This is a genomic window from Colwellia sp. MT41 (assembly GCF_001444365.1).
In the GTDB taxonomy this organism is placed as follows: domain Bacteria; phylum Pseudomonadota; class Gammaproteobacteria; order Enterobacterales; family Alteromonadaceae; genus Colwellia; species Colwellia marinimaniae.
Map to the genome: position 1 here is coordinate 807,402 of NZ_CP013145.1, position 57,671 is coordinate 865,072.

The 57,671-nt window shown below is 39.0% G+C and carries 49 protein-coding genes, 1 tRNA gene and 3 pseudogenes (2 of these 53 cut by a window edge); 36 read left to right on the top strand and 17 right to left on the bottom strand.

The window, feature by feature from the left end:
- A protein-coding gene (locus CMT41_RS03430) for a DNA-J related domain-containing protein (protein ID WP_058026362.1) crosses the window boundary here: on the bottom strand, nucleotides 1-173 show its start. It extends 403 nt beyond the left edge of the window; the window shows 173 of its 576 coding nt (coding positions 1-173); its start codon is at nucleotides 171-173; its stop codon lies beyond the left edge, outside the window.
- A 524-nt stretch (nucleotides 174-697) separates the two neighbouring features.
- Complete coding sequence (locus tag CMT41_RS03435; protein ID WP_058026363.1) at nucleotides 698-1,477, bottom strand: hypothetical protein; 780 nt, start codon at nucleotides 1,475-1,477, stop codon at nucleotides 698-700.
- 239 nt (nucleotides 1,478-1,716) lie between these two features.
- On the opposite strand from CMT41_RS03435, the pseudogene CMT41_RS18970 reads away from it, so the two are divergent.
- From CMT41_RS18970 to CMT41_RS03455, 4 genes and pseudogenes are all read left to right on the top strand, one after another.
- A pseudogene (locus tag CMT41_RS18970) lies at nucleotides 1,717-1,859 on the top strand (IS110 family transposase); the annotation flags it as partial.
- A 243-nt stretch (nucleotides 1,860-2,102) separates the two neighbouring features.
- Complete coding sequence (locus CMT41_RS03440) at nucleotides 2,103-2,981, top strand: tyrosine-type recombinase/integrase (RefSeq protein WP_058026364.1); 879 nt, start codon at nucleotides 2,103-2,105, stop codon at nucleotides 2,979-2,981.
- Between the two features lie 7 nt (nucleotides 2,982-2,988).
- Complete coding sequence (locus CMT41_RS03445; RefSeq protein ID WP_058026365.1) at nucleotides 2,989-4,185, top strand: IS91 family transposase; 1,197 nt, start codon at nucleotides 2,989-2,991, stop codon at nucleotides 4,183-4,185.
- A 442-nt stretch (nucleotides 4,186-4,627) separates the two neighbouring features.
- Nucleotides 4,628-4,837 (top strand): annotated as a pseudogene (locus CMT41_RS03455) (succinyl-CoA--3-ketoacid-CoA transferase); the annotation flags it as partial.
- 32 nt (nucleotides 4,838-4,869) lie between these two features.
- Here CMT41_RS03455 and CMT41_RS03460 read toward each other — a convergent pair.
- On the bottom strand, nucleotides 4,870-5,148 hold the full coding sequence (locus CMT41_RS03460; protein ID WP_058026368.1) for a hypothetical protein: 279 nt from the start codon (nucleotides 5,146-5,148) through the stop codon (nucleotides 4,870-4,872).
- Nucleotides 5,149-5,558: 410 nt separating this feature from the next.
- Here CMT41_RS03460 and CMT41_RS03465 point away from each other — a divergent pair, with 410 nt between their 5' ends.
- The 3 genes from CMT41_RS03465 (at nucleotide 5,559) to CMT41_RS03475 (ending at nucleotide 13,205) form a co-directional block, all read left to right on the top strand.
- The gene (locus tag CMT41_RS03465; RefSeq protein ID WP_057179806.1) at nucleotides 5,559-6,686 is read left to right on the top strand and encodes an efflux RND transporter periplasmic adaptor subunit; all 1,128 of its coding nucleotides are present in this window, start codon (nucleotides 5,559-5,561) and stop codon (nucleotides 6,684-6,686) included.
- Nucleotides 6,687-6,814: 128 nt separating this feature from the next.
- Nucleotides 6,815-10,108 (top strand): efflux RND transporter permease subunit, encoded by a 3,294-nt coding sequence (locus CMT41_RS03470; RefSeq protein ID WP_058026369.1) that lies wholly within the window; start codon nucleotides 6,815-6,817, stop codon nucleotides 10,106-10,108.
- Nucleotides 10,101-13,205 carry an efflux RND transporter permease subunit gene (locus tag CMT41_RS03475; protein ID WP_058026370.1) on the top strand — a complete coding sequence of 1,035 codons (3,105 nt, stop codon included), beginning with the start codon at nucleotides 10,101-10,103 and terminating at the stop codon, nucleotides 13,203-13,205. The genes CMT41_RS03470 and CMT41_RS03475 overlap by 8 nt, the downstream gene beginning before the upstream one ends.
- A 98-nt stretch (nucleotides 13,206-13,303) precedes the next feature.
- Here the strand turns inward: CMT41_RS03475 and CMT41_RS18495 are convergent, their stop codons facing one another.
- The 4 genes from CMT41_RS18495 to aroQ all read right to left on the bottom strand — a co-directional run bounded on the left by CMT41_RS18495 (nucleotide 13,304) and on the right by aroQ (nucleotide 16,077).
- A complete protein-coding gene (locus tag CMT41_RS18495) occupies nucleotides 13,304-13,459 on the bottom strand; it encodes an oxidoreductase-like domain-containing protein (RefSeq protein ID WP_082606413.1) in 156 nt (51 codons plus the stop codon).
- A 249-nt stretch (nucleotides 13,460-13,708) separates the two neighbouring features.
- On the bottom strand, nucleotides 13,709-15,055 hold the full coding sequence (gene accC, locus CMT41_RS03480) for an acetyl-CoA carboxylase biotin carboxylase subunit (RefSeq protein ID WP_057179809.1): 1,347 nt from the start codon (nucleotides 15,053-15,055) through the stop codon (nucleotides 13,709-13,711).
- 32 nt (nucleotides 15,056-15,087) lie between these two features.
- Nucleotides 15,088-15,525 carry an acetyl-CoA carboxylase biotin carboxyl carrier protein gene (gene accB, locus CMT41_RS03485; RefSeq protein WP_058026371.1) on the bottom strand — a complete coding sequence of 146 codons (438 nt, stop codon included), beginning with the start codon at nucleotides 15,523-15,525 and terminating at the stop codon, nucleotides 15,088-15,090.
- A 90-nt stretch (nucleotides 15,526-15,615) separates the two neighbouring features.
- Nucleotides 15,616-16,077 carry a type II 3-dehydroquinate dehydratase gene (gene aroQ, locus CMT41_RS03490; RefSeq protein ID WP_057179811.1) on the bottom strand — a complete coding sequence of 154 codons (462 nt, stop codon included), beginning with the start codon at nucleotides 16,075-16,077 and terminating at the stop codon, nucleotides 15,616-15,618.
- Nucleotides 16,078-16,401: 324 nt separating this feature from the next.
- On the opposite strand from aroQ, the gene CMT41_RS03495 reads away from it, so the two are divergent.
- From CMT41_RS03495 to CMT41_RS03505, 3 genes are read left to right on the top strand one after another with little or no spacing between them, the layout of a single operon-like run.
- Entirely contained in the window at nucleotides 16,402-16,857 is a 456-nt protein-coding gene (locus tag CMT41_RS03495; protein ID WP_197410247.1) for a hypothetical protein, read from the top strand.
- On the top strand, nucleotides 16,835-18,118 hold the full coding sequence (locus CMT41_RS03500; RefSeq protein ID WP_058026372.1) for a TonB-dependent receptor: 1,284 nt from the start codon (nucleotides 16,835-16,837) through the stop codon (nucleotides 18,116-18,118). Before CMT41_RS03495 ends, CMT41_RS03500 begins: the two co-directional genes overlap by 23 nt.
- A 13-nt stretch (nucleotides 18,119-18,131) precedes the next feature.
- Nucleotides 18,132-20,603: a putative bifunctional diguanylate cyclase/phosphodiesterase gene (locus tag CMT41_RS03505; RefSeq protein ID WP_058026373.1), complete on the top strand. Its 2,472-nt coding sequence runs from the start codon at nucleotides 18,132-18,134 to the stop codon at nucleotides 20,601-20,603.
- Nucleotides 20,604-20,693: 90 nt separating this feature from the next.
- Here the strand turns inward: CMT41_RS03505 and CMT41_RS03510 are convergent, their stop codons facing one another.
- Together CMT41_RS03510 and cutA are read right to left on the bottom strand one after the other, a co-directional pair.
- A complete protein-coding gene (locus CMT41_RS03510) occupies nucleotides 20,694-22,577 on the bottom strand; it encodes a protein-disulfide reductase DsbD (protein WP_058026374.1) in 1,884 nt (627 codons plus the stop codon).
- A 5-nt stretch (nucleotides 22,578-22,582) separates the two neighbouring features.
- Entirely contained in the window at nucleotides 22,583-22,894 is a 312-nt protein-coding gene (gene cutA / locus CMT41_RS03515; protein ID WP_057179815.1) for a divalent-cation tolerance protein CutA, read from the bottom strand.
- A gap of 144 nt (nucleotides 22,895-23,038) precedes the next feature.
- Here cutA and CMT41_RS03520 point away from each other — a divergent pair, with 144 nt between their 5' ends.
- The 12 genes and pseudogenes from CMT41_RS03520 (at nucleotide 23,039) to CMT41_RS03565 (ending at nucleotide 33,275) form a co-directional block, all read left to right on the top strand.
- A complete protein-coding gene (locus CMT41_RS03520) occupies nucleotides 23,039-23,557 on the top strand; it encodes an FxsA family protein (RefSeq protein WP_058026375.1) in 519 nt (172 codons plus the stop codon).
- A gap of 306 nt (nucleotides 23,558-23,863) precedes the next feature.
- On the top strand, nucleotides 23,864-24,154 hold the full coding sequence (locus CMT41_RS03525; RefSeq protein WP_057179817.1) for a co-chaperone GroES: 291 nt from the start codon (nucleotides 23,864-23,866) through the stop codon (nucleotides 24,152-24,154).
- Between the two features lie 69 nt (nucleotides 24,155-24,223).
- Nucleotides 24,224-25,873: a chaperonin GroEL gene (groL, locus tag CMT41_RS03530; RefSeq protein ID WP_058026376.1), complete on the top strand. Its 1,650-nt coding sequence runs from the start codon at nucleotides 24,224-24,226 to the stop codon at nucleotides 25,871-25,873.
- Between the two features lie 226 nt (nucleotides 25,874-26,099).
- Nucleotides 26,100-27,302: a tyrosine-type recombinase/integrase gene (locus tag CMT41_RS03535; RefSeq protein WP_083494204.1), complete on the top strand. Its 1,203-nt coding sequence runs from the start codon at nucleotides 26,100-26,102 to the stop codon at nucleotides 27,300-27,302.
- Nucleotides 27,303-27,320: 18 nt separating this feature from the next.
- The gene (locus tag CMT41_RS03540; protein ID WP_058026377.1) at nucleotides 27,321-28,226 is read left to right on the top strand and encodes a hypothetical protein; all 906 of its coding nucleotides are present in this window, start codon (nucleotides 27,321-27,323) and stop codon (nucleotides 28,224-28,226) included.
- Between the two features lie 205 nt (nucleotides 28,227-28,431).
- On the top strand, nucleotides 28,432-28,629 hold the full coding sequence (locus CMT41_RS03545) for a helix-turn-helix transcriptional regulator (protein ID WP_058026378.1): 198 nt from the start codon (nucleotides 28,432-28,434) through the stop codon (nucleotides 28,627-28,629).
- A complete protein-coding gene (locus CMT41_RS03550) occupies nucleotides 28,626-29,117 on the top strand; it encodes a helix-turn-helix domain-containing protein (RefSeq protein WP_058026379.1) in 492 nt (163 codons plus the stop codon). The genes CMT41_RS03545 and CMT41_RS03550 overlap by 4 nt, the downstream gene beginning before the upstream one ends.
- Nucleotides 29,101-30,204 carry a tyrosine-type recombinase/integrase gene (locus tag CMT41_RS03555; RefSeq protein ID WP_198149781.1) on the top strand — a complete coding sequence of 368 codons (1,104 nt, stop codon included), beginning with the start codon at nucleotides 29,101-29,103 and terminating at the stop codon, nucleotides 30,202-30,204. The genes CMT41_RS03550 and CMT41_RS03555 overlap by 17 nt, the downstream gene beginning before the upstream one ends.
- Before the next feature lie 155 nt (nucleotides 30,205-30,359).
- Nucleotides 30,360-30,908 carry a recombinase family protein gene (locus CMT41_RS03560; RefSeq protein WP_058026381.1) on the top strand — a complete coding sequence of 183 codons (549 nt, stop codon included), beginning with the start codon at nucleotides 30,360-30,362 and terminating at the stop codon, nucleotides 30,906-30,908.
- Between the two features lie 215 nt (nucleotides 30,909-31,123).
- Nucleotides 31,124-31,309 (top strand): hypothetical protein, encoded by a 186-nt coding sequence (locus CMT41_RS18975; protein ID WP_157466266.1) that lies wholly within the window; start codon nucleotides 31,124-31,126, stop codon nucleotides 31,307-31,309.
- 30 nt (nucleotides 31,310-31,339) lie between these two features.
- Nucleotides 31,340-31,417: pseudogene (locus CMT41_RS19875) on the top strand (helix-turn-helix domain-containing protein); the annotation flags it as partial.
- Nucleotides 31,418-31,754: 337 nt separating this feature from the next.
- A complete protein-coding gene (locus tag CMT41_RS03565; RefSeq protein ID WP_058026382.1) occupies nucleotides 31,755-33,275 on the top strand; it encodes a hypothetical protein in 1,521 nt (506 codons plus the stop codon).
- A gap of 337 nt (nucleotides 33,276-33,612) precedes the next feature.
- On the opposite strand, the gene CMT41_RS18980 is transcribed toward CMT41_RS03565, so the two are convergent.
- Nucleotides 33,613-33,705: transfer RNA gene (locus CMT41_RS18980), tRNA-OTHER, on the bottom strand.
- 346 nt (nucleotides 33,706-34,051) lie between these two features.
- On the opposite strand from CMT41_RS18980, the gene CMT41_RS03570 reads away from it, so the two are divergent.
- The 7 genes from CMT41_RS03570 to CMT41_RS03605 all read left to right on the top strand — a co-directional run bounded on the left by CMT41_RS03570 (nucleotide 34,052) and on the right by CMT41_RS03605 (nucleotide 41,850).
- On the top strand, nucleotides 34,052-34,921 hold the full coding sequence (locus tag CMT41_RS03570; RefSeq protein WP_058026383.1) for a DUF2971 domain-containing protein: 870 nt from the start codon (nucleotides 34,052-34,054) through the stop codon (nucleotides 34,919-34,921).
- Nucleotides 34,922-35,396: 475 nt separating this feature from the next.
- Nucleotides 35,397-36,653, top strand: a complete 1,257-nt coding sequence (locus tag CMT41_RS03575) for a hypothetical protein (RefSeq protein ID WP_157466268.1) — start codon at nucleotides 35,397-35,399, stop codon at nucleotides 36,651-36,653.
- Between the two features lie 625 nt (nucleotides 36,654-37,278).
- Nucleotides 37,279-37,569 (top strand): type II toxin-antitoxin system ParD family antitoxin, encoded by a 291-nt coding sequence (locus CMT41_RS03580; protein WP_232300009.1) that lies wholly within the window; start codon nucleotides 37,279-37,281, stop codon nucleotides 37,567-37,569.
- Nucleotides 37,556-37,846: a type II toxin-antitoxin system RelE/ParE family toxin gene (locus CMT41_RS03585; RefSeq protein ID WP_058026385.1), complete on the top strand. Its 291-nt coding sequence runs from the start codon at nucleotides 37,556-37,558 to the stop codon at nucleotides 37,844-37,846. Before CMT41_RS03580 ends, CMT41_RS03585 begins: the two co-directional genes overlap by 14 nt.
- 1,056 nt (nucleotides 37,847-38,902) lie before the next feature.
- Nucleotides 38,903-39,469 carry a DUF4136 domain-containing protein gene (locus CMT41_RS03595; protein WP_058026387.1) on the top strand — a complete coding sequence of 189 codons (567 nt, stop codon included), beginning with the start codon at nucleotides 38,903-38,905 and terminating at the stop codon, nucleotides 39,467-39,469.
- An 82-nt stretch (nucleotides 39,470-39,551) separates the two neighbouring features.
- Complete coding sequence (locus tag CMT41_RS03600; protein WP_058026388.1) at nucleotides 39,552-40,055, top strand: DUF3016 domain-containing protein; 504 nt, start codon at nucleotides 39,552-39,554, stop codon at nucleotides 40,053-40,055.
- Nucleotides 40,056-40,194: 139 nt separating this feature from the next.
- Nucleotides 40,195-41,850, top strand: a complete 1,656-nt coding sequence (locus tag CMT41_RS03605) for a mechanosensitive ion channel family protein (RefSeq protein WP_058026389.1) — start codon at nucleotides 40,195-40,197, stop codon at nucleotides 41,848-41,850.
- A gap of 14 nt (nucleotides 41,851-41,864) precedes the next feature.
- Here the strand turns inward: CMT41_RS03605 and CMT41_RS03610 are convergent, their stop codons facing one another.
- Both CMT41_RS03610 and epmB read right to left on the bottom strand, forming a co-directional pair.
- Nucleotides 41,865-42,170: a hypothetical protein gene (locus tag CMT41_RS03610; RefSeq protein ID WP_057179822.1), complete on the bottom strand. Its 306-nt coding sequence runs from the start codon at nucleotides 42,168-42,170 to the stop codon at nucleotides 41,865-41,867.
- A gap of 39 nt (nucleotides 42,171-42,209) precedes the next feature.
- Entirely contained in the window at nucleotides 42,210-43,250 is a 1,041-nt protein-coding gene (gene epmB / locus CMT41_RS03615) for an EF-P beta-lysylation protein EpmB (RefSeq protein WP_157466270.1), read from the bottom strand.
- Nucleotides 43,251-43,349: 99 nt separating this feature from the next.
- On the opposite strand from epmB, the gene efp reads away from it, so the two are divergent.
- The 3 genes from efp (at nucleotide 43,350) to CMT41_RS03630 (ending at nucleotide 45,962) form a co-directional block, all read left to right on the top strand.
- A complete protein-coding gene (gene efp, locus CMT41_RS03620) occupies nucleotides 43,350-43,925 on the top strand; it encodes an elongation factor P (protein WP_057179823.1) in 576 nt (191 codons plus the stop codon).
- A gap of 69 nt (nucleotides 43,926-43,994) precedes the next feature.
- Nucleotides 43,995-44,660 carry an outer membrane beta-barrel protein gene (locus CMT41_RS03625; protein WP_232300010.1) on the top strand — a complete coding sequence of 222 codons (666 nt, stop codon included), beginning with the start codon at nucleotides 43,995-43,997 and terminating at the stop codon, nucleotides 44,658-44,660.
- A gap of 273 nt (nucleotides 44,661-44,933) precedes the next feature.
- The gene (locus CMT41_RS03630) at nucleotides 44,934-45,962 is read left to right on the top strand and encodes a LacI family DNA-binding transcriptional regulator (protein ID WP_058026391.1); all 1,029 of its coding nucleotides are present in this window, start codon (nucleotides 44,934-44,936) and stop codon (nucleotides 45,960-45,962) included.
- Nucleotides 45,963-46,042: 80 nt separating this feature from the next.
- On the opposite strand, the gene CMT41_RS03635 is transcribed toward CMT41_RS03630, so the two are convergent.
- The 3 genes from CMT41_RS03635 to CMT41_RS03645 all read right to left on the bottom strand — a co-directional run bounded on the left by CMT41_RS03635 (nucleotide 46,043) and on the right by CMT41_RS03645 (nucleotide 51,406).
- Nucleotides 46,043-47,548, bottom strand: coding sequence for an MFS transporter (locus tag CMT41_RS03635; RefSeq protein ID WP_058026392.1), 1,506 nt, complete (start codon nucleotides 47,546-47,548; stop codon nucleotides 46,043-46,045).
- A 237-nt stretch (nucleotides 47,549-47,785) separates the two neighbouring features.
- Entirely contained in the window at nucleotides 47,786-48,829 is a 1,044-nt protein-coding gene (locus CMT41_RS03640) for a glucokinase (protein ID WP_058026393.1), read from the bottom strand.
- 3 nt (nucleotides 48,830-48,832) lie between these two features.
- Entirely contained in the window at nucleotides 48,833-51,406 is a 2,574-nt protein-coding gene (locus CMT41_RS03645) for a TIM-barrel domain-containing protein (protein ID WP_058026394.1), read from the bottom strand.
- A 280-nt stretch (nucleotides 51,407-51,686) separates the two neighbouring features.
- Between CMT41_RS03645 and CMT41_RS03650 the strand changes: the two genes are divergently transcribed.
- On the top strand, nucleotides 51,687-53,339 hold the full coding sequence (locus CMT41_RS03650) for an alpha-glucosidase family protein (RefSeq protein ID WP_058028130.1): 1,653 nt from the start codon (nucleotides 51,687-51,689) through the stop codon (nucleotides 53,337-53,339).
- A 49-nt stretch (nucleotides 53,340-53,388) separates the two neighbouring features.
- Nucleotides 53,389-55,191, top strand: coding sequence for an alpha-amylase family glycosyl hydrolase (locus CMT41_RS03655; protein WP_058026395.1), 1,803 nt, complete (start codon nucleotides 53,389-53,391; stop codon nucleotides 55,189-55,191).
- Nucleotides 55,192-55,449: 258 nt separating this feature from the next.
- On the opposite strand, the gene CMT41_RS03660 is transcribed toward CMT41_RS03655, so the two are convergent.
- Entirely contained in the window at nucleotides 55,450-56,250 is an 801-nt protein-coding gene (locus CMT41_RS03660; RefSeq protein WP_083494205.1) for an aldo/keto reductase, read from the bottom strand.
- A gap of 350 nt (nucleotides 56,251-56,600) precedes the next feature.
- Between CMT41_RS03660 and CMT41_RS03665 the strand changes: the two genes are divergently transcribed.
- Nucleotides 56,601-56,855 (top strand): type II toxin-antitoxin system Phd/YefM family antitoxin, encoded by a 255-nt coding sequence (locus tag CMT41_RS03665; protein WP_057179831.1) that lies wholly within the window; start codon nucleotides 56,601-56,603, stop codon nucleotides 56,853-56,855.
- The gene (locus tag CMT41_RS03670) at nucleotides 56,845-57,129 is read left to right on the top strand and encodes a type II toxin-antitoxin system RelE family toxin (protein WP_058026397.1); all 285 of its coding nucleotides are present in this window, start codon (nucleotides 56,845-56,847) and stop codon (nucleotides 57,127-57,129) included. The genes CMT41_RS03665 and CMT41_RS03670 overlap by 11 nt, the downstream gene beginning before the upstream one ends.
- A gap of 326 nt (nucleotides 57,130-57,455) precedes the next feature.
- Here the strand turns inward: CMT41_RS03670 and CMT41_RS03675 are convergent, their stop codons facing one another.
- A protein-coding gene (locus CMT41_RS03675) for a hypothetical protein (protein WP_058026398.1) crosses the window boundary here: on the bottom strand, nucleotides 57,456-57,671 show its 3' end. It continues 759 nt past the right edge of the window; only the last 216 of its 975 coding nucleotides appear in the window; its start codon lies off the right edge, out of view; it ends in the stop codon at nucleotides 57,456-57,458.

The following is a 57,671-nucleotide window of genomic DNA, read 5'->3' on the forward strand; positions in this document are numbered from 1 at the left end:
AGCGCGTTCATAACAAAAAAATTCTTTTGGAAAATGACTAGCTGAGGATCGCCATCCCTTAGAATAAGTGAAAGAAAGTCCTGCTGACAAAGAGCCACCAAATCAACCAGTGAGCAGGAACTGTTCTGCTCTCTTAAATATCCCAGTATTGAAATAATCAAAGGATTGATCATTGGTTTTGGCTCCCTTACAATTCACTGCTAAGACCACGCTGTCAGCAGACTCAGGATAAGCTACCGTTAAAATAGTAGCCGCTATTACCACATCGCGGTCATTAACATCAATAGCTTCTTGGGCTGTTTAGAACGTTCAGAGGACATTTAGACTTTAAAACGAACTGATGATATCTATTCTTTCGGAAGAGATGTTTTGCATTGATATTGAAGCCAGCCTAGAATCATTGACGTAATAAGAAGCGGACAATGAACGAACCGGATTGACCAACCTGATTAAAGTACTAGGTTATTACTTTACATGCCTATGCACTTGGCTCAGGATCGTCATCCCCGTGGTGTTTTAATCGGGGATCCAGTGCATAAAGAGCAATGGATCTTCGATCAGAGACTTCGAAGATGACGTTTACAAAGAGTTCCTGAGTAAACTACATAGGCATGTTACTTTATTGAGCAAAAAATATTTCGTTTGTATAAAAATGGCAAGGTTAACTTTGCCATTTTTATAACCTTGCACCCTTAAATTAAGGCGTAAATGGCGCAGCTATTTGAAACTCTAGTAATGTGCCAGCAGGAATGTTGATACTTTTACCACCACTTAACAACGCCAGCCCAAGGCCTACTTTAGCGCCTGTTTTAGCACCATCAGAACCATCAATTAAACCACCAATGGCTGCTGCTCTAGCTGTTCTTTTTATCGTGTTCTTAGCTTCAGCTTCAGTAATAGCTTTCACTGCTGAAGTTTTTATCGCGACCATTTTATTATTTATCATTATATCGGTAAAGGTTAACACCATGGTCGATTTACCTACTAAGCGCCTTGACTTTTTAGCCTCAAAAACCACGCCATAAACGGTGCTACCACGAGGTGCTACCACCACATCATCAACGACCATATCAGCTTCAAGTTTTGCGGTGAATTTATGACCTGTTGCGTGTTTATTGGTACTAAGAGCTGTATTTGTTCTTACTACCATACGAGTCCCAGCAGGAACCGTTATTTTTTTAGTTACCACGTCAGATTCAACTTTTGCAATGGCTTCTTTAGCTACAGGCTGAGTATTTTTCATGCTACTAGATACGCTAACAAGTTCACCAAAACTGATGCCCGTTACTTTAGCGCTGTCAAATTTTAATTGCTGGCCAGCAATTTCAAAAACAACATTATTAGCATCTTTAGAAATAAACTTACCGGTAATAGTTTGTCCATCTTTTAGTGTTAATACATCTGCATATACCGTTAGAGCTGTTGTAAATAGACTTGCCGTCAATAAAAGAAGTGATGTAGAAAGTATTTTTTTCATTAGATAAACCCTTGTATGGATAATACACTCATAAGTTAATTATTATTTAAACCAAGCTTGGGGGAAATGAGGCTCAAGCTTTGGCTACAACAAAGCCTTTTATACAGTAGTTCGAATGAACAAAGGTTCCTCTATCGAGAGACCGATAACAAGTAATATCGCTATATGAATCTCCAAAGACTAAACACGGGTACTCAACAGGCCCTCGAGCCAGAATAGGAAGGCAAAGTCAGCTTATTATGAATAGCACAAATAATCAAAATAAAATTAACGTCGGTGTCTATACAGGTAAAAGTCAACTCGACATATATATTCGCCCATTGACATTTACTTCAACGTAACGGGTGTCATTATTGAAGCAATAGGACGCATTGAACAGTCCTGTTAAATTGCATCACTTTTGGATGCTAGTCAACAATTACAGGTATTAAACCTAATGTCCGCTTTTAGCGCTAAGTTGGCCTAAACAGCAATCAATAACTAACGTCAACTTAGCGCACTAAGAACTAAACCGCTCCGCGGTAATGGTGTGTTTGGCAAGCACCGTTCATCCCTATAACACCTTCGCTTATTCCTACACTAAGTCTTGAGGCATGTCGCCTCACCTTAGCTTGGAGAATACCTCATGAACATTAGCCCATACTTTTCAGTACCACTGCGTCAGCGTATTAACGAAGACATGATCCTGCGTAAACTTGCCACTAACACACAATTTTCTTATATCCGTGGTGTGAATAAACTCTGTGAGTTTTTACAACACTCACCTGAAACCACCACCCAAGAAGAGTTGCGTGAGTTCCAACTTTTCATGGTCACTCACGGTGTTTCTGGACTCACCGTCAATGCCACGCTAACCGCACTTATGTTCTTATTCAAAATAACACTCGATAAACCTGAAGTCATCGCACGGATTTGTCCCGTGACCGTTGCCCGTAAATTGCCTGTGGTGTTGAGTCTAGAAGAGGCTAAGCGCTTTATGTCTTGTCCCATGCATCCTAAATTCAAAGCCGCGTTAGCCGTCGCTTATGGCTCTGGATTACGTGTCAGTGAAGTGGTGTCTTTAAAAGTGAGTGATATTGATAGTGAACGTATGATCCTGCGTGTTGAGCAAGGTAAAGGCAGTCGTGATCGCTATGCGCTGTTATCACCCGCACTCGTTGATCATCTTCGGGATTGGTGGTGTTTTGCGAACCATGAAGGCCAAATGTTTGCAGGTAGTTGGTTATTTCCTGGCTTGAACCCTATCGACCACATGACAGCTCGTCACTTGAGTCGAGTCTGTAAGCAAACAGCTAAAGCGGCGGATATTGACAAGAATGTATCAATGCATACTTTGCGTCATAGTTTTGCTACGCACTTACTTGAAGCGGGTGTAGATATTCGCGTGATCCAAGTATTACGGGGGCATGCTCAACTGAATACCACGGCGCGGTATACGCAAGTGGCCACGGATTTACTCAGACAAGTTATCAGCCCATTAGATTCATTATCGATAAAGCATTGAGCCGCTCATGCCTCGCCCAACACTGGAAGTGGCCGATGTCTTTCGAGCGCACGGCCAACATTGGCGTGAGAGTCATGCGGGTCATGTCAGTTTAGATCAACTCAAAGTGATGTCTGCCGTTGAACATTGCCGCAGTGAAGTGCTCGGTGGTCATGTTTTACATTGCCCTGCCTGTGAGCATACTCAAATTGCTTATAACTCATGTCGAAATCGCCATTGTCCGAAGTGCCAAGCCAGCGCAGCGAAACGCTGGTTAGCTGCACGACAAACAGAGTTATTACCTGTCGATTATTATCATGTTGTCTTCACCTTGACACAACCTATCAGTGAATTGGCTTATTACAACAAATCAGTGATGGTTGGGTTGTTACTTAAAACGGCTGCCAAAACACTGTTAACGATTGGCGCGGATACCAAACATTTAGGTGCTCGCTTAGGTGTGACTTTTGTCTTGCATACGTGGGGCAGTGCCATGACGCATCACCCGCATGTGCATGGCATTATTCCTGGCGGTGGTTTATCACTTGATGGTGAAAAGTGGATATCGTGTCAATCAGGTTTTTTCTTACCTGTGCGGGTATTATCACGGTTGTTTCGACGGTTATATCTTGAGGGATTACGTGAAGCGTATGAGCAGAATAAATTACAGTTCTTTGGTGATTGTTTATCTATTACGGAGGAAAAAGCCTTCCTGGCTTGGCTAAACAATCAACGCAACGTTGAATGGGTAGTATATGCCAAACGACCCTTTGCAGGGCCACAAGCAGTACTGGCCTATTTATCTCGCTATACCCACCGTGTCGCTATCGCGAATTCTCGCTTAGTGAGTATGGATAATGACTCGGTGAGTTTTAAGTGGAAGAACTATCGCGTTAAGGAGCAAAATCGACACCGTGTCATGACGTTGACGAAAGATGAGTTTATCCGACGTTTTTTGCTGCATGTGTTACCGAGTGGTTTTCACCGTATTCGTCATTACGGTTTGACGGCTAACACAGGTCGTAAAAAGAATTTGGCTAAGGCGCGACAATTATTAAACGTCAAAGTCCCGATAGTGCCATTGGTTCAAGAGATATCGGGTGAGACAAAAGCGCATGAGCCAACAGCTACCTTTGTGTGCCCTTGTTGTGGTGCAGGCATGATAGTGACCGAAGTATTGCTTCATTTGTATTTGCCTCGTGCACCGCCCTTAATACTGAATTAGCGGTGCAGATTGGCAAAGGTTAAATTATCGGAAGTGGAGATAAGGGCTAGTCTTGTTCGGTTTGCCCACAATTGCCGAATAAGGACTAAAATAAAATAGTATTAGGAGAAATATCACAGTGAAAAACACGTTGAAGCAACGTAAATTAATATTGATAAAGTATTTTACCCACCAAGACCAAAAGATAATTAAGCAATCCCCATAGCACAGCGCTAGCTTCCCGCGGTTTCTTCATTGTGAGCCTTTCAGACATCAGCCTTCTCTTGAAGAGTTGTTGATAGGTTTTGTGTATTGGCTGATATCTGAAAACCTTAACAAAGTGCTCCTTGAAATGATGAACTGGATCTCGCATTAATGCCTATTCAATATGTGCATAGTTGCGGCTGGTACATTCCTGACAGTTAAAGATAGGATCAGGGATGTCGCCATGGTTCTAGTGGCTGGCGCTGCTAAATTACTGAGTAATTGTACTTTACCGCTAACAGGTAAGGGCTGTATTAAAAAAGTATTAACAGATTTAGCGTTTATTGAAATTAAAGCGGGTAAGTTTCATTTACTTGAACGTGCGCCTGGAGTGTCGGTGGACGAAATAATCAAGCTAACTCAAGGTGAACTTGTTATTAGTGGTGAAATTCCTGAAATGCAGTTTTAGTTAATCAAGTGTAGTTAAAAGGCGAGCGACTGCTACTGACGACAATGAATAGCCGGATTAATATTAATAATACCGGCTTGGTTGATCGTCGCTATTTTTTTATCTTGTTTGAGTATTGCTAGGGTATTGCTGCCAAGTGACCGCACATAGGTAAGTAGGTAACCAAACTGTCCCAGGCTAGATACCGCATATTGTTGGCTAAGGTTAAGCTGGTCCCATAAGGTGTCAAGACTATAGTCTTGCTCTCTGCTATCAGCGATAAAAGTGGTCACAGCGGTTAAGTCTTTGTCTAGTATTAGGGTATGTAACATAATATTGGTCTCACTGTTTAGCTAGTGATTAGATATTAAGCAATCATAACCAGTAACACTGTAGAGAATTGTTTTAATTAGGTTGTTTTTTGTACCGTTGTGGTCTTGCCGATATTTACATTACTCGGTCCAGTGACCTGGGGCTCAAAGGCTAGTTTGTGTGCACGACAAATGATAATTCCTCCAGTCTTTTAAATTCCCACAGAACCCTGCCTCTTGCCGTGGAACGAGGATAAATAGTTAATTTGACAACAATAACTAAGCAAAACACTAATTCATTAGTCAATTTCACCACATAGTGAATTGTTAATCGGTGCTTTTAAATGTAACTTATTGTTACATATGGAAAATGAGTAACTGGCATAGCTTGTGCTATTTTTAATGCATTATTAAAAATACGGAAATATCCCATGCTTACTTTTTCTAAAACATCACTTCTTGTTTCAGCACTGCTGACAACCGCCTTTTTAACCGCGTGTTCAGAGCCCGAAGCGAAGGACGAGGATAATAAAGTTGCAGAATTTGCCATACCTGTAATGGTGGTGAGTATCGAGCGTAAAGACATTTCATCAAATTTCCACACCACAGCGATATTAGAATCTCGTAATGAAGCGGACATTATCACCCGCGTGACCGGTATTATTGAAGAGCTAACGGTTGAAGAAGGTGATTTTGTTGAAAAAGGTCAACTGCTGGCTAAAGTTGATGCTAGACGTTATCAATTGGCACTCGATAAAGCGGAAGCAGAACTTGCCGGTGTTAAGCAAGAGTTGCAGCGTTTGTCTTTAATGGTCGAAAAGCAATTAGTGAGTGCACAAGCATTAGATAAATTGAAATATCAGCATAGAGCTGCGATAGCGGCAAGAGAGTTAGCCGTCCTAGATTTGCTGGACAGTCAAATTGTTGCGCCCATTTCAGGTTATATTTCCCAGCGCCTTATTAAAACGGGTCACTTTACCCAGGGCTATCAAAAATTATTCCATATTGTTGATCCATCAAGTTTACAAGCTGTGGTTTATTTACCGGAACATAAGCTGAGCTATGTGAAATTAGGGCAACAGGCCTTATTAAACTTTAGTGCTCGACAAGGGCAACAATTTATTGCGCAAGTGCGCTCAATTTCTCCGGTTATCGACAGCCGCAGTGGTACTTTCAAGGTGATTTTGTCTTTAGCTAATGACGAGTTGCAATTAAAGCCAGGTATGTTTGCACAAATCGCCCTGACTTTTGCTACCCATAAAGATACCTTAACTATTCCAACGGATGCCATCATTACCCTTGATAACCAAAGTAAAATTTACTTAGTAAAGGATAATAAAGCCGTAGAAGTGTTAATCAACAAAGGTTTTGTGCAAGAGCAACTGACCGAGATAAGTGGTCAGTTACATGAAGGTGATAGTGTCGTGGTTAACGGTCAACATAATCTCAAAGCAAACGCCTTGGTTGAAATATTAAATGCCAAACCTAGCGCAGAAGATAGTTTCAATGATGAAGAGTTAATCGAAACAGATACAGTAATCGTAATAGCGACTAAATAGAGAGTCAGTAGCATGAATATTTTGATTGATAGCTTATTCTTTGTGGTTGCCAAACACCCGGTAGCCACCATTTTAATAATTTTTATTGCCTTGTTAATCAGTAGTGTAAATACCATTGGAGCTTTATCATGAGTATTGTTGATGTGGCGATAAAACGTCCGGTTACCATCTGGATGTTTACTTTTGCCGTCATGCTTTTTGGTTTAGTGGGCTTATCTCGGCTGGCGGTTAACCTGTTACCTGAACTGTCTTATCCTACCTTGACTGTGCGCACTAACTATATAGGAGCCGCCCCTGCTGAAATTGAGCAATTAATTACTAAACCCATTGAAGAAGCGGTTGGTGTGGTAAAGGGATTAAGGAAAATAAGCTCGGTATCTAAAGCGGGGCAGTCAGATGTGTTACTTGAGTTTGACTGGGATGTTGCTATGGATATCACCAGCTTAGAAGTGAGGGAAAAGCTTGATCTTATTCGTTTACCCCTTGATGTACAAAAGCCACTTATTTTGAAGTTTAACCCGTCTTTAGATCCCATTATCCGTTTGGGTTTACAAACTTCAGATAATTCGGTGGCTGGCTTAACCGAGCTCCGAACGTTTGCTGAATATGAGGTGAAGCGACAATTAGAATCACTACTCGGTGTGGCATCGGTAAAATTAGGTGGTGGTCTTGAACAAGAATATCAAGTTGTTATTGATCAACACAAATTAGCGCAGCTTAATTTAAGTAGCCAAGATATCATTAATCGAATTCATGCCGAAAATATCAACATTTCCGCCGGTAAGTTAATTGAGGGCAATACTCAATACCTAGTGCGTACGCTGAATCAGTTTACTCATATCAGTCAAATTGGCGATCTGGTGGTTTATCGCGAAAATGAGAAAATAATCACCCTAAGTGATATTGCTACCATTGTTGATGGTTACAAAGAACGCACCGATATAACCCGTATTAACGCGGTTGAGGCGGTTGAATTAGCCATATATAAAGAAGGTGATGCTAATACGGTGCAAGTGGCAAACTTAATCAATAATAAGCTCGATGCCATTAATAAGTTATTGGGGGAGCGCTATCAATTAACTGTGGTCTATGATCAATCAACCTTTATTACTAATGCCATTAGCGAGGTGAAATCAGCGGCGATCATTGGTGGTTTATTGGCGATGTTCATTCTATACCTTTTCTTGCGCTCGATTATCCCAACCCTTATTATTTCTTTATCAATACCGGTGTCGGTTATTGCCACATTTAACATGATGTATGCTAACGATATCAGTCTTAATATCATGTCCCTTGGTGGCATTGCCTTAGCAATGGGGTTACTGGTCGATAATGCCATCGTGGTGTTGGAAAATATTGCCCGCTATAAAGAGCAGGGCTTGAATGTTGTTGAAGCTGCTCGAAAAGGCACTAAAGAAGTGAGTGGCGCTATTATTGCCTCAACACTCACTACGTTGGCGGTTTTTGTGCCGTTAATTTTTGTCGAAGGTGTCGCCGGACAGCTCTTTGCCGATCAAGCCATGACAGTCGCTTTTGCCCTCATTGCTTCATTAGTTGTGGCGTTAACCTTGATACCAATGTTGGCTTCAAGACAGATGTCGCCAGCAGTAGAGCAAGAAAAAGACGATAGTGATGTGGACAAAATTAGTTTTAAAGCGTTGGTTTGGACTAAAAAAATAACCTTTATCTTAGTTTTACCCGTTAAAGTTATTTTTATTTGCTTGCCCATGCTTATTACCCGTATTGTGCTTGTGGTTTTTCATGGGATTAATAAAGTCGCTGCCTTTATCATGAAGCCACTTAGCGCCGGATTTAATTTTGTCTTTGAGCGGTTAGCCGAATTTTATCAAAAATCGTTAGCACTAGCGTTAAAACATGGTGTTAGTACCTTACTGATCAGTCTAGTCTTTGCGGGTTCAGCTTTCTTCATCTTACCTAAAATAGGGGTGGAATTATTACCGCCGTTGGCGCAAGGAGAGTTTTATCTTGAACTTGAGCTTGCTCCGGGTACACCGCTGGCAGTAACAGACAGCACCATAAATAAAATCGCTGAAAAATTACAGCAAGATAAACGCATTAAAAGTACCTATTCATTAACGGGTCGAGGCAGTTTAATGACCAGTAATGCGGATAAAGGTGGTGAGCATCAGGCTAGGTTGCAAATAATGCTGCATGATAGTCAAGATGAACGACAAGTGATGGCGGATATTCGTCAGTATAGTGAAAAAATTGTTGGCGCTACTACCCAATTAAACCAACCAGAATTGTTTACTTTTAGTAAACCAATCAGCATAGAATTGGCCAGTTATGATCTTAACTTGCTAACCAGCTACAGTAATAAATTAACAACATTGATGCACCAAGATGCACAGTTTGTTGATGTTGCCAACAGCCAACGTAAAGGGCAACCAGAATTAGCCATACATTTTAATCAGCAAAAAATTGCTCAGTTAGGCTTGAATGCACCCGATATAGCGCGACTTGTCGCGGTGAACATCGGCGGGAATATTGCCAGCAAATATACCTTACTTGATCGCAAGATAGATATATTAGTACGCAGCGATGCCAAACAACGTGATTCTATTGCCGATTTAAGGGAGCTTGTGGTTAACCCCAATAGTGACTTTCCTATCACACTTGACAGTATCAGTACTATTGTTGAAACCGTTGGTCCAGCGCAAATTAACCGCATTAACCAACAGCGTGTTGCGATTATTAGTGCCAATATAGCGATGGGCGATCAAAATAGTGCCTTAGCTAAGGCCAATGAATTAATCCAGCAATTAAAACTGCCGTTAAGCGTAGTAGCGACTTTTGGCGGACAAAGCGAAGAAATGCAACAGTCATTTAACTCCATGCTGATGGCATTAACCTTGGCGGTATTTTTAGTTTACCTGGTGATGGCTTCTAAGTTTGAGTCATTATTACAACCCTTATTAATCTTGTTCAGCGTACCGTTAGCAGGTGTTGGCTCTATTTATGGCTTATATCTATTTGGCTGTAATATCAGTGTCATCGTCTTTATTGGTTTGATTATGTTGGCGGGTATTGTGGTGAATAATGCCATTGTTTTACTTGATAGAATTAACCAATTACGGGCCCAAGGTTTAGATAAAGCTATGGCTATAACGCAGGCTGCTCAGTCTCGATTACGTCCTATTATAATGACGACACTTACCACGGCACTGGCCTTGCTTCCTATGGCATTCGGGGTGGGCGAAGGGGCCGAGCTCAGAACGCCTATGGCGATAACAGTAATCAGCGGTCTACTTTGCTCAACGCTATTAACCTTAATCGTTTTACCTGTGCTTTATCATTTGTTTGATCATAAAAAAATTGCTTCGCTGACCGTTGACGGTTTATGTGTTGAAGAGAATAACGAGCCTGGCATAAGCGCATTACCGGAGCCACACAATGTCTAATAGTAGCTTTAACTTAACTGCGCTGGCGCTTAAAAAACCAGTAACCACCTTGATGCTTTGTCTAACCATGTTAATGATGGGTATAGCGGCAACACAGTTACTGCCTTTGGAAAAATGGCCGGGTATCGACATCCCTGAAATGATGATAAGTGCACCGTATCAAGCATCAAGCCCTGCAGAAGTCGAGCGCTTAGTGACTAAACCCCTAGAAGAAGCACTGGCAACTATGGGTGGCATAAAGCGACTTAGTTCGCGCTCAACAGAGCATGGCGCAGAAATAAGCATTGAAGTTGCATGGGAAACTAGTTTAACGGGCAAAGCGATAGAAGCGCGTGAGAAAATTGATGCTATTCGTCATTTATTACCGGAAGATTTACAACGTGTCTTTGTCTATCAGTTTTCAACTGCGGATATGCCTATTTTAACGCTGCGTATTTCCAGTGAACGTGAACTGAAAAACAGCTTTCAGCTGCTCAATAATTATTTGAAAAAACCACTGGAGCGCCTGCCTGGCGTTTCAAAAGTTGAGCTTTATGGCGTAGACCAGCGACAAATATCTATCCGCTTAATGAGCGAGCGCATGGCAAGTCATAACATTGATGTTTTGCAACTAACAAAAATGCTACAGGCCCATAACTTTACCATCAATGCTGGCTCATTAAGGTCAGCAACGAATACTATTCGCATTAGTCCTAAAGGAGAGTTTACTCAACTAAATGATATACGAGGCCTAGTGGTTAAAGATAACGTTTATCTTGGCGATATTGCGCAGGTGTTATTTGAGCAACCAGAAAGAATCGACGGTCGACATTTAGACAGAAGTTACGCTATTGGCGTCAATATTTTTAAAGAATCCAGTGCTAACCTGGTCGATGTTGCTGGCCGAGTTGTTAGCGCGGTTGATGAAATATCGCAAAGTTCGCAGTTTAGTGGTATCAATATTTTTATGATGGAGGATCAGGCAAAAGGGGTGACCGATTCATTGTCGGCCTTATTAATGGCTGGCGCCATTGGTGCGGTACTATCCTTTATGGTGTTATTTCTTTTTCTGCGCAACACTACCGCAACTATTCTGGTGGTGGCATCAGTACCCTTTTCTATTTGTATCACCTTAGCGGTTATGTACTTTTTAGGCTACTCACTGAATATTCTGTCAATGATGGGACTATTATTAGCGGTCGGTATGTTGGTTGATAACTCGGTAGTGGTGACGGAGTCAATTGCTGCCGAACACCGGAATAATCCGGCAACGACTCAGCAAGAAAAAATTCGCAATATATTGCGCGGTGTTGATAAAGTCTCCTTGGCCGTCATGACAGGCACATTAACGACCATGATAGTATTTCTGCCAAATATCATTGGCGAAAAGGTACAAATCACCGTTTTCTTAGAGCATGTCGCTATTGCCATCTGTATTTCCTTAGCGGCCTCGTTATTGATTGCTAAAACCTTGCTGCCCTTATTATTATCTAAAATTCCACTGGAAAATCTTGTTGCTAGCTCAAGCAAAAAATCGAACCATAGTGATAAAAAGTCAACGGTTAATAATGGCAGTATGCGCTATAAAAAAAGCCTTTCCTGGGTATTAGCTCACCCCAAAATTACCGGATTTTGCGCCTTGTTGATTTTAGCAAGTTCGGCGATTCCTATGGGAGTGATCACCTCAGATAATAATGACAATCAAGACGGAACCCGCCTATTTATGCGTTATCACGTTGAAGGTCAATTTCCACTTGAGCATGTAGAAGCCATGGTGAATCGTATGGAAGCCTATTTGTATGAACATAAAGAGGAATTCTATATTGATTCTGTTTACAGTTATTACAGTGGTGAACGGGCCTCTTCTACCTTGTTACTCAAAGAAAATCGCGATATTTCCATGAATGAATTAAAAGAACGCATTCGAAAAAATATGCCGGCATTTTATGCTGCTAAACCTGACTTTGGTTGGCAGAGTGCTAAAAGTGGTGGTGTTAGTGTCACCTTGTTGGGCGCCTCAACAGAAATGTTAATGACGCTCTCTGAGCAAATCGTGCCGATACTTGCCCATGTTGACGGCTTAACCGATGTAAAAAGTGATGTATCTCAGCATCAAAAAGAAATGGTGGTGGTAATAGATCGCTTTAAAGCGAACCAATTGGGGCTTGATTCTCGACAAGTTGCACAAATTGTCGGCACGGCGTTACGGGGAGTTGAACTACGCAGCTTCCGTCATGATCCTAATGGTGAAGTAAATATTCGCTTACTTTATGATGAAAAACTTAAGTACTCGTTAAATCAATTGAAAAAATTGCCGATTACAAAAATTGATGGCCAAAATATTACCCTAGAAAGTGTTGCTAAATTTACGGTTCAGCCAAGGCTAGCGGCAATTTATCGTGAAGAAAGACAAACCGCCTTGACCATAGGGGCAAACATGAATGATATAACCATGGAGCAAGCCAAAGAACGTATTGAACAAGCCATGGCTAGTTTTGACTTACCCCCAGGGTACACCTGGAAATTGGGACGTGGTTTTAATCGCCAACAACAAGAGCAAAATATTATGTTGGTGAATATGTTGTTGGCTTTAGCCATGATTTATATAGTGATGGCGGCTTTATTTGAGTCGTTATTATTACCCACAGCTATTATTAGCTCTATTTTATACTCCATTGTCGGTGTCTTTTGGTTTTTCCTGCTTACGGGTACCAGTATGTCGGTGATGGGCATGATTGGCATTTTGATCCTGATGGGCATAGTGGTCAATAATGGCATTGTCTTAATTGATCAAATAAATCAGATGTCACCAAATATTGAGCAATTGGAAGCCGTGATCGCCGATATATGCATTACTCGACTTCGACCGGTGTTAATGACTGTGGCGACAACCGTATTAGGCATGGTGCCACTTGCGCTAGGCTCAACACAACTCGGCGGTGATGGCCCATCTTACGCACCGTTGGCTGTGGCCATTATTGGTGGCTTAACATTCTCTACAGTGACTAGTTTGTATCTTGTGCCTTGGTGTTACTTGATGTTTAGTAAACTCGCTTGGAACTCAAGCATAGGCTTTAATAAGGCAAATACCTTTGCTAAGCGTATTGCCAAGGTGTAATCAATCATTGAAAATATGCTAATAATGAATAGTAAAAGGCCAGTAAAGCTTAGCTTTACTGGCTTTTTTATTAATTTTAATATGGCTTATTTTGAGTTTTACTCAGTCTTGGCTTGTTCCCTGCGTTTTGCTTCTTCTATGCGCCATGTTTGTAATTCAAGGTAATAACCATCCCATACACAAGGGTTACAGGCACCACCACCACAACAATCATCGTCGGCCGGCGCTAGGGGTTTTTCATGGGAATTGGACATAAGCGTTGTTAACTCAAAATAAGTGAAATATTTACCGCGCTAGAATAACAAAAAAGCTCTGCATTTGCAGAGCTTTTAATATGTACAGGATGTACGGTATTCAGAAAATGCAGGACGCACATTTTCGATATGTACAGGATGTACGGTATTCAGAAAATGCAGGACGCACATTTTCGATATGTACCAGATGTGCACTAGCTCACGGAGACAGCAGGTCTAGGAGTGAGCAATAGTGTTTTCTAATAAAAACTAGTCAAGTTCAGCTAACTTCTGTTCTAAGTAATGAATGTTAGCACCACCATTAACAAAACCTTGATCATTTAAAATATCTTGATGCAAAGTAATGTTAGTTTTAATACCGTCAATCACTAATTCGGCTAAGGCATTACGCATACGCGCAATAGCAACATCACGGTTATCACCCCAAGTGATTAGTTTACCAATCATAGAGTCATAATGTGGCGGTACAGAATAACCAGCATAAATATGAGAATCCCAACGTACACCTAAACCACCTGGTGGGTGGAAACGGGTAATCTTACCCGGTGACGGAATAAAAGTACGAGGATCTTCAGCATTTATACGACATTCAATTGAGTGACCTGAAATTTTAATATCGTCTTGGGTATATGATAACGGTTGACCAGCGGCAATACGTAGTTGCTCTTTGATCAAGTCAACACCCGTGATCATTTCTGTTACTGGATGCTCAACCTGAATACGGGTATTCATTTCAATGAAGTAGAATTCACCATTTTCATATAAGAATTCAAACGTACCAGCACCGCGATAGTTAATCTCAAGACAAGCATTACAACAACGCTCACCAATTTTGGCGCGCATTTCAGGAGTAATACCTGGTGCCGGTGCTTCTTCAACTACTTTTTGGTGACGTCGTTGCATTGAACAATCACGCTCACCTAAGTGAATTGCGCTGCCTTGGCCATCAGCAAGGATTTGAATTTCAATATGACGTGGATTTTCAAGGAATTTTTCCATGTAAACCATATCATTTTTGAAAATAGTACCCGCTTCTTTTTTGGTTAAGGCAATAGCCTCGACCAATTCTCCTTCACTACGCACTACGCGCATGCCACGACCACCACCACCACCAGCCGCTTTAATGATTACCGGGTAACCGATGCGTTTGGCATGAGCCTTATTTTGCGCATTATCTTCAGTCAATGGACCATCAGAGCCAGGTACACAAGGCACTCCCGCACCTTTCATCGATTTTATTGCCGCAACTTTATCACCCATAATACGGATGCTTTCTGCCGTTGGACCGATAAAGATAAAACCAGAGTTTTCAACTTGTTCAGCAAAATCAGCATTTTCTGCTAAAAAACCATAACCAGGATGAATAGCAACTGCATTGGTTACTTCTGCTGCGGTAATGATTGCCGGAATATTAAGGTAGCTATCAGGTGCGGGTGCTTTACCAATACAAATGGTTTCATCCGCTAACAAAACGTGTTTAAGGTCTTTATCAGCAGTTGAATGAACAGCCACGGTTTTGATACCAAGCTCTTTACAGGCGCGCAATATTCTTAAGGCAATTTCGCCACGATTGGCGATAACAACTTTATCTAACATGGAATAACCCTTATCTCTGAATATATACGGGCTTATTCAATGATGAATAGCGGTTGGTCAAATTCAATGGCGTCTTCATTTTGCGCTAAAATTTCTTTAATAACGCCAGACTTGTCCGCTTCAATTTGGTTCATCATTTTCATTGCTTCAACAATACATAAAGTATCGCCAGCATTTACATGTTTACCGACTTCAGCAAATGCGGGTGCATCAGGTGAAGCGGAAGCATAGTAAGTACCAACCATAGGAGAACGAACGATATGACCAGTAGGTGCTGGAGCTGCTACTTCAGCAGGAGCCACTGCAACTGGGGCAACCGGAGCAGCTAAAGGAGCCGCTTGCATTACTGGGGCCACTGCAACAACGCCACGGCAAATGCGTACTGATTCTTCACCTTCAGAGATCTCTAGCTCGTTGATACCGGACTCTTCAACCAGTTCGATAAGTTTTTTTATTTTACGAATATCCATTGGGACACCTTAAATTAGGGTTACTAAAATTAATATTTTTTAATATAGGTTAATGTTTGGTCATTAACTGTTACGGTTTGTAATTGATGGTTATTTGTCGTTTGCTGCTTTGTTTAGGTATGTGCTTGCCGCTTCTAGGGCGAAGCTATAACCTTGCGCACCAAAACCGCAAATAACACCTAGGGCAATATCAGACAAATATGAGTGTTTTCTAAAAGCTTCACGCGCATGCACATTTGATAAATGCACCTCTATAAAAGGTATGGCCACAGCAAGCAAAGCATCTCGAAGGGCGACACTAGTATGAGTATATGCAGCCGGATTAATGATGATAAAATCTACCTGCTGGAAGCCTTGGTGAATCGCATCGATTAATTCATGCTCAGCATTGCTTTGTAAATGTTTTAACTCAATATGTTTTTCAGTAGCTTGTTGGCTCAACTCAGCAATAATGTCAGCTAAGCTTTGTGTACCGTAGATGCTAGGCTCGCGTTTACCCAGCATATTCAAATTTGGGCCATTTAACACTAAAACTGTAAACTTTGTGCTCATCTTCTGTTAAAACACCATTAAAAATCATTAGGGCTAATAATTACACAAAATAACGGTGCTGTGAACTAAAAAGGTTAATTTTCCACTGTTTTTTTGTTATTGGCGATAATCACTGTGTTTTCGAAGAATATAGCTGCAAAGTACTGGTCAAACCTCTTTATGTAGCTACAGGTGTTTGATTTATTACTGATTTGGGCTATCATTACCTAGTTATAGTTATTACTGTATTGATTTTAAAAGTATTTTTACATTTGTTCAGCTTTATTGTAGGGCTTCCTTATTAAACACTATTTTCTGGCTATTGTACTTATGCTAGCGTGCCTTGTGACCCCACAAGTTGCAGCTATTGAAGTAGTCACTCACCCACAAGTTACTGAACGTAGCTTAACTAAATCACAGTTACGGCGTATTTACACTATGCGTCAGTTACGCTGGAGTGATAATCAAGCGATCACGGTATTTGTTTTACCTAGTCAGCATGCACTCCACCAACGTTTTGCTAAAGAGCGTTTGCAAATATTCCCCTATCAACTGAATCGTATCTGGCATAAATTGACTTATTCAGGTTTAGGCGTGGCACCGACGGTGGTAAAGTCTGAACAAGAACTTATCCAAGCCGTCAGCAACACCCCTGGCGCTATTGGTTATATAGGTGAGGCAACGTTAATAAAATTAAGTCAAAGCTTTAATGACTCTAGCAGTCAACAGCCACTTAATATGGATGATGGGCAAAAGGTTAGCGGTAAAGGAGTATTAAATGTTGTCAAAATTAAAGACTAATGCTGCTGTAGAAGTATCTAGCAGAGTTAATAATTTGTCTGGGGCTCGAAGTTTGCTTGCTCGAACATACTTGTGCACTTTTTTGTTAGCCGCTTGTGTGGTGACTAGCGCACAAGCAGAAGAGGGTACAAGTTATGCTAACTCGCAAGACTTTCAACTACATGGTTTTATTTCACAAGGCCTTATTGACGTAAACGGTAGTGATTTTGTTAATGATGACGGTGGACTATCGGCAGAGCTAACCGAAATTGGTCTCAATGCTTCCTATCAATTAACAAATAAGTTTCGCTTGGCCGCTCAGGTAGTTTATTTAGATGGTGGCAATCGTTATTCACAAGGTGCCCGAGTAGATTATGCGCTGTTAGATTGGTCCGCGTATACTAATGAATCTTGGCAGGCTAACGTATATTTTGGCCGATTTAAAAATAATCATTGGCTTTATTCCAGCTCTCGAGATATTCCCTTTGCTAGACCCAGTATTATCCTACCACAATCTGTTTATTTTGATGGTTTTAGAGATATCGCTGTGGGTAGTGATGGTATCGCGGCGAAATTAAGTCACAGTACCGATGAATATGGTAATTTTGATTGGCAATTAAGCTATGGTTCCTCACCTATTTCAGATGAACAAACTAATAATATATTGAGTGAGTATGCTCAAGGGACTGCTGAGCAAGATTATGATGCGCAAGCAAGTATCTATTGGCAACCGGCATTTTCTTCATGGCGCTTTGGCTTATCATTACTTGATGCTGAATTTACTTATGAGCAGGGGAGTCATGACTCTTTTTTCGATGCGGATTTTACCTTTCAATTTTATACCATTAACGCCATTTATGCAGGCGAAAAATGGGAGTTTAGTGGTGAAATATATCAGCAACGATTTACCATAGATGGCTTTTATTCCCCAGATTTTCAACTAGATAATATTGGTCAGGGCTTTTATTTACAATCACGCTATAAGTTAACGCAACAATTAACCTTGTTAGCTCGATATGAAGATTTCTACCTAAATAAAGAGGATAAAGACGGTAAAAAATTACAACAGATAACCGGCGGAGCTATTCCATATTATTTTGCTTTTCATAAAGATATCACCCTAGGTGTTAATTACGACATTACTAGTAATTTTAGCATGCGTATGGAGTATCATTGGGTAAAAGGTGCGGGCAGGCTAACGCCTGTGGTCGTGCCTAATGCCATCATTAATAATACTGAAGATTGGCAAATGTGGGCCGTACAATTGATGTATTGGTTCTAGCAGTAGTATTACCATGAATAAAAAATTTGTTAGTGTGCCAACCAAACTATTGATACTGATTGTATCAACCTTACTCTTTTTAGCTGTAGGTTTCTCCTCGCTGTCCTATTGGCGTTTGCAGCAAGATTATCGAGAATTTCAGCAAAATAATACTGTGCAAGGGCAACTGCAAGTCAACTTACACAATAATATCTTGCGTACTAAAATAACGGTCTGGTTAGAAACATTCACTGATTTGATCGAATTATCTGAGCAAGATGACTTCTCTTCTCTAACCAAACAGCTTGAAAAACAATATGACGCTTTGCAATTACACCTCAATGTAGAAGATATTTGGCTAGTGGATGATCATCAAAATATTTTGTTTTCAACCAACGACTTCCCTCAAGCTGTACAGGAAAATATTGCCCAAGTGTTCAGGCTACAAGAGCCCAATCATAGGATTTATTGCCCACAAAACTGCCAATTACTGTTGAGTTTACCCTTGCTCAATAAGCTAGGAAATATGGTTGTTGTCACTATGAGCACTTCATTAGTTGATATGCTGTTTGCGCTAAAGACCACTTTAGCTAGGGACGTAGCAGTTATTCGTATCGTAAAGCAAGATAATAATGTCATTAATATTGCCAGTGCAAAAATTATTTCAGCCTCGAATATGAGACTAACGGAGTCCTTGTTAACATTGCATCAGTCTGACTCAACGTTAGATACTATCCTTGCACAGGGCCTGCAACTTAATATTGGTAATAATAGCTATTTACTTAATTTACTTGAGTTGGCCAATCAGGGAAAACAGGGGTTTTATTTAGTCTTAATTGATGATGTATCGGCTTTTAAGGCTAAGAATGATGCTTATCAACTGCGTTTTATTGTCTCTTTAAGTATTATTTTTATCTTGTTAGCCGCCTTTGTTTATTATATCTCTAGTCCGTTTACCAAACGATTATTGTTACTCTCTAATGCACTGCCTTTGTTGGCGCAAAAAAAGTTTGATGAATTTCGACAAGTTGATCTAAAAAGGCCGCGCATTTTTGCTGATGAGTTGGATGTGTTAGCGCATGCATCACAAGAACTTAGTTATGAACTAGAGCAGCTTAACTTAGTGGTCGAGCAAAAGACCAAAGAGTTAGAAAATATCGCGATGTATGACCTACTTACTGGCTTGCCCAATAGAAATATGCTGAACTATCAGCTACGTAAATCACTTGCCAATATTGCTCGCCATAAAAGTGGTGTCGCGGTACTGTTTCTTGATTTAGATGACTTTAAAAAGGTTAATGATAGTAATGGTCATAATATCGGCGATAAACTACTGATCCAAGCAGCAGAACGTGTGCGCGTTTGTGTTGGCGATATAGATTTAGCCACTCGTTTTGGTGGCGATGAATTTGTCATCGTACTCAGCCATCTTGAAAATATTGGCGAGGCTATTGAAGTCGCTGAAAAGGTACTGTTACAGTTTAAAGAGCCGATTAAATTGGGTTCAAATGTATTCTATGTCTCTACCAGTATCGGCATCGCTTATACCGAGTCGGCTATTGAGAAGTCTGATGACTTGATCAGTCATGCTGATATTGCCATGTATGAAGCAAAAGATAACGGTGGTGGACAATATCATATTTACCATCCCGAAATGTTTCAACGTGTTGCCCATCGAGTTATGCTCGAAGGTGAAGTAAGGCAGGCGCTAGCCAAGCAACAATTTAGTTTAAGTTTACAGCCACAAATCTGTGCTAAAACGAAAAGGCTATATGGTTTTGAGGCACTTTTACGCTGGCAGCACCCTGAACGCGGTATGATCTCCCCGGAAGACTTTATCCCCATTCTAGAAAACTCACAGCACATGATTGAGCTCGGTTATTGGATTATCCGTCGATGTTTCGAGTTAGCGGTAGCCATTAAAAAATATGGTTTAACTAATTCACGAATAGCCATTAACTTATCTGCTGGCCAGTTTATTGATAGTAATTTACCGCACTTCTTAACAGAATTATTACTAGAATTTTCTCTTCGCGCGCAGGATTTTGAATTAGAGTTAACCGAACAAACCTTAGTAAAAGATATGGATCACACCATCGCCATGATGCAGTCGTTAAAAAGGATTGGCTTTAGTTTTGCTATTGATGACTTTGGTACGGGTTATTCATCACTAGCCTATTTAAAGAAAATGCCGGTGGATGTTATAAAAATAGATAAAAGCTTTATTTTTGGCATGCTGGAAAATCATTCTGATTTTCAAATTATCACCTCAACTATTGCTATGGTAAAAAACCTAGGCTTAATCGTGGTGGCGGAAGGAGTTGAAACTAAAGCGCAATTACGTAGTTTGACTGAAAATGATTGCGATATTATTCAAGGTTACTATTTCTCTAAGCCAATACCTGAAGCAGAATTGTTCGCCGTGTTAGATAAACACACCACAGCAGGTTACTGGAAAGTTCCTAAAGAAGTTACTATGGACGTAACTGAAGGTAAGTCAGCCTAAGACAATTAATCTGTTTGGCTACTGTTCAGTCAATCTAAGCAAGATAGACTGAACAGATTTCACTGATAAATTGACTATTCAACCGTTTAACTATTTAAATATTGTTTGAATGTGAGCAGTAAACTCAGTGGCATTTATAAAGCCGGTGGTGCGCTGCTTGGTTAATTCCTTGCCTTGTAAATCAAAAAACAAAATGGAGGGTAAGCCTAGGATAGTATAATGCTGAACAAGCTCGGCATTATTGATAGAATCAAAGTCAGTCATATCAATCTGTAACCAAACACTATTACTTAGCGCTTGTTGGACCTGGCTATCAGTAAAGGTATACTTTTCAAACTCCTTACAGGCAATGCACCAATCCGCGTACAAATCTACCATCACAGTCTTACCTTGTTGATTAGCATTTTTTACTTCGTTTTGCAGTTGCGCCAAAGACGTTACTTGTTTAAAACTAGCATGCTGAGCACCATTGCTAACAGTACTAGTGTTTGGATAGACTAGTTGGTAGGCCATATTAGCGCCAAAAAACAACATTAAGAAAATAACTAAAGAACGCAAGCCGTACCAGAAACCTTTTTCTTGCTGGTTTTTTTGCGTTGCCGCATGATTTTGGTTGGCAACATAGAAATAACTAGCACTGACTAATAGCAATAATGCCCATAGCGCTTGGCTAGCAACTTCTGGAATAAATCGCTCAAGTAAAAATATCGGGACGGCTAACAATAGTAAGCCGAAGATATTCTTAATGATATTCATCCAGGCTCCCGCTTTTGGTAATAACTTGCCGCCAGAGCTGCCTAGTACTAATAAGGGTAGACCCATGCCCAAACTCAGCGCATATAAAGCAGAGGCGCCAAGGACGACATCACCTGTTTGTGAAATATACAACAATGCCCCTGTTAAAGGTGCGGTAGTACATGGTGAGGCGACCAGTCCTGAGATCACGCCCATCATTAACACACCGGCATAGGAGCCACCTTTTTGTTGGTTACTCATGGCATTAAGCTTGTTTTGCCAACTAGCAGGTAAGGCTAAATTAAACAGACCAAACATAGAGAGGGCTAGGAAAACAAATAAAACACTTAAACTAATCAGTACGATAGGGTGTTGAAATACCGCTTGAAACTTGGCTCCTGCTAAAGCAACGACAATACCGAGCAAGGTATACGTTACCGCCATACCTTGTACGTAAACAAAAGATAAGGTAAACGCTTTCTTCGTGGTTAAGGGGGTGCCTTTTTTACTTTGGCCAACAATAATCCCTGTTAAAATAGGGTACATAGGAAACACACAAGGCGTAAATGACAACAATAAGCCGCCGACAAAAAAAGCTATAAGCGTTAACAACAAACTTTCTTGCTTGAGCATATCGACCAGCTGATGTTGCTCACTTTGTTGAACTTCACCTTGCTTTAGCTGAGTCTTATTATTGTTATTTACCGTACTAGTATTTGCGCTATTGTCACTTGTGCTAAGTAAGGATGAAAATACGGGGGCGTTATCAAATGAACTTATTTTACTTAATTCTACTACCTTACTGGTGGGGGCATAACATAGGCCTTTTTCCGCACAACCTTGATAGGTGATTTTGATACTGCCATTACTTGAGACCTGTTCAAGATTTATGATGAAGCTTAAGTGTTCAATAAATACTTTTTGAATACCAAAAAATTCATCTTCATGGTCTATGCCTTCAGGTAACTCAACCGGAGTAAAGGTAATATTTTCACCCTTAAACTTAAATTGATGACGGTAAAGGTAATAGCCAGGAGCTATATCAAAGCTAACTTCTAACTGGTTATTTTTTTGATAAAAGTTAAAGGTGAATGCTTGGTCTACTCTTAAGAATTCATCATCATTACTAAACAAGCTAGTGTTAGATATATCAAAAATTGATTGCTTCTCTTGCGCTACCGCCGGAAGAATCGTAAAGGTTGTTAATATAATTAAGCATAGGGAAAGTAAATTTTTCATTCAGTCTACTTCAAAGAATTGGAGATCCAGTTTAAATAATGCTTATCACCTTGCTGGATATTCAAGGCAATAACTTCCACCACGTCATACGGGTGTAATTGATTAATTCGTTTGTTTAAGGCGGCGAAGGTGTTTTCATCGGTTTTTATCAGCAATTGCACTTCATTATCACATTGCAATTCGCCTTGCCAATAATATACTGAGGTGATGTTAGGGATAATATTAACGCAGGCAGCAAGTTTTTCTGTAACTAATTGCTGAGCAATATTTTTGGCTACGGTTTCATTTGGGCACGTTGTTAATACTAATTGATACAATTTTGTTACCTAATTTCTGCAATCTTGTTGATAGTATACCCTGAGTATTAAGGAAAACTTAGGGTTAATATTTATACTCATTCACTGTCCTTGAAAAAGACCTGTTGAGCCCAATATAAGTTTCATAGGAAATAAGGAATTATTATGTTTCAACTATTATTTGTGCTGTTTATCATTATCCCGGTTATCGAAATAGCGGTAATTATGCAAGTGGGTGCCTTACTTGGCATTTGGCCAACCATTGCCATTGTTATTTTAACTGCTTGGTTAGGGGCTAAATATGTCCGTCAACAAGGCTTGGTAACGTTACAGTCAGTACAAACTAAAATGGCACAAGGTGAAATGCCCTCGGAAGAAATAGTCACAGGCTTAATGTTATTAGTGGCCGGTGTTTTATTAGTAACACCTGGCTTTGTTACCGATATTTTCGGCTTATCGTTACTGGTACCTAGTGTACGTAACGCTATAGCCAATAAAGTACAACAGCATATCAAGGTTAATCAGTTTGGCGCAGGCGCTGCCTTCAATCACGGCGCATCGGGCAATGTCTATCAACATGAAAATACCAGTGGGCCATTTACTTCGTCTAGAACTTCAGCCAATGATCCGCTTTCACATCATCAAGGCGAGACTTTAGAAGGTGAGTTCAAGCGTAAAGATTAGTGAGAGCAAACCCATTACCTAAGCACTTTGCACGGGTCTAAAGAGCAATATATTAGTACTTTCACTGTCAATCGTTCGCGATTACCCAAGCAAGCGCTTTGAGGTGATAAATGACCCGCAGTGAATTAGGTAAAATTAATCAATGAAAAGGGTATTGGATAGATTTAGCAGACTAAAGTTTTTTCTCTTAGGGCTTGTGAAGATTTATTTTATCCCCATTACTATTAGCAACAAAGATTGGTGTTAAATGCCTGTTAGTCATTTAATCACTACTTTATACAACAGACATCATTTAGGAGAAAAAAAATGGCTATTCGTCCACTACACGATCGTGTAATTATTAAACGTAAAGATGCAGAATCAAAATCAGCTGGCGGTATTGTTTTAACTGGTAGTGCAGCAGAAAAATCTACCCGTGGTGAAGTTATTGCCGTAGGAAATGGTCGTATTTTAGATAACGGTGAAGTTCGTGCTTTAGACGTTAAAGTTGGCGATAACGTGATCTTCAGTGAAGGTTATGGCGTTAAAACTGAAAAAATTGATGGTGAAGAAGTTCTTATTTTAAATGAATCTGACATTTTAGCGATTGTTGAATAATTCACTAATTTTTAACTTGATGTTGAGCATAATTTTGGCTCCATCCCAACAAATTAATAGGAAAAGATAATGGCTGCAAAAGAAATTGTATTTGGTAATGATGCACGTGCAAAAATGTTACGTGGTGTCAATATTTTAGCTGACGCGGTAAAAGTAACGTTAGGTCCTAAAGGCCGTAATGTTGTGTTAGATAAATCGTTTGGTGGTCCAATGATCACTAAAGACGGTGTAACTGTTGCGAAAGAAATTGAATTAGAAGATAAATTTGAAAACATGGGCGCGCAAATGTTAAAAGAAGTTGCGTCTAAAGCTAACGATGAAGCGGGTGACGGTACTACTACTGCTACTGTTTTAGCGCAAGCTATTGTTAACGAAGGTTTAAAATCTATTGCTGCGGGTATGAACCCAATGGATCTTAAACGTGGTATCGACAAAGCGGTTATCGCCGCAGTTGCCGAGCTTAAAAAATTATCTCAAGATTGCACTGACAATAAAGCCATTGAGCAAGTTGGTACAATTTCAGCTAACTCTGATGAAACTGTTGGTAAAATCATTGCTACCGCTATGGAAAAAGTAGGTGCTGAAGGCGTTATCACTGTTGAAGAAGGCCAAGCCTTAACTGATGAGCTAGATGTTGTTGAAGGTATGCAATTTGACCGTGGTTATTTATCACCTTATTTCATCAACAACCAAGAAAATGGCAGTGTTGAATTAGAAAACCCGTTCATTTTATTAGTTGATAAAAAAATCTCTAACATCCGTGAATTATTAACGACGTTAGAAGCTGTAGCTAAATCAGGTAAGCCATTACTTATTATTGCTGAAGATGTTGAAGGCGAAGCCTTAGCAACTCTAGTGGTTAACAACATGCGTGGCATTGTTAAAGTTGCCGCAGTTAAAGCGCCAGGTTTTGGTGACCGTCGTAAGTCGATGTTACAAGATGTCGCCACATTAACTGGCGGTACAGTGATTTCTGAAGAAATTGGTTTAGAACTTGAAAAAGCAACCTTAGAAGACTTAGGTCAAGCTAAACGTGTTGTTATCACTAAAGATACCACTATCATCATTGATGGTATTGGTGATCAAGCTGATATTAAAGCACGTGTTGATCAAATTCGTGGTCAAATTGAAGAGTCATCTTCAGACTATGATAAAGAAAAATTACAAGAGCGTTTAGCTAAATTAGCTGGCGGCGTTGCGGTTATTAAAATTGGCGCAGCGACTGAAATCGAAATGAAAGAGAAAAAAGCTCGAGTAGAAGATGCTTTGAGTGCTACCCGTGCTGCCGTTGAAGAAGGCGTAGTTGCTGGTGGTGGTGTTGCTTTTGTTCGTGTAGCTCAAGCCATTAAAGATTTAGAAGGCGCTAACGAAGATCAAACACACGGTATTAATGTTGTTATCCGTGCGATGGAAGCTCCTCTTCGTCAAATCGTTGCTAACTGTGGTGATGAACCTTCAGTGGTACTTAATGAAGTACGTAATGGTAAAGGTAACTTTGGTTACAATGCCGGTAACAGTACTTATGGCGATATGTTAGAAATGGGTATTTTAGACCCGACTAAAGTAACTCGTAGTGCTTTACAGTTTGCTGCTTCGGTTGCAGGCTTAATGTTAACTACTGAAGCTATGATCACTGATGCACCAACCAAAGATGCTGGCGGTGCTATGCCAGACATGGGCGGCATGGGTGGTATGGGCGGCATGGGCGGCATGATGTAAACGTATTGTCCCAATACTAGCACTTCCTAGAAAATCCTAAAAAAGCCCGTAAGCTTATAGTTTACGGGCTTTTTTGTTGACTTCACTTCCTAAATAATTTCATAATATCCCACTGCTTCCTAGAATTACTAGGGGTTGAAGAGGGGTATCACTACTATTGAACTCCTTATTCTGGGTGGTTTTTATATGCGTACCCCTCATTTTGTACCCCTCTTAGGAGATTTTAATGTCATTAACAATACAAGAAATTAAGAATATATCCTGTCCTGATGGTAAGTCACAGATCAAACGTTCTGACGGTAATAACTTGTTTTTACTGGTTAAAAGTAGTGGCGCTAAGCTTTGGCGGCTTAGGTTTAGGCATGCTGGCAAGTATCAAGAAATGGCTTTAGGAAAGTACCCCTCCATATCCCTAAGTGAAGCACGTAAATTGGCAGAGGAAGCAAGAGCCTCTCTAATTAATGGTATTAACCCAATGGATGAGCGAAGAGAGAGAAAACGCGCTAAAACAACGTCTAAAGATAAGCTGTTTGAAACAATAGCCTTAAAGTGGTGGGAACAACAAAAAGACTCTTGGTCAGAAGATCATGCAGCACGTGTTAAACGTTGGTTACAGATTGACTCTAAAACTATATGTAATCTTCATATTGAAGAGATTGATGCGGGGCATATTACTGAATTAATGTTAGCTATTGAAGCGGCAGGCACACCTAAAAAAGCACCTAATATATTAGCGGTAATAAATAGGGTATTTGGTTATGCGCTGGCGCATAGGTTAACGCGAAGTAATCCCGCTCAAGGATTACCGCTAGGCGATATAATAAAGCCTTTACCTCCAGTAAAGCATAGAGCCGCAATTGTTAAGCCAAATGAGCTTGCTCAATTAATCAAAGACATAGATTTATCGCAATCAGGTAACTATTGCACGATTGAGGCACTTAAATTAATTCCTAGGGTCTTTTTAAGACCTACCGAAATAAGAAACTTAAAATGGGAATATATCGATTTTGATGATCTTTTAATTCGAATACCCGCCGAAACAATGAAAAAAAAGCGAGAGCATTTAGTACCAATGTCAAAGCAAGTTGCTCTGCATTTAAAAGAAATTAAAGAGGTGACTGGTTATTCTCAGCTTGTATTTCCAAATGAAAGAGATAGCAGTAAACCGATGAGTAAGAATGTATTAACGAATCGCTTGCGAGATCTAGGTTATCCCGCTGATGTTATGTCAGCTCATGGTTTTAGAAGTACAGCATCAACCATTTTGCATGAAAAGGGCTGGAACTCTGAAGTAATTGAAGTACAACTTGCTCATTTGACAGGAACAGCAACATCAAGAGCTTATAACCGTTCCCTGTATTTGGCAGAAAGGAAAAAGTTAATGCAGGAATGGGCAAACTATCTAGATGAATTATCTAATAAAGAATAACAAAGGCATGCAAAAATAATGAATCAACTATTTAAATTTGAAGAGTGGCTAACACTTGAAGATGCCGCTAATCACATTTCTATCAAGTTTGGGCGGCCTGTTACACTAGCTCATTTATATCAATTTTCTTTAAGTGGGGATTTGAAGCTTTCTGCAAATTTTGTTAACCCTGCAAAAGCAAAAAAAGTAACGCTTATTAAAAAGGAAGATATTAAATATAAAAAAATTGTGCCTAAAGGCATAAAAGACTTCCCTCAAACAGGTGGTTTTAAGGTTCCAACTAATGCGCAACATCCAATATCAAGGGAACTTTGGGTCGAAAGCATAGAAGCTCAGGTAGTTTCTCTATCTGGAGTGTGGGACTTATCGATGATTGGCACTGAAAAATTTAGTATTAAGCAGCTACATCAGCAAGAAATATCATCAGATATAGAAGTTAAAGTACCTGAAGCTATGAGTGTTTATGTTAAAGGAGCTAAGGAAACCTATGAGTTACAATTACTTTTAACTATGGAGCAGTATAGAGAACAGCACAATACCCCACTAGTAAATGGAATGAGGTCTAAGATACTTGATTGCGCTCTAGCTTATCCAGCAAGTAGGTTGGATGAACTGGATTATGTGTTGGTCGTGAAAACGAAAGAAGTAACAAGGTTTATTCAACGGTTAGGAGGCACACCGCAGGAAGTTAAACCGCCAGCACAAACAGCTTATAAGAAAAATACTGATAAATTAGAACAACGTAAAGTCAATACTCAAGCCAGATATCAAAGATGGCAAGATGAAGCCGATAAAATTCAGGAGGACAACCCTTCAAAGCCTGAAACGTGGGTAGCTGATAAAATAGCCAAAATGCTAATCGCCGAAGGAAGAAGCTCAGCTAGAATCAGAAAAATGATAAATAATAAAGAAAGATGGGCGTAAACTGTTCGCCCAATATACCAGATGCAACCTACTGTTTTTAAACAAGTTCAATCAATTTTTCTTTTTACGCCTTCATATTCTGAAACTTAATGGCTATTAATATCAATAAGTTATGTTTTGGGCGTTTTCATTTTAGGGTATTTTAACGCCCAAATCGCTCATCTAGTATCTCAATCGTTCCCATTAACGAGTAAGAGGTATTAAAATGTCCAAGAAAATAATTCGCCTACCAGAAGTAAAAAACACAACTGGCTTGTCACGTAGCACTATATATTTATATATGAGCAAAGGGATCTTCCCTGCGAGTATTTCACTCGGAACACGCGCGATCGGCTGGCTTCGAAGTGATATAGAGCAGTATCTTGAAGATAGAATAACGGCAAGTAAAGGTCGTGCTCTATGAAACGAACACATAACCCTAACAAGTGCAAAATACATCGCAGCTATACCGTTATTGAGGTTAGTGAAGCGTTAGGATATCACCCCAAAACAGTCCGCAATTGGATTCGTGCGGGATTACCAGTTGTAAATGAAAAACGCCCACTCTTAATTTGTGGTGTTGATTTAAAGATTTACTTAAAACAAAAGCGCAAAACTTACATGCATCAATGTGAAGTACATGAAATGTATTGTTTCAAATGTAAACATCCTAAAAACCCAAGCATCGAATCACTACAGTTTATAGCAAAGCCTGCAGGCATGGCGCAAATGACAGGGCGTTGTGAAGAGTGTGGATGTAAAACAAATAAGTATGTTTCTTGGCGTGATGTAAACCAAATTTGGCTTGAACTCGGAGGGAAATTACCGATAGCTGAAAAACACTTAAACCTGAGAGGTACAGCTCTCTTAAATTATCCTTTTAATACGGTATTTGATGATGAAAAAAAGTAGTGTAAATAATGTTCGAATTATACATGAGTACATCAAGTATTTGAGAGATGCAAAAGGCCAAAATCATTCAACAATTGATGGTGCAATGAAGTCAATTAATCGCTTTGAAGAACATACGGACTATCTTGATTTCAATAAGTTTAAGGCAAAACACGCAATTGTATTTAAGAAGCGTCTTCTTGCTCAAAAATCAATTGTGACAGGGGAAAAATTAAGTAAGGCAACAGTGCTTACTGCAACACGCCACTTAAAAACGTTCTTCCAGTATCTCGTCACACAAAAAGGTTACCGAGCCAAAATAAACTATAGCGATATTGAATATTTCAATTTGTCTGAAAAAGATACTCGCATTGGCAATACCAAGCGTAAAAGGAATGTGGCGACAATTGAGCAAATAATGCAAACCTTGGAAGTTATGCCTTTTTCAACTGCGATTGAAATGCGTGATAGAGCTTTAGTTGCCTTTATTATCCTAACAGGCGCAAGAGACAGTGCTGTTGCATCAGCTAAGATTAAACACATTGATATTGCCGAACAATGCTTTTATCAGGATGCAAGGGAAGTAAATACCAAGTTTAGTAAAACCTTCAGCACTTACTTTTTTCCTGTGGATGAATTGCCATCAACGATTGTGACTGAATGGATTGAGTATTTGATTAAAGAGCTTGGCTTTAAGCAAAGTGATCCGCTGTTTCCAAAAACTAAGTTGGCACACAACAAAAATCAGCAGTTTGAAGCTGTTGGTTTACTTAAAGAGCATTGGAGTAATGCAAACCCAATCCGAAAAGGATTTAAACAAGCTTTTGAAGCTGCTGGTTTTCCTTATTTTAATCCACATAGTTTTCGTAATACTTTGGTAAGGCTAGGTGAGAATCTTTGCCGAACACCTGAAGAATTCAAAGCGTGGAGCCAAAACCTAGGGCATGAAAGCGTGTTGACCAGCTTTTATAGTTATGGTGACGTGCCAGATTACAAACAAGCGGAATTGTTGCGTAAGTTATCCAAACCAGCTGAAAGTACTTCTTCAGATATGGAAGATAAATTTAAGCAATTTATGAAGTTTCAGGAAATGATGGGGGAAAAATAGCAGATTGAAGATATAAATGATGTACATTTTAGGCATAGTCAAAGTGTACGTTCATAATTAATTGCTATTGTGTTCATTTTAAGTTGATTTTGATTAAGTGTACGTATATTCTTATGACATCTAAGACTTAAAGTGAACACTTTCAAGGGATAAATATGAGTGGTAAACAAATCGGGTATATTCGTGTTTCGACAATTGAACAAAACACGGAACGACAATTAAATAAAATCCCACTAGATGAAACATTCACTGATAAATGTAGTGGTAAAGATACAAACCGACCTGCTCTGAAGGAGCTTATAAAGTTTGTAAGAAAAGACGATACAGTTCATGTCCATGATATCAGCCGAATGGCTCGTAATACCGAAAATCTTCTTACACTTGTTAAAGAGTTAACTGATAAAGGCGTAAAGCTTATATTTCACAAAGAATCTCTAACGTTCACTGGCGAAGATAACCCAATGCAGCAACTAATGCTGACAATGCTAGGTGGTATCTATCAGTTTGAGCGTTCTATGATGCTTGAGCGTCAACGTGAAGGTATAGCGATAGCCAAGCTAAAAGGGAAATATAAAGGTAAACCCGTCAACATTGAATTAAATGAAAACATCTGCGCACTTGCAAAATTAGGCACTAATAAATCTCAAATAGCTAAACAACTCAATTGTTCTCGAACAACAGTTTACAAGGCTCTTTCTAACTAGTTCGGCACCAGCCTAAAACAAAGTGCGAATCTTTACTGCGAATTATCATTTTTCGCAGTTTCAAAAAGTGCGAATTTACTGTTTTTCGCACTTTTAATTAATGCGTGAATACCTATAAGGATTAAAATTAATACGCTACAGCCTAGCCTAGTGGCTCGCAATACCGAAAACCTCTCACACTTGTTAAAGCGTTAACCGATTAAGGCGTTAAGTTTATATTCCACAAGGAACCCTTAACATTCACTTGCGAAAATAACCCAATGCAGCAACTGATGCTAACAATGTTGGGTGGTATCTATCAGTTTGAGCGTTCTATGATGCTGGAACGTCAACGTCAACGTCAACATCAACGTGAAGGTATAGCGATAGCAAAGTTGAAAGGGAAATCAGTCAACATTTAATTAAATGAAAATAACCGCGCACTTACAAAAGTAGGCACTAATAAATCTCAAATAGGTAAACAGCTCAATTGTTCTCGGACAACCGTTTATAAGGCTCTTTCTCACTAGTTTGTGATTGTCGTAAAGGCGAGCTTGTTCGCATTTCGGCCGTTAGCGCTTGTTTCTCTAATGGCACTCTTGTGGTATGAGTGAGCCTTAGTTCGTAACCAATGAGCAATGAAAAATAGGCTACTTCAAATGACTTCTTAGTGCGCAGACATTAGCAGGTAGTCATAGCTAACGTCCGCTTCAGGCTTATAGCTATCGTTGATTTTTATATATTGAACGTCCTCTTATAATTATCATCAGCATTTTTCGTCATGTTTAGCTATGTCTATTAAGGCTGGCTAATAACAAGTACAATCAAAATGTTATTAATTAACTAAGTATCTTAAGGTGTTAAGAAATGGTTGAATATGAAGATGATTTGAATTTAGGTAAACTTGGAGAATCAAAGCTAACAGAATGGTGCACCGCTGCCAGTTTAACATCTAATCAATCTTTAGAAGAAGATAAAATGGGATGGGATCATTTAATTGAATTCCCGTATGAAAAAACAAATCTTCCAAGGGATATGCAGGTAAAACCAATTGAATGTAAGATTCAGGTTAAATCAACATTGCGAAGAGACAAGGGCGTAAATATTAAATTATCTGCGCTAAAGCGACTCGTTGACTATACCTCTCCTGCATTTATTTTGTTTTATGAATTCTCAAACAAAAAAGAACCTATTTTAGACAACTCTTATTTGGTCCATGTTGATAAGCAACTAATTACACGAGTTTTAAAAAAAATTCGTCAAAATGATACTTCAACTAAAAAAAAGAAATTAAACGAAGTTAAAATTAAAGTTACATATAGCGGCAAGCATAAACTAAATGCTAATTCAGGTCTTACTTTAAGAGATGTTATTACTAGCTTTGTACCTAAAGGTATTGCTGAATACCAAAAACAAAAGCATGAGTTGACAGAAAGTGTAGGGTACGAAAAAGATGGCCTCGAATTTAAATTCGAGGCATCACTACAAGATTTTGATCAATTCCTTACTGAAAGTGCTCTCGGTATTACAGATTCATTTAATATTAATAACACAGTTCTCAATGACAATCGTTTTAACTTAAAAAATGGGAAAGTAGAAATAAAACGAATGGATGAAGCAAAAATTAGCTTGATGCCTAGTTCTGTCGATAAATGTAAGTTTCGTATTAAAACAAGTGAGTATTCTCCTGCGGTTACGTTTAATGCGAATTTTATAACAATGCCAAATATTAAAACGGGGAATAACTCACTTTATATAAAAACAAAACTCTTTAGTTACGAAATGTATGAATTTAATGAGTCCATTCATAATGCTAGGTTACATTATACGCTTGAAAATAATGTTGAATTGGGAGAGGCAATTAAATTCTTCAAGGTATTTACACCTGATAATTTAGTTAAAAAATTTATCTTTGAGCTTGAATTTCTTGAACATGAAAGAAATTTAACATTCACGGGTCAAATAAAACATGATTTTCCTGACGTTGCTTTACTTGTAGAATCAATTGACGTTTTAATAGGAAGCTATGAAATTGATAGTAATACCATAACGACCTTGGATAAACTTTACAAAGATAAAGACAAGCTTATTAATTTGGCGAACGTGATTCAAAACAAAGTTGGTGATTTCATATTTAGATTATCTCAAGGCAGCGAGCATTCAAATCAACAAAAAGTCAAAATCCCACTATCTATGGGCGTTTCAATAGGATCAATATCTATTGGAGTAGTAGCATTATTACATGGGGAAAAAATAGGTGATAATGAATATCAAGCTTATCAAGCTGAGGTGTTAGAAGTGCTAACATTTCACAACGAAAAACCCACTAAAGAATTATTAAAACAGTTAGAAGAAAAAGCAATTAATAGAATTAAATATAACAGTTAAATTTGATAATATGGCTAGTGACCGATTTTGTGGCAGTGCGGACTATTTACTGTGATAAATACGAGCCTAAATTAGGTCGGCTTTGTGGTAGCTACTGCCCTTTGAGAAGTCCGGTACATACACTTTAAGTTTTACTTTATAAATTCAATATTTCAAAAATATCCTAACGACAAGTTGGTGCGCATTAGAGACATTACCCGAAGAATTTTTTCCCTATATTTTCTAATGAAGAAATCATGTCATATGACTGAGAAGTATCCATAATAAGGTGCTATGTAGTATGGGATGACTTCTAGTTTAGGTTGCCAGCATCTTATTAATGCTGGCAAGTGGAATGTGGTGCGGGTTAGAGGATTTGAACCTCCGGTACTACTGGTAGGCAACCGTTTGTTTTCCAGTGACAATATTTGAGACTTTAGCAATAACCCGCAGGACCGTACCGCACCATTCAAACATCGTAGATATATCCATAACTTTTACTCCTAAGAATGTACAAACCAACGGAAAGACAGACGCAAGATACACAGCTAAAGACAAAATACCGCCACTTAGATCACTAATAAGCGCCATTTTACCCAATTTGGGACGTTCGAAAAATCAAACGTTATAAAATAGGCTTTCAATGTTACACTAAAAATAGTTCTAAGCAACTGAAAACCAACATAAGGGTTTTCAAGTCGGGCAAATTACAGTTGGCTGTTGTTCGTACCTCACACATTATAGCCAACTGTAATTAGCCGTTTAAAAAGGCGCTATGCATCTAATGGAACCTGAGCATGAATTCAAAGAATATCCGAGTATTTAAGTTTAGGTACGGTAATGAAAATGACCTTGATGCACTATTTGAGAATTATATGTGGTTCTCAGGCTTATCTGATTTAAACGATCCCTATGAGGGTTATGCATCTTTCAGTAAGGAAGGAATTGACGATGATTTTCGTGAAGTTTTTTTAGCTGCTGTTTATGCTAAAGAGCCTACAGATGGTGTTTCTCCATCCAAAGAAGCTCAAATTTACAGAAAAAATTATGAAAAAGACACAGGAAGAAGCTTTTCTGACTATGTTGATTTTAAAGCAGTAAAGGTTATTGAAAGCTTTTATGCTGAACACAAAAGTGACTTCAAAATCCTTTCACTTTCTCTAGCTAAAGATGACCATGAACATCCAGCACCTCTAAACAACATGTTGATGTGGTCTCATTATGCCAATGGTTTTAAAGGCTTCTGTGTAGAGTACGATTTTGACAAATTAAGACACTCTATCGAAACAAAGAATGCTCTACAACTAGCTACTTCACAAGTTAAGTACGCTACTGATGGCAAACTTCCTGTGATTAAAATGAAAACATTTATGCAGTCTACCATCGATGATAGTCGAGACTCATCATTAGAAATACTTGATGCATTTACTCGGAAAGAGCAAAGTTGGGTATATGAAAACGAAGTTCGATTTATGTCTGAACAAGGAGGGAAGCTATATTATGAACCAAGCTGTATTAATGCCGTGTATATCTCAGAGAAGACACCTAGCTGGCTGAAAAATAGCTTGTTATCTAATTTAGCTATAAAGAATGCAGGTATTAAAATTTTCCTAGTTAACTTACATTCGAGTGAGTATAAAATCGGATTTAGTAGAATAAATGCATAAAAAACCGTTCAAGTGGGAAAATACAGTTGGCTGTTTTCGCCAGCGTCGCTTATTTTAGCCAACTATCATTTGCCTCTTGGTAAGCGTTATTGATACAAAATCTAATCCAAATTAGCTTCACCACCTAAATTCCTAATGTCTTCTTTGTGGTACTTACCGCCCTTAGCACCTCATTTTATAAAATTAGTAAATTTCAAATGAAGTAGCCCTTTTGTTAAGGGCAACTTGGTGCGCATTGTTGACGTTAGAGGTGATAATATCAAGACTTTCGTTTCTCGATAAAAGCGGACACCGTAGATAAAATAAAACTTATAAATGGGGGGGCTATTTTACTCAATTTCTACAAGTTCATTATTTATTAATTCATGTGTGCATCCATATCACTCTTTGTAATTCACCATGTAGAATAAAAGACAACCCACTGTTTTATTATGATATTATTGAGGCTATTGTCAAATTTAGAAGGATGCTGAAGTTGTTTTGTATTTTAATATTATTAGTTCTCTCGTTTAACCTAAACGCAGAACCCTCTCCCAATATCCATCCAGTAAATAAGCAAACACTTGAGCAAGATATAACACAATTAAAGATTGACTATAAAGCTCTTAGTGAAAACATAGCTACTTTAAATAATCAGGTATCTGCGTCTATCGATAGCAATCAAACCATGGTCAGAGAAAGCCGCATTCTGATTGAAGAAGTAAACAAATTAATGGAAGTTCAAAGTGCTCAGAGACAAGATTTCTTAGATGTTATGGATAAAGCTAAAAATATAAAAGATGCCAAAGAAGACTTATCGTTTAGTATTGCGTCGGATGAAATGGCAATTTATTGGAATTTCGGATCTGCATTATTAATCGCAATTGGTTCGCTTTTCGCTTCACTATATGTAACTTTTAAAGTGTTAACCAAATCATTAGCTAGTGAAACAAATAAGCATACTCAATCACTCGAAAGCAATTTAGCAGAAACGAAATTACTTAATAAGGCTCAAATCGATACGCAGTTAAATATAGCTAGACTGCAAAATGATGGATTTAGTAAGGAGCTTGAAGCGAAAATATCAATATCAAACGCCCAACTCAAAACCCAATTAGACTCTGTTTCTGAACAAACTAAAGAAGCCCATGCTCTTAAAATAGACGAGTTTAGACAGTTATGGATCAATACCTTTCGAGAAGACATATCAGTACTCATAAAATCATTTGTAACTTTAAAGCACTTCCATTTTATTGAAGAAAGTTTCTTTGTTTCTTTGGATATACTTAAAAGAGCAGAAAGAAGTCAACGAAATTTATATGGCGAACTCCTTAAAGAAGCCAACAGTGAGAAAAGTTTATTGAAGAAAGTTATTGCTAAGTCGAAAATCAAGAATAATGATGATTATATAATTTCAAAGATGGACGTTGATGACGCTAAGCTTCAGTTTAAGGAATATAAAAATGAATACAAAGAATTTAATAATTTACACGCAATTATCATAGAACAAAAAACTAAAATAATGCTGATGTTTAATCCAAATGGTACTGCTAATGAAAAAAAGATAGTTGATAAGTTAAACCATATTCATCAACTACTAAGCACTGGAGAACGTACCTTTATGCCTAAAGGAAACATAGAGGCAATTGATAAAGCTATAATCGCGCTACAGCCCTTAGTACAAGATATGTTGAAAATAGAATGGAATCGAGTTCGTAGAACGATAAAAGCTACATACTCCCACTTATTCTAGAATTCAATAATGTCTGCTTTCGTATCTAAACTAACCCTTAGATGAGATGATTTTGATACATAAAAAACGTCCGCAATATGGTAACAGTGAGCCTTAGCTCTACCTCTGTTTAGGCGTGAAAGCGAGTTAGATTATGATTTCTAATTTTATATAGCCTTGTTAAGCCTAAAGCTGATTTTTCCATGCTATGTTTGATAAAATAAAGCCAGTTTTGGTTATTGAAACTTTAAAAGTTAAATTGAATTTTTTGGGAACAATCCAGTTATTAAAGAGCGTCAATAACTCAAGGGTATAATGCAGGGTACTTTAATTTAACTGTTTTTATTTTTGTTTTAAATCAATAGGTTGTGTTGTTAGGGCAGCATGATGTAATTTATGCTGGTCTAAATTGTTAATTTCATCGTTGCTTTATAGTTCGTTTAAGAAATACTAAACGTCACCATAAAGCGCCTTGAACTAAACCATTTATCCTGCGCATAAAGCATTAACTGCTTATAGCACATACTTGAATAAGTAAATGAAAGCTCGCCTCGGCGGGCTTTCTTGTTTTTTGCTCTTCAATCATCAAACTTGAATTATGCGCATATCATGCGCATAATATGATTAATAAATGATTGGAGTGTTAATGATGAATATTACTTTAGGTAAAGAATTCGAGCGAAGAATTACTGAGAAGGTATCTGATGGTTTATATACCTCAGCAAGTGAAGTGATCCGCGATGGATTAAGAATGTTATTTGAAAAAGATGTTGCTAAAAACAAGCAACTTGAGATATTACGAGAAGAAGTAGCGAAAGGTTTTGAACAACTAGCTGCTGGCGAATCATCAAAGCACAGCGTAATGGATATATTTGAACAAGCCTCCCTTGCAGTAGATAGTAAGTCTACAAGTAAGGGTGTAAATGTCGAACTATAGGTTATCTCCTTTAGCCGAAGAGGATTTATTCAAAATAATTTCAACAACAATTGAATCTTGGGGAAGCGCACAAGCAAAGGTGTATGCTCAAACCATAGACTCAGCCTTATTGAAACTAGCTCAATACCCTGACTTCGGTAGGGAAAGAAGTGATGTTTATAATGGTGCTAGAAGCTTTCCTGTAGAAAAACACATTGTATTTTATCAAGTAAGTGATAACGGTATTGATGTTGCTCGTATTCTTCATCAACGCATGGATCTCTCAAAACATTTCTAATCGTATTTTGGTGTTGTTGCCCCATAATTGTCATAGACAATTTCACTCATGCATTTAAAGGGTTGTTTATAAAAAAGTAAGGGGGATAATATGATCTGCTATCAAGAAAACGATACTTACCTAGCGGTTAAGCTGTTGGTTCACAAAGTAATTGGGTTAAGCCCAATTTAAACCTCTCGGGCTAAGCCTGAACTCAACTAGGATAAAGTCTTCGTTGATGATTTTTCAGAATTGTAATGCAAATTTATTGATGTTTATCAGACATATCTTAAAGGTATTTCTCTTCATTACAACTCTGCTTTTGGTATCAAGTGTCTAATTCCATGCTTAATTAACTATTAACCTTAATTACTATGGCAGAACAAAAACCAAAAGAATCGCTCCCTAGTAGGGGTAAAAAATGGGTTGCCCATATAGGGCAAATAGAATTAATAATTAAAAGTTTAGGAAGTTTATTAACTTCCATTCAGAAAGTTATTTTTCCCTCAAAAAGCTTTGGCTCAGTATATGCGGTTCATCTATTTTATTATTTCTTGGTGAAAAAGTTGATTGGCAGGTTGTTAGTACTGTAATTAACTAATCAAAGTCGCTGGTCTGTATTTAGCTACTGACTTATAACATGCTTGAGCCGTATGCGGGAAGTTCGCACGTACGGTTCTAAGTGAAGGGGGGTGATCTGTAATGATCGCTCCTTACCCGACATTTATGCTAGTCTAAAACGTTGATTACGGCGCTTTTTTGTTTTTATCTTGGTTAAAGTACAGCATGACCGTGATGGTTTAAGAAACACTAAACGTGTTTATCCTACCTACTTGATTAAGTCGAGAGAAGTAAGCCGAATTATGATGAAGCTTAAGTCTTTTTAAATCGCTGAAAATAGCAAATGATGTTGTTTTACAAGAGAAAGTTATATTGCTTACATGAAGTGGAGTCTTGTTTACATAAGGTTACGTTAAGGTAACATTGTTTCTCGGAATTTAATTGATTGTATTTATATACTTAACTTTCGATTTAAGTCAGTATTAAAACGTTAATAGATATTTCTAGGATTGAATAATGAAGAAAAATATTAGTTTAACCATTGCCCTTTTTAGCAGCTTATTGGTAAGTGCTTGTGTGACTGTACCCCCAGAGCCACAAGTGAATAGAAATCAATTGGCCATCTCAAGTGTGCGAGATATACCTATTTCTTATTCGCCAGGCAGTACGTTTTCTTTAGCGCCTAAGTATGTCAAAGAAACTTCATTAAAAGCTGAGCAGACCCAAGCAGTATATAAGCTTTATGCTGATGCTATTATTAGCGATTTAATGAAGCATGGTTTTTACAATACCCGCAATGCCCAAAACTCTACTTTCTATGTTGGTTTTGGTGTTGCCTTAGCCAGTGATTTATCAGATGAAACCATCAATCATGAATTTGGTATTACGCCAGGTTTACCGGGCCGTGATGGTTTGAAAAAAGGTAGTTTTTTGATTTATATCGAAGATGCTCGCACGGGTAAAAAAGTTTGGCGAGGTGCAGTACAAGGCTTTGTTCATGAAGATACTGATGAAGCACAAAAAATATATCGTACTGCAGCTATTGTTAGCCGTGTGATGAAACAGTTCTACGCTACAAATTAACACCTACCGGTAGCAAATTCATACGGTTTACACCCGTTTTTTTTGTTTTACTAAAGTTGAACATTTAATAAGAGGATGGCATATGAAACAATTTACTTATATGGTTACACTGTTAATTTCAACGTTATTAACGGCGCCTGGCGCATTTGCGGCAAGTAGTGAAGTAACCTGGACTGATTATAAAAGCTATCGTGATATTAATGCCGGTAATGAAAACCGTAAGTCATTTAGAGAGCGTATCTTTCGAGATTTTGAAAAACACTTTGCTAAATTAGCGGCAACCTTGCCTGAGGGGCAAGTACTTAAAATTGATGTCACAGATGTTGACCTTGCTGGCGATACTAATGCCGCGGGCATACATAGAACCCGTATTGTTAAGCAGATTTATAGCCCACGAATGAACTTTTCTTATCAACTGCTTGATGCCGATGGCAAGCTAGTTCAATCGGATGAAGTGGTACTTAAAGACATGAACTTTATGTCAGGTAGTAACTTGAAATATCGTCATAAATCCTTGGGTTATGAGAAGAAGATGCTCGATGTCTGGTTTGATAAAACCTTTAAAGACTTGCGGGTAAAAAAATAGTACTTGAAAAAAACTACTAAATTAAAAGTCACTACGGTGACTTTTTTATTGCCTAAAATTGTATTTTCCCCTGAAGTGATTAAGTAATTAAGTTATTATCTTTGCCTGTTACTTTATGTTATCGCAAGGAAAAGGCGCAATGAAGCCCACTCAACAGACTACTATTTTTTACCCTTCTCCAGTTACCCTTATCATGCTCTTATTTATACTTCTCATCAGCCCAAAGGTATTGAGCGCCCAGCCAGCAAGTAATAATGGTGAAGTACTATCCATTAAAAGCATGCTTGATAGCAAAGAAAAATCACAACAAAGCTTACAGCCAGATGAATATGATGTGCCGCAAGATAAATATGAACGCGGTCAACCTCGCAGTGCTATGGCCGGATATTTACGTGCAATGCGTGCGGGTGATCTAGCCTTAGCGACACATTATTTAGATTATCGCAACCTGTCAGAAAAAACCTTAAGTGTTGGTAAAGAAGAATTGGCGAGACAATTAGCCGTAGTGTTAAACCGAACCTTATGGGTCGATCTCAATAGTATCAGTGCCCGAAAAGAGGGACGAAAAAATGACAACCTACCCTCGTATAGAGAACTGGTAGGGCAAGTTGATTACCAAGGTAATACGGTTGATATTTTATTACAGCGCATTCCTCGAGCAACAGATAAAGTGAGAATTTGGAAAATATCAAATGCCACGGTTGAGAAAATCCCACGCTTATTTAAGCGTTATTCTTATTCTCCTCTGGGAGAGTTCTTAGCCAAAAAATTACCGTCAATAGACCTCTTTGGCGTCATGCTCTGGCAATGGTTATATTTCACCTTGATGATATTGATATATTACCTTATTGCCAAAGTCTTTACCTGGCTGACAGCTTTTAGTATCAAACGTGTTTATCATAAGGTCTCTGAAGACGTTTTACGGTTTATTAAAGAGCCTATAGCATTATTAATCGCGGTGATTTTTGCCCGTAGTTTTAGTGATGAAGCCAATGTTACTATTGCCGTTCGAGCGGTGACTGAAGGCAGTACTTTATTAATTATTGCTTGGTCCTGGGTCTGTTTTCGTTTTATTGATTTAATGAAAATAATATTGGCAGAAAAATTTATTGCTCAAGAAAAACCGTTAGCGGTGTATTTGTTAAGACCGGCTGGCACAGTAATAAAGATCATTATATTTAGTATTGCTAGTTTGAACTGGTTGGAAAATCTGGGTTTTAATGCTTCTACCTTATTGGCTGGCTTAGGTATTGGTGGTTTAGCTATTGCACTGGCTGCGCAAAAAACCATAGAAAATATTATTGGTGCTATTACCTTATATACATCGGCACCGGTTAAGATTGGTGACTTTTGCCGTTTTGGTAACAGTTTTGGTGTGGTTGAAGAAATAGGTTTACGCTCTACCCGTATTCGAACATTAGAACGAACGGTTATTTATGTCGCTAATGCAAAATTTATTGATATGAACATTGAAAACTATGCCGAGCGAGAAAAAATAGTTTTTCGACCTAAGATATTCTTAGCACCAAGTACGTCAAAAGAAAATATTGAGAGTTTACTGGTGGCCATTAGGGCTATGTTCAATTCAACAGATATGATTGCCGCATCGCCGCTGCGCAGTCATTTTAAAGCCTATACTATATATGGCTTAGAATTGGATATTTTGGCTTATGTTAAAACCACAGACTTTGATGTTTATCTTGATGAAATCAATCAACTCAATCTGAATATTCTCGCTTTACTGAACGAACATGATTGTAAAGTACAAGTGATGGCAGAAAGAGTTGCTGAGTAATTGACCTGCTTAAGTTATTGAATGTAGCTTTGCTCAAAGTTAGCTAGAACTGTGAATAGCTGCTCTATCTTTTTAACTAAGGCAATTAATGGCCCTTGCTCTTTACTGGCTTGCCACTGTAAAAGATCATCGGCTATTTCTTCAACATAGGGTTGGAAGGTGTTGGCTGAACAGGTAAAGCTAGCATCGGCAGTAAAAATAGCTTTAAAGCTGGCTTTCTTTTTTTCACGTAAATCGGCTAAGGTGGCATCAGCGGTTAACGATCTTTTTAAAATCACTGAAATATTTTCAATAAGTTGTTGTTCAATTGCTTTAGTCATAACACTTCTTACTTTGAGGATTGTTCTTTATTTTGTCAATTATGCCAGATTGATTGGCGTTTTGTTAGCTTGACCAGCAATTTCTCGTACTAACTTAGGCATTAAGAAGCCAGGTAAGCGAGCCAGCATCTCTTTAACTATTGCTACGGCATTTGTCTCACTAACATCAAAGTGAGCAGCGCCTTGCACCGCATCAAAAAGGTGCAAATAGTAGGGTTGAATGCCAGCATCAAACAGCACTTCGCTTAAGTTACTTAAGATCTCAGCATCATCATTTACCCCACGTAACAGCACACTTTGGTTAAAGAGTGGAATACGCGCTGCGCGCAGCGGTTCAAGTGCCGCGATGAACTCATCATTAATTTCATTCGGGTGATTGATATGCAACACCATAGTGGCTTTTAAGCGTGAATTTTTTAACAGGGCAACAAGGCTTGCTGTGATGCGGTTAGGTATTACTACGGGCAAGCGAGTATGAATACGCAAACGTGTCACATGGGGAATGTGTTCTATTTGCTCAACCAGCCAAGCCAAGTGATTGTCGTTAGCCATCAAGGGATCGCCACCACTAAAAATAACTTCGCTGATTTCATTATGGGCAGCAATATAATCCAGGGCACTTTGCCAACGCTTTTTATTAGGGCTGTTATCTTGATAAGGAAAATGACGACGAAAGCAATAGCGACAATTAATCGCACATGCCGATTTTACTATCATCAATACCCGGTTTTTGTATTTATGCAATAAGCCTTCGGCGACGGTATCATGTTCAAATAAGGGATCAGCAGAGTAGCCCTCAGTGAGTGAAAATTCTGTGGATAATGGCATGACTTGTTTTAGTAGCGGATCGTTAAAGTCGCCTTTTTTCATGCGCTTAATAAAGGGCAGCGGCACACGCACAGGAAATAAACTCCGTGCTTTGAAATGTTGTAAATAGTCATCAGGGGCAATATTAACTAAGGCTAATAGTTGTTCGGGCTCGGTCACTACCTCACGCAAGTCTTTTTGCCATGATTTTTCATCACAAAGATGCAAATCGTGATCAATTTGGGTTATTATCTGCGGCAATTCTAATTTCAATTGAACATCTCTTACTAGCTACTGCTGCCATTATAACGGTTATAGACTAGTGAAGATCAAATAAATAACTAAGTAATCAATAAAAGAGCACTTCTTACTATGGCTAATATCAGTACCAATCAGTTCAAAACTGGACTTAAAATCATGCTTGATGGCGAACCTTGTAACATCCTTGAAAATGAATTAGTAAAACCGGGTAAAGGCCAAGCCTTTAGCCGCGTTAAAATTCGTAAACTCATCTCAGGTAAAGTGTTAGAGAAAACCTTCAAATCAGGAGAGACGGTTGAAATCGCTGATGTCATGGATATTGAATTAGCCTATTTATATGCTGATGGTGAATTCTGGCACTTTATGAATAATGAAACCTTTGAGCAAATTGGCGCTGATGAAAAAGCAGTCGCTGATACGGTTAAGTGGTTAGTTGAAGGTGACGTTTGTACCATCACCTTATGGAATGGCACACCAATCACAGTAACGCCACCTAATTTTGTCGAAATTGATATTACCGAAACAGACCCCGGCCTAAAAGGTGATACCGCAGGTACGGGTGGTAAACCGGCAACATTAGCAACCGGCGCGGTTGTGCGTGTACCTTTGTTTGTGCAAATTGGTGAGAAAGTGCGCATTGATACACGCTCGGGCGACTATGTATCCCGCGCAAGTAAAGCTCAATAAGTTTATCCGATTAATTCTATCAACGAAAATTAAGTTAAAGGAATAATGATGTTTTTTAACAAGGTGTTAATGTCAAAGACCATACTATTGAGTTGTCTACTTGGCTTTTTGGTTAGTATGTTAAGTGTTGATGCCAACGCTAAGTACACTAAGCGTAGTGACAAGTGGGAAGCGAGTTTTAAAGTACTCAATAATCAGGCAACTGATATTGATGGTCAAAATGGTTCAAAAACTGCTATGGAGAGTGATTATGGTTGGGGTTTTACCCTGGGCTATAATTTAAACCCGCATATTTTGTTTAACTTTGATTTTTCCTCATCAACGCCAAGTTACCAGGCCACTCTAATTGATGCTGATAATGGTAGTAGTCATCAAATAAACCACAAAATGGACTTGTTAGAAAGTCAGTTTAATGTCGTTTATAGTGTGTTTGCCGCACAGTTTACCCCTTATGTGCAAGTGGGTGCTGGTTGGACTTATGTTGATAGTAATATTGCCGATGGACCACCTGGCTCAGTTTGTTGGTGGGATCCGTGGTGGGGTTATGTTTGTGATAGTTATCAAAATACTTTCAACGATACTCGTTTTTCCTATAATGTTGCCGTAGGGTTTCGTTATGAGTTAGATAACAGTTTGTTTTTTCGTGCCAGTTACAAACAAGCTTGGATTGACTTTAGTCATTCAGACGATGCCAGCATCGGCTCATATCACTTAGAAATCGGCTCAATCTTCTAAATAATATAAGCGCAGAGATACGTATAAACATTATCGTTATTCGTTAACTATTTGATAATTACTCGTTAGTTATTTGATAGTAAAGCAACCCAGCAAGCAGCATTATTGTTTACTGGGTTTTTTATTGCCTGTAAAAATTTAGCGGTGAAATAATTAACAAGTTTGTCAGTGAGTTAATTCATTTTACTTTGCTGCTGGCTATACATAAGACAGTCGCTCAGGTATGGTATTACTAAGTTTTATTCTTGTTATTTTACTTTTTAAGAAGGTCATGTGAAAGAAAAAGCAACGTCATTTGATATCGCTTATAAGGCAGGGGTTTCTCAATCCACTGTCTCAAGAGCTTTGCGAAATAGCCCATTAGTTAATGAGGCAACACGAGAGAAAATTCAAGCCATCGCCAAAGAGTTAAATTACAAGGTTGATAAAAATGCTAGTAATTTACGTTCTCAGCAAAGTGATACCATTGCTTTGTTATTATTTGCCGATCCCACCAATGATGATTCAGACATCAACCCGTTCTTCTTATCTATGTTAGGCAGCATCACCCGTGCTTGTGCCAACAAAGGTTATGACTTATTAGTGTCTTTTCAACAGGCAAGTGACGATTGGCATGCTGATTTTGAAGATAGTAATAAAGCCGATGGTCTAATTTTATTAGGCTATGGCGACTATGTTGACTATGAAGAGAAGTTAATTAAGTTGTTAGATCAGGGTACACACTTTGTCCGTTGGGGCGCCGAAGTTAAAAACTTACCGCTTATTTCGATTGGTTGTGATAACCATCAAGGCGGTATAGAGATGACTGAACATCTCATTAAAAAAGGCCGAACTAAACTGGCTTTCTTAGGCAGTGCTTCAAGTCATGCGCCTGAGTTTTTTGACCGTTATAAAGGCCATTGTCAGTCGTTAAAAGATAATGGTCTAGTGGTTAATCAAGCTTTGCAGTTTAATGCTTTATACACCGAAGAGGCCGGCTATCAAGCGGCATGTAAATTAATCGCCGGTGGTGAGCCCTTTGATGCTATTTGTGCCGCTTGTGATCTTATTGCTATTGGTGCCATGCGGGCATTGCAAGAGCATGGTATTAGTATCCCTGAGCAAGTAGCACTGGTTGGTTTTGATGATATCGCTGTGGCCAGTTTTACCTTTCCACCGTTAACAACAGTAAAACAAGATACTCAATTAGCCGGAGAGTTATTAGTTAATACCTTACTGACCATGATACATGGTGAAGCGGCAAAAACCACCTTGATCCCACCTGAATTGGTTATTCGTAAGTCTTGTGGTAGTGGGCTGTAGCTAGTTAATGAGAATTAATGAAATGCACTCACCTTTAACCACTGTTAAAGGTGAGTGCGAAAAAGTAAAAGTTTAATCGGCTAAGAAGCTAGCTTCTCTTGCCCAGTAATAACTTCTTGTTCAGTGTCCTCTTTAACAAAATACACCGATAATGCCGCTAAAATCATCGAACCACCAGCAAGCATAATGATATAGATGGCTTGATTATCAAATACTGCAGTTAAAATCCAACCGGCAAAAATGCCAGAAACAATTTGTGGTGCGGCAATGGTAAAGTTGAATATGCCCATATAAACACCGGTTTGTTTCACCGGTATTGAGCCGGCTAAAATTGCGTAAGGCATCGCTAAAATAGCTGCCCAAGCCATGCCAATACCGATCATAGGCAAGAATAATGAGACGGCACCTTGTGGTACGGTAATTTCAGTAATGACTAAGTTGACTAGCGTTGGCTCAGAACTTTGGATAAACATAATGCTGATATAACCAATACCACCAGCTAACAATGATAATGAGTAGGTTAGTTTACGGCCGATTTTACTGGCCACTTTGGCCATAAAGACAGACCAAATAGCAGCGAAGAACATGTAGGCAGCGAAAATAATACCAACCCAGTCACCGGCACTACCTTTTGCTTGCGCAATATGCTCGGGAATACTGCCAACTGATGCTAAATACGTTGGATCAAACCATTTAGCCTCGATACCCCATATATGCTGAGCAATGGCGGGCATGGTATAAACCCACATAATAAATAAAGCAAACCATGAGAAAAATTGCACTAAGGCGAGTTGTTTCATAGTGGTTGGCATGGTTTTCATTAGGCCAAAAAACGCGGATAACTTTTCCCTAAGTGAACGTTCGGTATTATTTTTTTCTAATGGCGCTAAGCCATTGGTGCCGGGGGCATATTCCTTGGTTCTTAACACTGTCCATAATACCGAGCCTAACATGACTGAGGCGCCAATATAAAAGGCCCAAATTACTGAGGGCGCAACTGCACCAGATTCAGCGGTGTTTTCTAAGCCCATGACGTTGGTCAAAACAAAAGGCAAAATAGAGCCACAAACGCCACCAATATTAATTAAAAATGATTGGATCGAATAACCAACATTACGCTGCTCTGCCGGCACCATATCTGAAACTAAAGCGCGAAACGGTTGAAAGGCTAAATTAAAAGAAGCATCCATTAAGGCAAGCATCATAGCGCCAAAAAATAATGGTGTGATAAAGCTCGCTAAGGTGGCGGAGTTTGGCATTAATAACATGCCGATAGCGGCGGCAATACCACCGGCTAAAATATAAGGGTTACGACGACCTAATTTGTTCCAGGTTCTATCGGAAGCTGAGCCAACTATTGGTTGAACAATCAAACCCATAATAGGCGCAACAAGCCAAAATAAGGCTAAAGAATGTAAGTCTGCACCTAGGTCTGACAATATGCGACTGGCATTAGCATTTTGTAAGGCAAAACCAAATTGCACACCAAGAAAGCCAAAACTGACATTCCAAATTTGCCAAAAGCTCAAACGCGGTTTTTGCTGCTTTTGCTTTAGTTGATTACTCATGTCGCTGGTATTGCTCATCTGGGGCACTCTTATTGTTATATGTAGCGGCGCTTGTCTTTAAAAAAGCACATTATTAAGGTAAATAAAGGCGATAATAATGTGCAATAGCCATAAGGCATTAAACAAGCGAGTGTTGAAATTTTTTAAGTTTTAAGGATCAATAAAAACTAAAACAACCATTTTAATATACGCATTTTAGTGGCTAACCACTAGCGGTTACATACGTATTCAGTATTATGTTTAACTGTTATTACCTTAGCTCTGTAAAACAAAAGCGGCAGCACCCAGTAAACCTGGCTGCTCTTCCGTTATTATGTAGATCGGGGCCTGCTCGGTAATATATGACAGCCGCCCCTTTGCCTCAAAACGCGCTCTAAAATCACTGGCTTTTAAATAATCAATAAAACGCGGCACTATACCACCCGCGATGTAAACACCACCTTGGCTATTCATTATCAAGGCGAGATTACCGGCAAAGCTGCCAAGGACATTACAAAAGAGGGTCAGGGTTTGTTGGCAGAGTTCACAACTGCCGTTAATAGCATTGCTGGTAATTTCTTTCGCGGCAAGCTTATCGTTCACTGTGGCCATCTCTTTGCCTTGATTAATAAATAATAACGCCTGATATATTTGCTCTAAACCATAACCTGACAATAATTGCTCGTATGAAACGCGATTTTTTATGCCTTGAATAAAGTTCATCACTTGCTGCTCAATTTCATTAACCGCAGCAAAATCGATATGACCACCTTCACCACTAATACAGTGCCATTGCTTCTTTCCAGACATACTAACAGGGACTAAATTAGCCACCCCTAAACCTGTTCCAGGGCCACATACCGTAATAGCTTTACCAGCAACACTGGTACCGCCACCAATTTTTACTTTTTGATTATCTGATAACAGGGGAATCGCCATGGCTATGGCGGTATAGTCATTAATAAAAGTTAAAGAATTGAGCTTCAGTGCCTGTTGCAGTTCCTTTTGAGAGAACTGCCAAGGTAAATTAGTCATGCTAATTAAGTCTTTATCTACCGGGCAAGCAATGGCAAAACAAGCGTTAATGCTAAAATTAGCCAACGCTTTAGCCTCAATATAATGGGCAAGCACTTCAGCTAAGCTAGCAAATTCTTTGCATTGATACGTTTCAATGTCACTGATATTAATGTCAGTGGTATCACCATCAGCAAGGTTAGCCTTAGGGGGGGTCGTTACTTGCGCTATGCGAATATTAGTACCGCCAATATCGGCAATCAGGTTAATGGTGTTTTTATGTTCGTTAGATAAATTTGTCTTCATTACTTACTGTATCGTTAAGGTTAGAGGTTGATGCTGCCAAGTAAAAGTGACCGTTAAACTGTGGTCTTTAGCTTGCCAAATGGCATTATTTATTACTTTATTGTTTAGGGTGATTTTATTGGGTGCTTGGTCGATATTATGAATAACCAAGGTCATGGTGCGCTCTTTTGGCATCCCCTTATAACCATTGCCGGTACGTTTAAGGGTTATAGTTAACTGCTTTTGTTGCTGTTTTGCTGAAAATTGTAATAATTCAAATAAACCCTTTTCAATGTTTTGATAGGTCTTGCCATCATCTTCATACATTTCATAGTTAGCGCTAGTGACTGACTTATCCGCATAATAATGTAAGGTTAATTGGCTGGCGTCATAATCTTGCGTCGATTGAATATCATCTATCATCGGAATAAAGGCACCGGCACGCACCAGTACTGGCAAAGTCGCCAAACTTGTCGGTAAGTTAATAGTTTGTCCGCCTTGATGTTTTTTAGCGGGCTCATTGTCATCAGTAAAATAATCAAACCAAACACCTGCGGGCAAGTTTACTGCTACTGAACTGACATTAGCTGCTACTACCGGCGTTACTAATAAGGCATCACCCCAGAGGTAACTACTGGCATTATCAAAGGAAGCTAAATAGTTTTCTTGTTCATGTTTAAACTTATTCTCAAGCTCTTGTTCAAAGAAAAGCGGGCGCATTAATGGCATGCCGGTAGTGCTATTTTCATAGGCTAGGGTGTAATTGTATGGCAGTAGCTTATATCTTAACTTGATGAATTTTCGTAAAATATCTTGAGTTTCCTGGTCGTGAAAGACAACTTCTGGCGCAATGTTATCTTGGCCATGAGGACGGTATATCGGCTGAAAAACGCCATACTGCAACCAACGAATATACATTTCTTGATCAAATTCTTCTCCGCCGGCAAAGCCGCCTAAATCAGAGTGGGTATAAGCCATACCCAATAAGCTCATTTGTAAGCTCAACTCAACTTGTGGCTTTAAGCCATCCCAAGAGCGACTAACATCACCGGTCCAAGGGATCATGCCATAGCGCTGTGAGCCAGCAAAACCAGAGCGCATCAAAATGAACGGTCGCTGCTCAGGGTTCATCTTCAGCTGATGCTCAAAAACCATTTTGGCCCATTGATGGCCGTAAACATTATGAATGGCGTCAGCATTCACCACAGTGCCATCATCAAGGGTATGTAAAGTATCACTCGGGTGGACTTCAGGCTCACCTAAGTCACCCCACCAGCCAGTAATGCCTTGCTGATAGAGGGTTTTATAAATATCGTTAAACCAGTCTCGACCTTTTTTATTAAAAACATCCACTAAGCCAGTATTACCAAAATAAAAATCAAATTGTTTAGCATTGCCATGTTCATCTTGGGCTAAGGCCTGCTGCTCAACAGCGTCTTGCCACTTACTTGATGTGCTCAATACAAAAGGTTCAGTGATTAAAATCGTCTTGACGCCTTGGGCTTTTAGATCGGCAATCATTTTTTCTGGCTCAGGAAAGGCGTTTTTATCCCAAGCTAAATTGCCCATATGACCTTTAATATCTTTACCAAACCAATATAAATCTAAGATCAAGGCATCAAGAGGGAAGTCTAAATCAATAAATTTATTGACTGTTGCTCTAACTTCGGCCTCTGAGCGATAACCAAAACGAGACGCATAATTACCTAAAGACCAGCGCGGTGGTAGGGGTTGCTTGCCGGTAACATCAACATAGTTATTGAGTAGTTGTGGATAACTATCCGCGGAAAAAACGATATAAGCCATACGACCCGCAACGGCTGAAAACTCTAAAATGTTCTGCTCTTTTTTAGCTAAATCCATATAACCCTTGGCGGAGTTATCAAATAGCACTATGTATTTATTACTCGACATTACCGCCGGTATAGAGAAGTTCATTTGCTCCGAATGTGTGCTATAGCCGTAATGCGCGCGATTATATAACGGGAAACTATGGCCGCGTCTATCCATACCTAAAACCCGCTCACCGCCGCCGAGCAGCTTTTCGCTGTCATTTAAGTGAAAGCGAAAGCCTTGCACCGCTAGTTTCTTCGTTACTTTAGTTAGTGTGCTACTTCCTTCAAGCGTGGGTATTTCTGTAACTTCATTGACCGTACCGCTGAAAAATCCCTGTTCCTCAGCAATGAGCAGCTTGTTTTCTTGGTAGTTACTTTTCTGGTAGTAACTAATAGAAAAAGGTGATTTGTTGATAACCGCGCTCAGTTTATTCAAGGTAAGTGTCAGTAGTTCATTATTTTCTGTGATAACAAAGCGACTAGTCACTGCGTGTTCTTTAATGGCAAAAGAGGGCAGTTGGCTAGCCGGCAGCTTATCCTTATGGCTTTGATAGTGTATTGCTATGGCGCCTTCGCCATAAGCATTTAAGGTTACTGTCGCTAAATTAGTACTGATAACAACGGTGTTGCCGGCTAATTTATGGCTTAAGTATTTGTTAGTACTTGCCAATGCTTGCGTTGATATGACTAAGTAAATCAGTGAGCAAGTTAATAAACGTGTTAATAAGTTAGCGGTGAGGTATTTCACTGTAAATAAACGCAAAACAAAACCCTTAAAGTTGAATATGGATAGCCGAGTGTTAATGATAATAACCTTAGTCTGAGGGATACAGCATCTTGAATACGTATGCAGGCCTAACTAAGCCGGAATTGGTATTGCATACGTATGTATTTTTTGATAATAGCGATACATACGTATGCAAAGACTTTCAGCTCGGTTTTTATTTGCGTATTCTTATTTGAAAGAATTATTAAGTGCTTAGACAACGATGGTTAATGGTAACTGTCACCAAACGAGCAAGTATCAGTGTTGGGGTTTTCAAATGAATGAACAAATGTGGTGGCGTGGCGCGGTAATTTATCAAATTTATCCACGCAGCTTCTATGATACTAATCAAGATGGTATTGGCGATTTGCCGGGAATTATTAGCAAGTTAGATTATATTGCTAGTTTAGGTATAGATGCTATATGGATCTCACCTTTCTTCAAATCCCCGATGAAAGACTTTGGTTATGATATTAGCGACTATCGCGATATTGACCCCATATTTGGTACCCTAGCTGACTTTGATGAGCTGGTACTGAAAGCGCATGCCCTTGGCATTAAAATTATGATCGATCAGGTGCTTAGTCATACTTCCGATCAACATCAATGGTTTATTGATTCACGTGAAGATAAAACTAACGATAAAGCTGACTGGTATGTATGGAGTGACGCCAAAGAAGATGGCACAGCACCTAATAACTGGTTATCTATTTTTGGTGGCAGCGGCTGGACTTGGGATCCTCGTCGTCAACAATATTACTTGCATAACTTTCTCACTAGTCAGCCAGACTTAAACTTCCATAATCCAGAAGTACGCCAAGCGGTGTTAGATAATATAGAGTTTTGGCTTAAACGTGGTGTTGATGGTTTTCGTCTAGATGCCATTAACTTTTGTTATCATGACGCGCAATTGCGCGATAACCCAGCTAAACCTAAAGAACTCCGTACCAGCATAGGTTTTGATGAGAAAAACCCTTACGCTTATCAATATCATTATTACAATAATACTCAAGATGAAAACTTGGGCTTTATGGAAGATATTCGCAGTTTATTGAATCAATATCCTGGTTCGGTGGCTTTAGGTGAAATCTCCTCAGAAGATTCATTAAAAACCATGGCTGAGTACACTCAAGGTAATACTAGGCTACATATGGGTTACAGCTTCGATTTATTAACCGATAATTTTTCTGCCAGTTACATCAAGCAAGTGGTAGAAAGTCTTGAAGCCCGTGTTTCTGATGGTTGGCCTTGTTGGTCTATTTCAAACCATGATGTCGAGCGAGTTGTCAGCAGATGGGGCGGTTTTAACAGTAAAGATTTTGCTAAAATGCTCTTTGCCATGATTTCGTCATTACGCGGCAGTGTTTGTAGTTACCAAGGCGAAGAGTTAGGTTTAACCGAAGCTGATATTGCCTTTGAAGATATCCAAGACCCTTACGGCATTACCTTTTGGCCACAATTTAAAGGCAGAGACGGTTGTCGAACTCCGCATCCTTGGCAGCATGATGCTATCAATGCCGGTTTTAGTGACGGCAAACCTTGGTTACCAGTAGCAAGCGAGCACTTTGCTCAAGCCGTTGATATCCAAGATGAAGCGACTGATTCCGTGTTAAATAGCTACCGTCATTTTAATCACTGGCGTAAAGAACAACCGGCGTTACGTTATGGTGATATCAAGTTTATTGATACCCCTGAGCCGATTCTTGCCTTTGTTCGTCAATACCAAGGTGAGCAGTTATTAGTTTGTTTTAACTTTAGTGAACAGAGTCAAACAGTGACTTTATCTTCTCTAACTCAACAAAGCGATAGCTTAACTGTTTTAACAGAGCATAAGCTAACCAGTGGCACTATTGTTGATGGAACCTTACAGTTACCGCCTTTTGGCTGTTTTTACTGCAAACTAGGGCAGCAAGCTAAGTCACTAAGTTAAATGAGTAAACCTGTAACTTAAATACAGCAAATCCATTAAGAGAAGCTCTATGAATTTTATCAGTAAATGTTCGCTACTAGCTGCGATGAGCTTAACTTGGCTTACGCCGCAGTTAAGCTACGCTCATGAAGTAAAACTAAGTGCAAAAGCAGCACAGCTGGCACCCTATCAGCAACGTGCCTTTCAAGATGAAGTGTTTTATTTTGTCTTACCCGATCGTTTTTATAATGGTGATAGCAGTAATGATTTAGGCGCTGGCGCGAATGATAAAAAGCGCGCAGTGTCTCGTGGTGGTTTTGATAAAACTCATAAAGGCATGTATCACGGTGGCGATCTAGCAGGTCTTACGGAAAAACTGCCTTATCTTGATAATATGGGCATAAGCGCTATTTGGTTAACGCCAGTATTGCGTAATCGTGCCATGCAAGCGGGCACATCCGGTTACCATGGTTATTGGATTTTAGACTTTACTGAAATTGACCCTCACCTTGGCAGTAATGCTGAGCTTAAACATTTTATTGACCAAGCTCATAAGCGCAATATAAAAGTATTTTTTGACATTATCACCAACCATACGGCTGACGTGATTAAGTATAAAGAATGTCATGGTGAAGACGGTTTAGGTTGGCTTATTGATGTCAGTAAGGGCAATGATTGCCCATTTATTTCATTGGCAGAGCTTAGCCAAGGAAAACACTATACTCCCTTGATTCCAGCAGGGGATGAATTATTAAAATCACCGGCTTGGTTGAACGATATGTCGGTTTATCACAACCAAGGTGATTCTTTTTGGCAAGGTGAAAGCTCGATTCGAGGTGACTTTGCCGGTCTAGATGATTTATATACTCAAAAAGACAGTGTGGTTAAGGGCATGATTGCCATTTACCAAGACATCATTGATGAATTTAAACCCGATGGCTTGCGTATTGACACGGTAAAACACGTCAATATAGAATTCTGGCAGCAATTTTCACCCGCCTTAATGCAGCATGCAAAAAAGCAGGGTATAGCTAACTTCTTTATGTTTGGCGAGGTTTATAGCTTTGAACCTGAAATTTTAAGCCGCTTTACTACCGAAGCAAAAATCCCCTCAGTATTAGACTTTGCTTTGCAAGGCGCGTTAACAAAAGCGCTGGTTGAGCAGCAAGGTACTGAGGTATTGGCACAATTATTCGCTCAAGATCATTTTTACCAGAGCGATGATAAAAGTTCTAACAGCAGGGACGCTAACCAATTAGTTAACTTTACCGGTAACCACGATATGGGCCGCTTTGCTTATGCACTTAAACAAAGTCCTCATAACTATAGTGAACAAGCGCAAATACAACGTAATTTACTGGCTCATGCCATGGTGTTCTTTAGTCGCGGTGTACCGGTAATTTATTATGGTGACGAGCAAGGCTTTGTTGGTGATGGCGGTGATCAAGCTTCTCGTCAAGATATGATGCCTTCTTTAGTGGCTAGTTATAATGACGATGATTTATTGGCAACAGATAAAACCACAGCGGATAACAATTTTGATACTAATCATCTGTTCTATCAAACTTTTGCTAAATATGCCCAGTTATATCAAGAGTATCCAGCGCTACGTTTTGGTGAGCAGACAGTGCTCTATGCGCAAGACCAACCAGGAGTTTTTGCCATAAGCCGTCAAGTGAAAGCGAGCAGTCAATACCAGGCGCAAAATTTATTGATAGTGTTCAATACTGCTGTTAAGCCTCAACATATAGACTTACTGACCGTACAAGGCGGAGCGAAACAAACGGATAGTGAATTAGTTTATCGTTCAGCTAAAGCAGAACAAGCCGATGAAATAGCCGCATTGAGTTTTGTTATTTATCAGCTGAAGTAGTTATTTTAAAACGGCACTAGTCAATAGATGAAAGCAGACTAAATAGCGATAAAAAAAGCGAGTTCAACTTATCTTGAACTCGCTTTTTTTTACACTTTTATATTTAACTTGTTAAATTAAAACCAGTAAATGATCTTTGTATCTTGCCGAAAGTCAGTTTTGTTTATGGGTTAGAGTGTCGATGGAAAGATAAATTTAACGATTAGCGTATTAACTAAATTAATAGACTACTTGAATTTCGTTTAAGTCTTCAGCAGTTTAAGGCTGTGGATAACCATTTCTAGCTTCAAGCAAACGATACCAATCGGTATGGCTATATTCAAGTGCTAAGGCTTGTTTAGCGGCAATAATACGTTCAGGTGTGGTTGAGCCAATAATAGGGCAGATATTGGCCGGATGTTTAAGTAACCAAGCTAGAATAAGCTGCCAAGGTTGGCAATTATATTGCTTTGCTTGTCGGGTTAATTCTGTGGCAATGCGCTGCTCATCGGCGGTGGAAAAGGTATTTCCCCAAGCGGGGTAAACAACTCCACCGAGTGGACACCAAGCGATAGGGGTAATGCCCAACTGCTGACACTGATCTAAATTGCCATCGCTAAAGCTACTAATATTATGAATATTAATTTCTATTTGATTGACCAGTAAGGGTTCATCTAAAGCGGATTGCAATAAACTAACCTGTGATGGACTAAAATTACTGACGCCAAAGTGTTTTACTTTACCGCTAGCTTTTAGCTGCTGAAAAGTTTGCGCTACTTGCTCGGCATTAAATAAATAATCAGGGCGATGCAGTAAAAACATATCTAGGTAATCAACATTTAACCGCTTTAGTGAATTTTCGATACTGGTGGTTAAATAGTCGGCTGAAAAATCATAGCGCTGTGGATCAAAGCGAATACCGGCTTTGGAGGTGATAATAAGTTGTTCGCGTATTGCCAGCGTTTCTTGTTGTAGTTCGGCTAATAACTCGCCAAATAAGCTTTCACAGTGACCACTACCATAAATATCGGCATGATCAAAATGGTTATAACCTGCGTCAAGTGCCGCTCTTATTGCCAGCTTCCCTTAGCTTTATCTGCCGGGGTATTATCACCGGCAATGCGCATGCAACCGTAAATAACAAAAATAACAAAGACAGCCACTTTTAATTAATTATTTAATTTTAGCTCAGTCACAAATTTTTCCATAACGATGGCTGTCCTAGTTGTTTTTCCGTTTTGGACTGGTACAAAGGTCAACTAAATTGAACGTAATATTAATGGCGAAAGCACTAAGTGCCTTTGTTCATCAAGTGAAATAGATATTGGAATAAAACCGAAGCTAAGAGACTGCTTAACAGGTCTTTTATTTGACATTAACGCCAAAAAGACCGATAATAAATACTCTTAATAAGTCATGAGATTTTATGTATGCAAACAATTAGACCAATATTAGCTGATAACTCTACTAGCATAAGTGAGTTGAAAAAAAACCCAATGGCTGTTGTTGAACAAGGTGATGGTTTTCCTGTTGCGGTATTAAACAGAAACCAACCAGTTTTTTATTGTGTTCCTGCTGCTGCTTATGAACTCATGATGGACAAACTAGAAGATATAGAACTAGCGTTAATTGTTAAAGAACGTCAAAACCAACCTGAAATAGAGGTTAACATTAATGACCTATAAGCTTGTTTTTAAGCAAGATGCGATGAAAGAGTGGGAGAAATTAGATTCCACAATTAGAGAGCAATTCAAGAAAAAATTAATTGAAAGATTAGCAAATCCACGCATAGATTCAGCTAGATTAAATGGAATGAAGGATTGCTACAAGATTAAGTTACGTAGTGCAGGTTATAGATTAGTTTATCAAGTGCGTGATAGTGAGATATTAATATCAGTTGTTGCCGTAGGTAAACGTGATCGTAATCAAGTTTATAAAATTGCAATTAAACGAATTTAGATAATTGGAATAATTGAATCATGGCTAAAGAAATATCTGAAGTAAGCGCTTATGAAGTAAAGCACTTTGAATGTGAATGCCCTTACTGTGAAGCGGTAGTTAGCGACAATAACAAAGACAGCCACTTTTAATTATAAGCGTAAGGCTGGAGAGGCGGAGCTGAATCCTAGTTGATTTTTCACCTAAAAAACGAGTTAATTACCGCGTTGATACTAAAAATTAAAAATAACAGTTTTTGCCGTGTCTTTGCTAAATTTAGCTTATCGTTATGCCTTAGCGTCGGCTAATTTCAAAAGAATATAATGGGTACGCTTTGAATTTAAGTACTAAGCGAGCAGTTTGTTACATACGGCTAGTGTTGTTCGCCGGTGTAGTGCTTGGTGTTGACAAAAGTCACTGAGTACCTCGGCATGGCCTACTGCGCCGTGAAATTTATTAGTGAATTGTGTGGTTAAAGTTAACCAGTTTTCTGCGCTGATATTTAAGCGATGTAGAATTTTTGGTTGATTTTCTTCTATATAGCCGCATTTGTCTGCGCGAAT

Coding starts and splice junctions, on each gene's coding strand:
- CMT41_RS03595 (WP_058026387.1), top strand. CDS start 38,903: ATGAAGAAAAATATTAGTTTAACCATTGCCCTTTTTAGCAGCTTATTG.
- CMT41_RS03505 (WP_058026373.1), top strand. CDS start 18,132: ATGAATAAAAAATTTGTTAGTGTGCCAACCAAACTATTGATACTGATT.
- CMT41_RS03600 (WP_058026388.1), top strand. CDS start 39,552: ATGAAACAATTTACTTATATGGTTACACTGTTAATTTCAACGTTATTA.
- efp (WP_057179823.1), top strand. CDS start 43,350: ATGGCTAATATCAGTACCAATCAGTTCAAAACTGGACTTAAAATCATG.
- CMT41_RS03500 (WP_058026372.1), top strand. CDS start 16,835: ATGTTGTCAAAATTAAAGACTAATGCTGCTGTAGAAGTATCTAGCAGA.
- CMT41_RS03665 (WP_057179831.1), top strand. CDS start 56,601: ATGCAAACAATTAGACCAATATTAGCTGATAACTCTACTAGCATAAGT.
- CMT41_RS03440 (WP_058026364.1), top strand. CDS start 2,103: ATGAACATTAGCCCATACTTTTCAGTACCACTGCGTCAGCGTATTAAC.
- CMT41_RS03445 (WP_058026365.1), top strand. CDS start 2,989: ATGCCTCGCCCAACACTGGAAGTGGCCGATGTCTTTCGAGCGCACGGC.
- CMT41_RS03465 (WP_057179806.1), top strand. CDS start 5,559: ATGCTTACTTTTTCTAAAACATCACTTCTTGTTTCAGCACTGCTGACA.
- groL (WP_058026376.1), top strand. CDS start 24,224: ATGGCTGCAAAAGAAATTGTATTTGGTAATGATGCACGTGCAAAAATG.
- CMT41_RS03525 (WP_057179817.1), top strand. CDS start 23,864: ATGGCTATTCGTCCACTACACGATCGTGTAATTATTAAACGTAAAGAT.
- CMT41_RS03460 (WP_058026368.1), bottom strand. CDS start 5,148: ATGTTACATACCCTAATACTAGACAAAGACTTAACCGCTGTGACCACT.
- CMT41_RS03650 (WP_058028130.1), top strand. CDS start 51,687: ATGAATGAACAAATGTGGTGGCGTGGCGCGGTAATTTATCAAATTTAT.
- CMT41_RS03625 (WP_232300010.1), top strand. CDS start 43,995: ATGTCAAAGACCATACTATTGAGTTGTCTACTTGGCTTTTTGGTTAGT.
- accB (WP_058026371.1), bottom strand. CDS start 15,525: ATGGATATTCGTAAAATAAAAAAACTTATCGAACTGGTTGAAGAGTCC.
- CMT41_RS03555 (WP_198149781.1), top strand. CDS start 29,101: ATGATGAAAAAAAGTAGTGTAAATAATGTTCGAATTATACATGAGTAC.
- CMT41_RS03475 (WP_058026370.1), top strand. CDS start 10,101: ATGTCTAATAGTAGCTTTAACTTAACTGCGCTGGCGCTTAAAAAACCA.
- CMT41_RS03670 (WP_058026397.1), top strand. CDS start 56,845: ATGACCTATAAGCTTGTTTTTAAGCAAGATGCGATGAAAGAGTGGGAG.
- CMT41_RS03565 (WP_058026382.1), top strand. CDS start 31,755: ATGGTTGAATATGAAGATGATTTGAATTTAGGTAAACTTGGAGAATCA.
- CMT41_RS03435 (WP_058026363.1), bottom strand. CDS start 1,477: ATGAAAAAAATACTTTCTACATCACTTCTTTTATTGACGGCAAGTCTA.
- CMT41_RS03550 (WP_058026379.1), top strand. CDS start 28,626: ATGAAACGAACACATAACCCTAACAAGTGCAAAATACATCGCAGCTAT.
- CMT41_RS03470 (WP_058026369.1), top strand. CDS start 6,815: ATGAGTATTGTTGATGTGGCGATAAAACGTCCGGTTACCATCTGGATG.
- CMT41_RS03535 (WP_083494204.1), top strand. CDS start 26,100: ATGTCATTAACAATACAAGAAATTAAGAATATATCCTGTCCTGATGGT.
- CMT41_RS03655 (WP_058026395.1), top strand. CDS start 53,389: ATGAATTTTATCAGTAAATGTTCGCTACTAGCTGCGATGAGCTTAACT.
- CMT41_RS03570 (WP_058026383.1), top strand. CDS start 34,052: ATGAATTCAAAGAATATCCGAGTATTTAAGTTTAGGTACGGTAATGAA.
- aroQ (WP_057179811.1), bottom strand. CDS start 16,077: ATGAGCACAAAGTTTACAGTTTTAGTGTTAAATGGCCCAAATTTGAAT.
- CMT41_RS03520 (WP_058026375.1), top strand. CDS start 23,039: ATGTTTCAACTATTATTTGTGCTGTTTATCATTATCCCGGTTATCGAA.
- CMT41_RS03635 (WP_058026392.1), bottom strand. CDS start 47,548: ATGAGCAATACCAGCGACATGAGTAATCAACTAAAGCAAAAGCAGCAA.
- CMT41_RS18495 (WP_082606413.1), bottom strand. CDS start 13,459: ATGTCCAATTCCCATGAAAAACCCCTAGCGCCGGCCGACGATGATTGT.
- CMT41_RS03640 (WP_058026393.1), bottom strand. CDS start 48,829: ATGAAGACAAATTTATCTAACGAACATAAAAACACCATTAACCTGATT.
- CMT41_RS03585 (WP_058026385.1), top strand. CDS start 37,556: ATGTCGAACTATAGGTTATCTCCTTTAGCCGAAGAGGATTTATTCAAA.
- CMT41_RS03510 (WP_058026374.1), bottom strand. CDS start 22,577: ATGAAAAATTTACTTTCCCTATGCTTAATTATATTAACAACCTTTACG.
- CMT41_RS03610 (WP_057179822.1), bottom strand. CDS start 42,170: ATGACTAAAGCAATTGAACAACAACTTATTGAAAATATTTCAGTGATT.
- CMT41_RS03605 (WP_058026389.1), top strand. CDS start 40,195: ATGAAGCCCACTCAACAGACTACTATTTTTTACCCTTCTCCAGTTACC.
- CMT41_RS03545 (WP_058026378.1), top strand. CDS start 28,432: ATGTCCAAGAAAATAATTCGCCTACCAGAAGTAAAAAACACAACTGGC.
- CMT41_RS03540 (WP_058026377.1), top strand. CDS start 27,321: ATGAATCAACTATTTAAATTTGAAGAGTGGCTAACACTTGAAGATGCC.
- CMT41_RS03580 (WP_232300009.1), top strand. CDS start 37,279: ATGATGAATATTACTTTAGGTAAAGAATTCGAGCGAAGAATTACTGAG.
- CMT41_RS03560 (WP_058026381.1), top strand. CDS start 30,360: ATGAGTGGTAAACAAATCGGGTATATTCGTGTTTCGACAATTGAACAA.
- accC (WP_057179809.1), bottom strand. CDS start 15,055: ATGTTAGATAAAGTTGTTATCGCCAATCGTGGCGAAATTGCCTTAAGA.